The organism is Streptomyces sp. NPDC003635, assembly GCF_053587635.1.
Map to the genome: position 1 here is coordinate 1 of NZ_JBSFOK010000058.1, position 46,399 is coordinate 46,399.

The 46,399-nt window shown below is 71.9% G+C and carries 41 protein-coding genes; 14 read left to right on the plus strand and 27 right to left on the minus strand.

Annotation, left to right across the window (positions count from 1 at the left end; genetic code table 11):
• Together ACWDRW_RS35235 and ACWDRW_RS35240 are read left to right on the plus strand one after the other, a co-directional pair.
• The coding region (locus tag ACWDRW_RS35235) for a thioesterase domain-containing protein (RefSeq protein WP_451730966.1) at positions 1-1,539 on the plus strand (1,539 nt) is incomplete at its 5' end.
• Between the two features lie 28 nt (positions 1,540-1,567).
• Positions 1,568-2,491, plus strand: a complete 924-nt coding sequence (locus tag ACWDRW_RS35240) for an SDR family NAD(P)-dependent oxidoreductase (RefSeq protein WP_451730969.1) — start codon at positions 1,568-1,570, stop codon at positions 2,489-2,491.
• 158 nt (positions 2,492-2,649) lie between these two features.
• Here the strand turns inward: ACWDRW_RS35240 and ACWDRW_RS35245 are convergent, their stop codons facing one another.
• Together ACWDRW_RS35245 and ACWDRW_RS35250 are read right to left on the minus strand one after the other, a co-directional pair.
• Positions 2,650-4,257, minus strand: coding sequence for an ABC transporter permease (locus tag ACWDRW_RS35245; RefSeq protein WP_451730972.1), 1,608 nt, complete (start codon positions 4,255-4,257; stop codon positions 2,650-2,652).
• The gene (locus ACWDRW_RS35250; protein WP_451730974.1) at positions 4,254-5,168 is read right to left on the minus strand and encodes an ATP-binding cassette domain-containing protein; all 915 of its coding nucleotides are present in this window, start codon (positions 5,166-5,168) and stop codon (positions 4,254-4,256) included. Before ACWDRW_RS35250 ends, ACWDRW_RS35245 begins: the two co-directional genes overlap by 4 nt.
• Before the next feature lie 91 nt (positions 5,169-5,259).
• On the opposite strand from ACWDRW_RS35250, the gene ACWDRW_RS35255 reads away from it, so the two are divergent.
• The gene (locus tag ACWDRW_RS35255) at positions 5,260-5,778 is read left to right on the plus strand and encodes a GbsR/MarR family transcriptional regulator (protein ID WP_451730977.1); all 519 of its coding nucleotides are present in this window, start codon (positions 5,260-5,262) and stop codon (positions 5,776-5,778) included.
• A gap of 66 nt (positions 5,779-5,844) precedes the next feature.
• Here the strand turns inward: ACWDRW_RS35255 and ACWDRW_RS35260 are convergent, their stop codons facing one another.
• The 5 genes from ACWDRW_RS35260 to ACWDRW_RS35280 form a co-directional block, all read right to left on the minus strand.
• Positions 5,845-6,954: a hypothetical protein gene (locus tag ACWDRW_RS35260; protein ID WP_451730980.1), complete on the minus strand. Its 1,110-nt coding sequence runs from the start codon at positions 6,952-6,954 to the stop codon at positions 5,845-5,847.
• Between the two features lie 3 nt (positions 6,955-6,957).
• On the minus strand, positions 6,958-8,022 hold the full coding sequence (locus ACWDRW_RS35265; RefSeq protein ID WP_451730982.1) for a hypothetical protein: 1,065 nt from the start codon (positions 8,020-8,022) through the stop codon (positions 6,958-6,960).
• A gap of 86 nt (positions 8,023-8,108) precedes the next feature.
• Entirely contained in the window at positions 8,109-10,025 is a 1,917-nt protein-coding gene (locus tag ACWDRW_RS35270) for a protein-arginine deiminase domain-containing protein (protein ID WP_451730985.1), read from the minus strand.
• A 194-nt stretch (positions 10,026-10,219) separates the two neighbouring features.
• A complete protein-coding gene (locus tag ACWDRW_RS35275; protein WP_451730987.1) occupies positions 10,220-11,224 on the minus strand; it encodes a HEAT repeat domain-containing protein in 1,005 nt (334 codons plus the stop codon).
• A 3-nt stretch (positions 11,225-11,227) separates the two neighbouring features.
• Positions 11,228-11,899 carry a HEAT repeat domain-containing protein gene (locus ACWDRW_RS35280; RefSeq protein ID WP_451730989.1) on the minus strand — a complete coding sequence of 224 codons (672 nt, stop codon included), beginning with the start codon at positions 11,897-11,899 and terminating at the stop codon, positions 11,228-11,230.
• Between the two features lie 210 nt (positions 11,900-12,109).
• On the opposite strand from ACWDRW_RS35280, the gene ACWDRW_RS35285 reads away from it, so the two are divergent.
• Positions 12,110-13,948: an ABC transporter ATP-binding protein gene (locus ACWDRW_RS35285; protein WP_451730992.1), complete on the plus strand. Its 1,839-nt coding sequence runs from the start codon at positions 12,110-12,112 to the stop codon at positions 13,946-13,948.
• Positions 13,949-14,019: 71 nt separating this feature from the next.
• Here the strand turns inward: ACWDRW_RS35285 and ACWDRW_RS35290 are convergent, their stop codons facing one another.
• From ACWDRW_RS35290 to xylB, 11 genes are all read right to left on the minus strand, one after another.
• Positions 14,020-15,873 (minus strand): ABC transporter ATP-binding protein, encoded by a 1,854-nt coding sequence (locus ACWDRW_RS35290; RefSeq protein WP_451730995.1) that lies wholly within the window; start codon positions 15,871-15,873, stop codon positions 14,020-14,022.
• Entirely contained in the window at positions 15,870-16,307 is a 438-nt protein-coding gene (locus ACWDRW_RS35295; RefSeq protein WP_451730998.1) for a lasso peptide biosynthesis B2 protein, read from the minus strand. The genes ACWDRW_RS35290 and ACWDRW_RS35295 overlap by 4 nt, the downstream gene beginning before the upstream one ends.
• Complete coding sequence (locus ACWDRW_RS35300) at positions 16,304-16,558, minus strand: lasso peptide biosynthesis PqqD family chaperone (RefSeq protein ID WP_451731000.1); 255 nt, start codon at positions 16,556-16,558, stop codon at positions 16,304-16,306. The genes ACWDRW_RS35295 and ACWDRW_RS35300 overlap by 4 nt, the downstream gene beginning before the upstream one ends.
• 37 nt (positions 16,559-16,595) lie before the next feature.
• Complete coding sequence (locus tag ACWDRW_RS35305; protein WP_451731002.1) at positions 16,596-18,446, minus strand: lasso peptide isopeptide bond-forming cyclase; 1,851 nt, start codon at positions 18,444-18,446, stop codon at positions 16,596-16,598.
• 26 nt (positions 18,447-18,472) lie between these two features.
• Positions 18,473-18,583 (minus strand): keywimysin-related RiPP, encoded by a 111-nt coding sequence (locus ACWDRW_RS35310; protein WP_451731005.1) that lies wholly within the window; start codon positions 18,581-18,583, stop codon positions 18,473-18,475.
• A gap of 413 nt (positions 18,584-18,996) precedes the next feature.
• Positions 18,997-20,520 (minus strand): aldehyde dehydrogenase, encoded by a 1,524-nt coding sequence (adh, locus tag ACWDRW_RS35315; RefSeq protein WP_451731008.1) that lies wholly within the window; start codon positions 20,518-20,520, stop codon positions 18,997-18,999.
• A 139-nt stretch (positions 20,521-20,659) separates the two neighbouring features.
• On the minus strand, positions 20,660-21,928 hold the full coding sequence (locus ACWDRW_RS35320) for a GAF domain-containing protein (RefSeq protein WP_451731011.1): 1,269 nt from the start codon (positions 21,926-21,928) through the stop codon (positions 20,660-20,662).
• Positions 21,929-22,097: 169 nt separating this feature from the next.
• Complete coding sequence (locus ACWDRW_RS35325) at positions 22,098-22,697, minus strand: N-acetylmuramoyl-L-alanine amidase (RefSeq protein WP_451731014.1); 600 nt, start codon at positions 22,695-22,697, stop codon at positions 22,098-22,100.
• A gap of 80 nt (positions 22,698-22,777) precedes the next feature.
• The gene (locus ACWDRW_RS35330; protein WP_451731017.1) at positions 22,778-23,791 is read right to left on the minus strand and encodes an acetamidase/formamidase family protein; all 1,014 of its coding nucleotides are present in this window, start codon (positions 23,789-23,791) and stop codon (positions 22,778-22,780) included.
• Positions 23,792-24,046: 255 nt separating this feature from the next.
• Positions 24,047-25,324 carry an ROK family protein gene (locus tag ACWDRW_RS35335; protein WP_451731020.1) on the minus strand — a complete coding sequence of 426 codons (1,278 nt, stop codon included), beginning with the start codon at positions 25,322-25,324 and terminating at the stop codon, positions 24,047-24,049.
• Between the two features lie 23 nt (positions 25,325-25,347).
• Positions 25,348-26,787 carry a xylulokinase gene (gene xylB, locus ACWDRW_RS35340; RefSeq protein ID WP_451731023.1) on the minus strand — a complete coding sequence of 480 codons (1,440 nt, stop codon included), beginning with the start codon at positions 26,785-26,787 and terminating at the stop codon, positions 25,348-25,350.
• A 184-nt stretch (positions 26,788-26,971) separates the two neighbouring features.
• Here xylB and xylA point away from each other — a divergent pair, with 184 nt between their 5' ends.
• Complete coding sequence (gene xylA, locus ACWDRW_RS35345; protein ID WP_451731026.1) at positions 26,972-28,138, plus strand: xylose isomerase; 1,167 nt, start codon at positions 26,972-26,974, stop codon at positions 28,136-28,138.
• A 184-nt stretch (positions 28,139-28,322) separates the two neighbouring features.
• Positions 28,323-28,790, plus strand: coding sequence for a hypothetical protein (locus ACWDRW_RS35350; RefSeq protein ID WP_451731028.1), 468 nt, complete (start codon positions 28,323-28,325; stop codon positions 28,788-28,790).
• A 62-nt stretch (positions 28,791-28,852) separates the two neighbouring features.
• Here the strand turns inward: ACWDRW_RS35350 and ACWDRW_RS35355 are convergent, their stop codons facing one another.
• From ACWDRW_RS35355 to ACWDRW_RS35365, 3 genes are all read right to left on the minus strand, one after another.
• The gene (locus ACWDRW_RS35355) at positions 28,853-30,193 is read right to left on the minus strand and encodes an esterase-like activity of phytase family protein (RefSeq protein WP_451731030.1); all 1,341 of its coding nucleotides are present in this window, start codon (positions 30,191-30,193) and stop codon (positions 28,853-28,855) included.
• A gap of 240 nt (positions 30,194-30,433) precedes the next feature.
• On the minus strand, positions 30,434-31,690 hold the full coding sequence (locus ACWDRW_RS35360) for an SWIM zinc finger family protein (protein WP_451731033.1): 1,257 nt from the start codon (positions 31,688-31,690) through the stop codon (positions 30,434-30,436).
• Positions 31,687-34,629 carry a DEAD/DEAH box helicase gene (locus ACWDRW_RS35365; protein WP_451731036.1) on the minus strand — a complete coding sequence of 981 codons (2,943 nt, stop codon included), beginning with the start codon at positions 34,627-34,629 and terminating at the stop codon, positions 31,687-31,689. Before ACWDRW_RS35365 ends, ACWDRW_RS35360 begins: the two co-directional genes overlap by 4 nt.
• A gap of 175 nt (positions 34,630-34,804) precedes the next feature.
• Here ACWDRW_RS35365 and ACWDRW_RS35370 point away from each other — a divergent pair, with 175 nt between their 5' ends.
• On the plus strand, positions 34,805-34,987 hold the full coding sequence (locus ACWDRW_RS35370; protein WP_451731039.1) for a hypothetical protein: 183 nt from the start codon (positions 34,805-34,807) through the stop codon (positions 34,985-34,987).
• A 73-nt stretch (positions 34,988-35,060) separates the two neighbouring features.
• Here ACWDRW_RS35370 and ACWDRW_RS35375 read toward each other — a convergent pair whose 3' ends face one another.
• The 4 genes from ACWDRW_RS35375 to ACWDRW_RS35390 form a co-directional block, all read right to left on the minus strand.
• A complete protein-coding gene (locus ACWDRW_RS35375; RefSeq protein ID WP_451731042.1) occupies positions 35,061-36,437 on the minus strand; it encodes a tannase/feruloyl esterase family alpha/beta hydrolase in 1,377 nt (458 codons plus the stop codon).
• 201 nt (positions 36,438-36,638) lie between these two features.
• Positions 36,639-37,556, minus strand: coding sequence for a hypothetical protein (locus ACWDRW_RS35380; RefSeq protein WP_451731044.1), 918 nt, complete (start codon positions 37,554-37,556; stop codon positions 36,639-36,641).
• Positions 37,557-37,693: 137 nt separating this feature from the next.
• Complete coding sequence (locus ACWDRW_RS35385) at positions 37,694-37,990, minus strand: hypothetical protein (RefSeq protein WP_451731047.1); 297 nt, start codon at positions 37,988-37,990, stop codon at positions 37,694-37,696.
• A gap of 131 nt (positions 37,991-38,121) precedes the next feature.
• Positions 38,122-38,646 carry a PadR family transcriptional regulator gene (locus ACWDRW_RS35390; protein WP_451731049.1) on the minus strand — a complete coding sequence of 175 codons (525 nt, stop codon included), beginning with the start codon at positions 38,644-38,646 and terminating at the stop codon, positions 38,122-38,124.
• A gap of 103 nt (positions 38,647-38,749) precedes the next feature.
• Here ACWDRW_RS35390 and ACWDRW_RS35395 point away from each other — a divergent pair, with 103 nt between their 5' ends.
• The gene (locus tag ACWDRW_RS35395; RefSeq protein ID WP_451731073.1) at positions 38,750-39,505 is read left to right on the plus strand and encodes an alpha/beta fold hydrolase; all 756 of its coding nucleotides are present in this window, start codon (positions 38,750-38,752) and stop codon (positions 39,503-39,505) included.
• Positions 39,506-39,509: 4 nt separating this feature from the next.
• On the opposite strand, the gene ACWDRW_RS35400 is transcribed toward ACWDRW_RS35395, so the two are convergent.
• Positions 39,510-40,109, minus strand: a complete 600-nt coding sequence (locus ACWDRW_RS35400; protein WP_451731051.1) for a class I SAM-dependent methyltransferase — start codon at positions 40,107-40,109, stop codon at positions 39,510-39,512.
• Positions 40,110-40,282: 173 nt separating this feature from the next.
• On the opposite strand from ACWDRW_RS35400, the gene ACWDRW_RS35405 reads away from it, so the two are divergent.
• The 5 genes from ACWDRW_RS35405 (at position 40,283) to ACWDRW_RS35425 (ending at position 45,305) form a co-directional block, all read left to right on the plus strand.
• A complete protein-coding gene (locus ACWDRW_RS35405; protein ID WP_451731054.1) occupies positions 40,283-41,056 on the plus strand; it encodes an MHYT domain-containing protein in 774 nt (257 codons plus the stop codon).
• Positions 41,057-41,099: 43 nt separating this feature from the next.
• Complete coding sequence (locus ACWDRW_RS35410) at positions 41,100-43,622, plus strand: nitrate- and nitrite sensing domain-containing protein (RefSeq protein WP_451731057.1); 2,523 nt, start codon at positions 41,100-41,102, stop codon at positions 43,620-43,622.
• On the plus strand, positions 43,619-44,092 hold the full coding sequence (locus ACWDRW_RS35415; protein ID WP_451731060.1) for a roadblock/LC7 domain-containing protein: 474 nt from the start codon (positions 43,619-43,621) through the stop codon (positions 44,090-44,092). The genes ACWDRW_RS35410 and ACWDRW_RS35415 overlap by 4 nt, the downstream gene beginning before the upstream one ends.
• 22 nt (positions 44,093-44,114) lie before the next feature.
• Positions 44,115-44,528 carry a DUF742 domain-containing protein gene (locus ACWDRW_RS35420; protein WP_451731062.1) on the plus strand — a complete coding sequence of 138 codons (414 nt, stop codon included), beginning with the start codon at positions 44,115-44,117 and terminating at the stop codon, positions 44,526-44,528.
• A 171-nt stretch (positions 44,529-44,699) separates the two neighbouring features.
• Positions 44,700-45,305 (plus strand): GTP-binding protein, encoded by a 606-nt coding sequence (locus ACWDRW_RS35425; RefSeq protein ID WP_451731065.1) that lies wholly within the window; start codon positions 44,700-44,702, stop codon positions 45,303-45,305.
• 20 nt (positions 45,306-45,325) lie between these two features.
• Here the strand turns inward: ACWDRW_RS35425 and ACWDRW_RS35430 are convergent, their stop codons facing one another.
• Positions 45,326-45,754: a PPOX class F420-dependent oxidoreductase gene (locus tag ACWDRW_RS35430; RefSeq protein ID WP_451731068.1), complete on the minus strand. Its 429-nt coding sequence runs from the start codon at positions 45,752-45,754 to the stop codon at positions 45,326-45,328.
• Positions 45,755-45,850: 96 nt separating this feature from the next.
• Here ACWDRW_RS35430 and ACWDRW_RS35435 point away from each other — a divergent pair, with 96 nt between their 5' ends.
• Positions 45,851-46,264, plus strand: a complete 414-nt coding sequence (locus ACWDRW_RS35435) for a roadblock/LC7 domain-containing protein (protein WP_451731071.1) — start codon at positions 45,851-45,853, stop codon at positions 46,262-46,264.
• Positions 46,265-46,399: the final 135 nt, after the last annotated feature.

Genomic DNA, 46,399 nt, shown 5'->3' on the forward strand with positions numbered 1-46,399 from the left:
GGGCAGGCCAACTACGCCGCCGCCAACACCTTCCTCGACGCCCTCGCCCACCACCGCCGCGCCCAAGGCCTGCCCGCCACCTCCCTCGCCTGGGGCTTCTGGGCCGAGACCAGTGCCCTGACCAGCAACCTCGGAGAACAGGAGCAGGCCCGGATGGCTCAGGGCGGGATGCTGCCGCTGAGCACGGAGCGTGGGCTGGCCGTGTTCGACGCGGCCACCGGTGTGGACGGCGCGGTGGCGGTGGCCGCCGCGCTCGACCCGGCGGGACTGCGAGACCGTGCCGCTCAGCAGGTGCCGCCGTTCCTGCGGGAGTTGGTCACGTCCGCCCGGCGGCGGCGCGGGACCGCGGCCAACGAGGTGGTCGAGTCGGCCTCGGCGCTGTCCGGGCGGCTCGCCGGGCTGGACCGGGCGGGCCGGGAGGAGGTGCTGGGGGAGCTGGTCCGCAGCCATGTCGCCGCGGTGCTCGGCCACTCCGACGCCGCCGCGCTGGACGCGACGCGCGAGTTCTCCTCCCTGGGCTTCGACTCGCTCACCGCCGTCGAGCTGCGCAACCGGCTCGGCGCCGTCACCGGTCTGGCGCTGCCCGCGACGCTGATCTTCGAGCACCGTACGCCGGAGGCGCTGGCCCGGTACCTGTCCGCGGAGGTCGAGGGCGGCGAGGTGGTGGCCGCGGCCCCGGTGGAGGCGCGGGCCATGGATCCCGACTCGCTCAGCGGGATCTTCGTCAAGGCCTGTCGTGAGGGCCGGTTCACGGAGATCAGCACGGTGCTGCGGACGGCGGCCGGCTTCCGTGAGTCCTTCACCGGGCCGGCCGAGCTGGCCAAGCTGCCGCAACTCACCCCGCTGGCCCGGGGCGGCCGCTCGCCCCAGCTGATCTGCTTCCCGACCTTCGCCTGGAAGCCCAGCGTCTACCAGTACCTGTCCTTCGCCGCCGCGCTCGGCGACAGCCGTTCCGTCTCGGCCCTCTCCCTGCCGGGGTTCATGACCGGCGAGCCGATCCCGGCCGACCTGGGCGCCCTGGTGCGCACGCTGGCGGAGGCGATCCGCCAGAACGCGGGGGACGAGCCGTACGCCCTGCTCGGCTATTCCAGCGGGGGTCTGATCGCGAGCGCGGTCGCCCGGCACCTGGAGGAGACGGACTCCGGGCCTGCCGCGCTGGTGATGATCGACACGCACTGGTGGGACACGGCCGGCGGTTTCGACGTCGACCCGTGGGCGGCCAGTGTGCTGAGCGGTCTGATGGACCGGGTCGGGGAGAGCGATCACCAGAGCGAGAACTGGGGCGACGCCTGGGTCACCGCCCGCGCCCGCTATCTCTACCTGGACTTCCGTCAGGCGGAGTTGGCGGCTCCCACCTTGCTGGTCCGGGCGGCCGACCCGCTCGGCCCCGAGGGCTCGCGGCGGCGCGCCGAGTGGGGCTACGAGCACACGGCCGTCGAGGTGCCCGGCGACCACTTCACGCTGATGGAGGCGGCGCACGCGGCGGACACCGCCCGTGCCGTCGACGCCTGGCTGCGGGACCTTCCCGAGCGCATGTGACACCCATCCACCGACTTGAGGAGCGGCAGTGCTCGAACTCGCCGGAAGGACCGCCTTCATCACCGGCGGAGCCCAGGGCATCGGCCTCGGCCTGGCCCGGGCCTTCGCCAAGGAGGGCGTACGGCTCGCTCTCGCCGACATCGACACGGACGCGCTGGCCTCGGCCGGGGCCGAACTGTCGGCGGTGACCGAGGTGGCCGGCTTCGTCCTGGACGTCACCGACCGGGAGGCGTTCGCCCGGGTGGCGGACGAGGCCGAGGAGCGCCTCGGCCCGGTGTCGCTGCTGTGCAACAACGCGGGCGTCGGCGGCAGTTACCCCGTCAGCGCGATGAGCTACGAGCTGTGGGACCTGATCCTCGGCGTCAACATCGGCGGCGTGGTCAACGGCCTCCAGACCTTCCTGCCCCGCATGATCGCCCGGGGTGAGCCGGCCCACATCGTCAACACCGGCTCGACCGCGGGGCTCGCGCCCCAGGGCGGGCAGGGGGGCTACATGTACGAGGGCACCAAGGCCGGGGTGATCGGCCTCTCCGAGGGGCTCGCCCGGCAGTTGGGTTACGAAGGCCATCCCATCGGGGTGACGGTGCTCTGCCCGGGGCTGGTGGCCACGAACATGGTCGCCACCAACCGGGCGGCGCGCCGCCGGATCACCGGGGATCTCGGCCTCACCACCGAGCAGGAGGAGGACCGGGAACGGCTCCTCACCGAGCAGGACTTCTATCTGCGGCAACTCGGGCTGTCCCCGGAGGCGGTGGGGGACATGGTGGTCGAGGGCGTACGGTCCGGGAAACCGTACGTCATCACCGACCGGAGTGTCGCGGAGCCGCTGGCCGCCCGGTCCAAGGCGCTGTTCACGGCGCTGCCCCCGGAGACGGAGCACGACCGTCGCATCGCTCGCCATGTGGCGGCGCAGATGCGGGAGGCGGCCCGCTCGGGCGGCAAGACCCACTGAGGCCGTGGAAGGCCCCACCGAACCCGAAGGGCCGGGGCCATCACGCGGGACGGGGGAGAGCCCGCGTGGTGGCCCCGGACGCCGATGCGACCCCGGGGGAGGTGGGCCGCATCGGCCGGGCCGCCCGCCGGTGAACCGGGTCGGACGGCGCTCGGGTCTCAGGCCAGGTCGCGTCGCCGGAAGCCGCTCAGCCCGGCCGCGACGAGCGCGACCGCGAGGAGTGCGAGCAGGAGCAGGGGTGTCGCCCGGAAGTCCGCCGACGGCAGATCCGGGACATGGGTGAAGGGGGAGAGGTTCATGACGGTCTGGTCGACCTTCAGTACCTCCCCGAACTGGCCGACGACCAGGACGAAGGCCAGCACCACCCAGGCGACGGCGGTATAGCGCGGGAGCAGCCCGAACAGCAACGCGCACAGTCCGATCAGCGTCCATACCGCGGGCACCTGGGCCAGCGCGGCGCCCAGGACGCGGGGCACCTCGCCCGTGACGTCGCCGCTGTTGAGGCCGTGGGCCAGGCCGGCCGCGAGTCCGGCCGAGGTGAGCATGACCACGGAGCCGACGGCGGCGACCGTGAGATGACTGGCCGCCCAGTTCACGCGTCGTACGGCCGTCGACAGCACCGGATCGATCCGGTGGGCGGACTCCTCGCCGGACAGCCGCAGCGCCGACTGGACGGCGTAGGCGCCGACGATGACGGCGATGAGCGAGGTGATGGTGGCCAGGAAGACGTCGACGATGCTGCCGCTGCCACCGAGGTCGCGCAGCAGCTCGTCGATGTTGGGGTTGTCCTCGGCCACGTCGACCATGCCGTCCGCGACTCCGCCGAACGCCGCCCCGACGATGAGGAAGGCGAGCGCCCAGCCCAGCATGGAGCCCTTCTGCAGACGCCAGGCGAGGGCGAGGGGGGAGCGCAGCGCGGGGGACGCCTCCACCGGCCCGAGCGAGGGCGGCAGCACTCCGGAGCCGATGTCCCGCCGGCTGATGAGCACGCCGACCGCGGCGACCAGGACGGCGACGGCGCCGATGAACAGCAGTCCGACCGCCCAGTTCTCGTCGGTGTACGGGCGCATCATCTCGGCCCAGCCGATGGGGGAGAGCCACGTCAGCCAGGACATGCCGCCATCGGTGGCGCTGGCCGCGTCTCCGACGGCGCGCAGCAGATACGCGAGGCCCAGGACGGCGGAGGCGAGGCCGGTGGCGGAGCGGGCGTGGTCGGTCAGCTGAGCGGTGATCCCGGCGACGACGGCGAAGAACACGCCGACCCCCGCGCAGCCGAGCGCGAACGCCCAGGAACCGACGGCGGGCAGATCGGTGTTGCGCAGCCCCAGCCCGAGGAGCAGCGCGATGACCAGGTTCATCCCGGTGACGAGCAGCAGGGAGCTGGCGAGCCAGGCCTTGCGGCCGAGGACCGCCGAACCGGCCAGCTCCGCCCGGCCGCTTTCCTCTTCGGCGCGGGTGTGCCGTACCACCATGAGGATGCTCATCAGGCCGATGATCGTGGCCATGAAGGCGACCAGTTGGTAGGCGTTGATCCCGCCGGTCGTGGTCAGGTCGAAGGCGCGGCCGCCGAGGGCGAGCATGGCCGGGTTCGTCTCGACCGTCTCGGCGAGGTTCTGCCGTTCCTCGGCCGTGCTGTACAGGTCGTTGTTGCTCTGCGCGGACGCGGTGGTGAACAGCACGATGCCGAGGATCCAGGCGCTCGCCCGCACCCGGTCGAGCCGGAGGGCGAGACGCAGCAGCGTCCAGGTGCCCGCGTAGTCCCTCACCGCGCGGCCTCCGCCCGGTCCGGCACGGTCGTGTAATGGCGCATGAACAGGTCTTCCAGGGTGGGCGGTTGGCTGACCAGACCGCGCAGCCCGAGGGTCGTCAGATGCTGTACGGCCGTGTTGAGGTCGCCGGAGTCGACATCGAAGGTGACCGTGCGCTCGTCGTCACCGATGCGCACGTTGTGCACGCCGGGCAGGCGGGAGAGGCCGCCGACGGGTTCGGTCAGTTCGGCACGGATGGAGGTGCGGGTGAGGTGGCGCAGTCCGGCGAGGGTGCCGGACTCCACCGTACGGCCGCCGCGGATGATGCTGACGCGGTCGCAGAGCCGCTCCACCTCGGAGAGGATGTGGCTGGAGAGCAGCACCGTACGGCCGCGGCGGCGCTCCTCGTCGATGCAGTCCTGGAAGACGGACTCCATCAACGGGTCGAGGCCCGAAGTGGGTTCGTCGAAGATGAGGAGTTCGACGTCGGAGGCGAGGGCGGCCACCAGCGCCACCTTCTGCCGGTTGCCCTTGGAGTAGGCGCGGCCCTTCTTCTTCGGGTCCAGTTCAAAGCGCTCGATCAGCTCGTCCCGCCGCTTCCGGCTCGTGGTGCCGCGCAGCCGGCCCAGCAGGTCGATGACCTCGCCGCCGGAGAGGGTCGGCCAGAGGGTCACGTCGCCGGGGACGTACGCCAGCCGCTTGTGTAATTCGACGGCGTCCGCCCACGGTTCGCCGCCCAGCAGCGTCACCTTGCCGCTGTCGTACCGCAGGAGCCCCAGCAGGACGCGGATGGCCGTCGTCTTGCCCGCGCCGTTGGGGCCGAGGAAACCGTGCACCTCCCCGGCCTCCACGCTGAGGTCGAGACCGTCAAGGGCTCGGACGGGTCCGAACGTCTTGACCAGTGAGGAGATTGAGATAGGTGGCGTCATGATTTTAACTGTACTTGGATATTTTGAAATTTGCGAGAACTGGAAGAAGTTCGAATGGCCGGTTAGGGTGGGTTCAGGAGGTGCCCTACACGTGTCCACAGGCAGAGCAGAATCAGCGAACGAAGCGCCCGCGGGATCGCAGTGGGCGGCGGAGGGGGAGGCCCGAGCCGTGGAGCGGCTGGCGAGCCGGTTCGCCGAGACGGGACTGCCCCGCATGTCCGCACGCGTCTTCGCCGCCCTACTGGTGTCCCCGAACGGCGCGCTGACCGCCGCCGAGATCGGCCAGTTCCTTTCCATCAGCTCCGGCACCGTCTCCACGGCGCTGCAGAGCCTTGTCCGGATCGGCCTGATCAGCCGGGAGAACCAGCCCGGCTCCCGCCGTGACCTCTACCGCGTCCGCGAGGACCCCTGGCCCGACGTCTTCGCCATCCGCAGCCTGTGGCTCCGGGAGTTCGCGAAGGCCGCCATGGAGGACATCGACCTGCTCGACGAGTCCAACACCGCCGGCCGCGCCCGACTGATGGACATGCGGGAGTTCGGCCTCTTCGTCATGCCCAAACTCGAGCAGATCGTCGCCGATTGGCGGGAGTACCGGGCCTCTGGAGCCTGACGCGGAGGGAGGCCGTGTCCGCGGCGGACGCGGCCTCCCTCCTTGTCGGCCCGGCCGAACATCGGCTCAGCCGAAGCGCAGAATCCGCGGGGCGAAGGTGTTTTCCGGCCCGGAGGCGCGGCCGACCGACCACACCGTCTCCGTCCCCGGCACCGGCGTCAGCCGCAGCGTCCGGGAGTCGCCCTCGCCGGGCACGGCCGGTTCGCTGTACTCGGCGAAGGACTGTCCGTCCCAGGCCAGGAAGTCGGGGCCGGGAACGAGGGGCGGTGTACTGCCCGGCGGGCCCCACTTCTGCGAGTTGGCCACCGAGATCCAGCCCAGCTCGCCGGACGGGGTGGGTGCCAGTGAGGTGATCCCCCCGAAGTCGGCGGGCACGGTCACCCGGTTCCACGTCTGCCCGTCGAAGCGGACCAGCAGCGGCGGAATCGGCCTGCCCGGCGGACCGCCCACGAACCCGGCCGTGCCGCCCGCCCACACCTCCGTCGGCGAGACCGCCAGCACACTGCCCACCGCCGACCGCGGGAAGCCGTTCACGATGGTCTGCTCCCACGCCTGCCCGTCCCAGTGCGACACGGTCGCACCCGAGGCGGAGTCGCCCGCGGCCCACACGTCGTCGACCGCCAGGATGTGCAGTCCGTACACCCCGCCCGGCGGCGCCGGCACCTCCCGCCAGCCGCGCCCGTCCCACCGCAGCAACACCTGTACGCCGTCCCGCGTACCGATCAGCCAGACCTCGCCGCCACCGGCGACGACGCGCGACAGCAGGACACCGCGCAGCGCCCGGCTCTCGGACCAGGCACTGCCGTCGAAGCGGAGCAGACGGGCCCCGCCGGCCGAGTCGCGGCCCACCGCCCAGACCGCGCTGGGCGAGGTCCCGGCGACGGACAACAGGTCTCCCTGCCAGCCGATCCCGGGCAGCGGCTGGCGCTGCCACGCGCTGCCGTCCCAGCGCAGCACCAGCGGGAAGCCCGGCGCCTCACGGCCGACGGCGTCGGCGCCCACCGCCCACGCCCGGTCGGGACCGAACGCGGCGGCCTCGTTCAGCCCGGCCTGCGGACGTACCTGCGCCGGGACCGGGACGTGCTGCCAGGACAGGGTGTCCGCCGCGGCCGAGGTCACCAGCATCACGAGGGTCGTGGCAACGGCGAGGGCCGCGACGAGAAGTCTGCGTAACACGGATCAGCCTCCCAGCCGCTCACTCATCGGATTCGGTTTCGAGCCGTAGATCTCGACGGTCCCGAAGGACAGCAACGAGGAGCCCGAGGCAGCCAGTTCACGCGGTTTGACGTCGATCGCGCCGGTGCGTTCCGGGCCGTAGGAGAAGGTGGTACGGCGGCCGTCCACCCGCGCGTACTTCGACTGGAACGCGCGGTCGCTGCGCACCGGCAGCCACAGCGCGCCGTCCCGGGCGCGTGCCATGCCCTCGGTGTAGGTGTCGCCCAGCGGCGGGTAACTGGTGCGCCAGGCATGCCCGTTGAAGGACATCAGGTAGGTGCGGGCCACACCGTCGGCGTACTGGCTGCCGCCGATCGTGATCCGCCCGGCCGGTTCGAGCAGCATCGTGTGCACGTTGCTGTTGGGCGGTAGCGCCACCTGCGCGTCCCGCCAGGCCGTGCCGTCCCAGTGCAGGATCGTGCTCCCGCTGGTGGTGTCGGCCCAGGCCCAGACGTCGGTGGCGGTGCGCGCGGTGATCCCCATGAGGTACAACACCCCGTCCGGCGTGACCTGCTGGGTCCATGCGGAACCGTCGTAGTGCAACACCTTCAGTCCGGTGTCGTCCTCGCCGACCACCCACGCCCCACCCGGTGCGGCGGTGAAATCCTGGTAGGTCCACAGGGTTCGGGGGAGCGGTACGGAACTCCACCCGTCCGCGGACCGGATGAGGATCTCCCCGGCCCCCTCGCGGTTGTGGAAGATCCACGTTTCCTCGCCGACGAACTGCACCTTGCCGAGCCAGCCCAGGTCAGCGGCGCCGGGAAAAGAGCTCTCCCGGCTCCACGCGGTGCCGTCCCACCGGTACAGCATCGGCCGCAGTCCGTCCAAGGCGTGTTCGTACCCCGTCGCCCAGGCCTCCCCGGGCCCGCGGGCGGCGAGGTCGGACACGGTCACGGGAGACGACGCCGCCGGCGGCACCGGCAGCGCCGTCCACGTGGGTGTCGCGCTGGGCGTGACGGCCGCGGCGGGCGACACCACCACGGCACACGCCGTCACCAGACAGAGAAAGATCGCACGGAGACCGTTCACGAGACCTCCCAGAACGCGAAGGCCGCTCAGCTTAAGGCGTTCGCCCACAAGTGAACAGACGTCTCACGGCGCCACTACTGGTGCGGTTACGGCTTCCACCAGAGGCCGGACGCGTCGCGCAGGGTGTTGGTGCCGCAGTGGATCTCGCCCATGCCGAGGTGGTACGTGTACCAGTCGTCGACGTACGAGATCTTCATGCCGGCGCCGGTGTACGCGGCGGTGACGGCCTCGGTGAAGATGTCCTTGCCTCCGATGACGGGACCCCATTGGCGCGGGGCGAGGTAGCGGTCGCGGGAGAGCAGGATGCCGTTGACGGCGCCGGGGACGTAGGCGCTGGTCATCACCGTGGGTGCGGCGGCGCGGGCGCCCTCGGCGTCCTCGCGGAACTGCTGCTGGCCGTACTTCCGGGCGGCCTCCGGGGCGCCGTCGCCGCCGAGGCGGCGGAGCAGCGGCACACGGGTTTCCTCGCTGTCCCCCACGATGCCCCGGGTGTAGAGGGCGGGCACGCGGACGATCTCCTCGTCGGTGACGCCCGTCTGCTTCTTGAGGATCTCCAGGTTGGCCGCGATCTTCCGGGCCGCCATCTCGTTGTCGGAGACCAGGTGCCGGGAGGCGAGGGCCTCGTCGATGGTCTCCTCAGGGGGGAGCAGCTCGTCGAAGCCGGGCACGGAGAACATCTTCTTCGCGCCGTGGCCGTCGCGCTGTGCGTCGCGCAGGAGTTGCAGCCCGGCCTCGGGGTCGGCGATGCCGATCCGCCAGCCGCGCGGGGTGTCGGCGGGCAGGAACTGCACGAACTCGTCGACGTGCCCCACGTGCAGCCATGAGGTGTCCAGCAGGAGCGGGTCCTGAAGTCCCTGGGACTTCAGCATCGTGCGTATCTCCTTGGAGGGCTTGACGCCGCTGCCGTCCTTGCGCTCGCCCATGATGACCCGCCCGGCCGGGAAGGAGCGGCCGCCCTGGGCGTAGGGCGGGATCGTCTCCAGGTTGCCGTAGGAGTTCAGGGTCTCCCAGCCCTGCATGTCACGGCCCTTGGCCTGCACGACACCGACGTTGGGGCCGCGCAGCTTCTCGTAGAGTTCGCGGCCCGCCTCGCGGTCCTGTGCCGAGCGCAGCATGACGCGCATCGTGCGCTGCTTGCCGTCCGGGCCCGTCATGTTGAGGTAGGCCGGCTCGACGAAGTCCTGGGCCCAGATGTCGCCGTACTTCTCGAAGGTCACCAGCGGCTTGGTGATGCCCGCCGCCTGGCTCTCCTTCTCCAGCTTCTTGACGAACGCCCGCTGCCGCTTGGCCCACGGGTCGTTGCCGCTGACCTTCGTGACCAGCAATTGCTGGGTGTTCTGGAGGGCGTGGTGGGTGAGCAGCGGGGCGGCGCGCAGGGTCACGGAGTCGGCGGAGGTGCCCGACGAGGACGTGACCTTCAGCCGGATCACCACGCGCCCGTCCCACTTAGCGCTGTCGCGGATCACATCCTTGCCCTCGACACCGAACTCGATGCCGGCGCGCAGCTCGGCCCGGGTCAGCCGGGTCTGCGAAGTGACCAGCTCCCAGGCGCCGTTGCGCTGGACGAAGACCCTGCTCTGCGCGGCTCCCGTGGTGACCTTGACGCTGCCCTTGGCGTCGGACGGCAGGTTGCGCAGCGGCACCGAGCGCACCCGGGCCAGGTCGGCGGCGTCCGCACGGCCGTTGACCTTCTTGTCGGACGCGTCGTTGCAGGCGGTGAGTTTGGCCTCGGACAGCGGGCGGCCGCCCGGGCCGGCGGTGGGGCAGCGCTTGCTGTCGTCGTCGATGTTGGGCAGGAAGACCGCACCCCGACCGATCGACCAGGAGTTCTCCCCGGCGATGTCGGTGTCACCCGTGACGTCGACCTGCCCGTCGCGGTTGACGTCCGCCCGCAGGTCGATGCGCGGCGGCTCCTCCTCCGCGTACGCCATGCCGGGTGGTGTGAGCACCGCTCCCGTCGCGGTGAGGGCCAGTACCGCCCGTGCAGCGTGTCTCGTACGCACTTCGTGTCCTCTCGTTCCGTGCGGTCAAACCCCGCTGCAGGGAATGAGGCGAAACGAGTGCTGTGCGTTGGCTGTGCGGTGCGAAGTCATCCTTTTTGATGAGGAATTGCAGGTGGCGGTACCTCCTGCGGCTGACGGAGCACGCCCCCAGCGGGAGACGCGCTATCGCGCGCCGCGCAGCTTGAGGGCGTACGTCATCGCACGTCGCGCAGCTTGAGGAGGTACGTCGCGGTGAGCGCGACGCCACGGTCCTCATCCCGCGACAGGTCCTCCAGGGCACGCGACGTGGCGATCCCCGGGATCCCCGCGAGCGCCTGGGTCAGCCGTCGACGTGCGGCCGTCGCAGTGGCGCCGTCGGCGAGGCGGTCGAGGAGTCGCGTGGCGATCCGGTCCGCTGACGCGGGGTCAGCCGCCAGCGTGCTCAGCGCGTCGGCCGCGTCGACGTCGTTCCTCTCCTCGACGATCATCTCGACGAGAGTGGGGACCGCGTCGGCGACTCCACCTGCCCCGAGCGCCAGAGCCGCATGCCCGCGGACGACGAGGTCGGGGTCGTCGAGGGCGTCCCGCAGCAGGTCGGTCGCGGCGCTGTCCTCGATCTCGGCGATGGCCTCGACGGCACGTCTGCGCACCTCGGTCGCGGGTGAGCGAAGCCCTTCCGCCAGCAGCGTCGGCGCGTCCTCGCCCGACTGCGCCAGAGCCCACCGCAGGGCTCCGGCGACGATCGGGTCCGGCTCGCTCAGCACGGCCTCGACCAGAGCTCCCACGGGCACGGGCACGTCCTCGACCGCGGAGAGGGCCGCGCGCTGCCGCGTCTGCGCGCTCTTCGACCCCAGGGCCTGAAGGAGCGCGACGATCTGGAGGACGTCCTCCCATCCGGCCGGTTCCGCGGCACCGATCCGGCTGAGCCGCGTGAGGAGCTCCGTCTCCGCCGCGATGCGATCCCGTGTCCGGCGGATGAGGTCGTCGACGAGCTCCCCGGGTGCGAAGCCGGGGTCGTCGAGCGCGCGCCCGACGTCCCGCAGCGACAACCCCAACGACCGCAGGCTCTCGATGTGGAAGATGCGGCGGATGTCCTCCCCGGAGTACTCGCGGTAGCCGGAGCCGGTGCGACCGGAAGGCCGCACCAGCCCGAGCGACTCGTAATGCCTGAGCATGCGCGCGCTGACCCCGGACCGCCGCGCGACGTCACCGATCAACACTGCCTACCGCCCCTCCGGTCCGCCCCCGCCGAGGGCTACGACGCGCTTCGCCTCCTCGACCGCGAACTCGAACTCCGCGTCCGGGTCCCGCCACAGCTGTTCCGTGGCGAGCGCGTGGGCGCGCACACGCGGGTCGGGGTCCGTCGCCGCGGCGCCCAGAATCGGCACCATCACCTCCCCGAGCGCCACCAGCGCGCGGCTGAGACTCAACCGCGTCTCGCGTTCACCGCGCCCGAGCTGCGCCGCCAACAGTACGGCGAGCTCGCGCTGCTCTCCCTCAGGCACGAGCACGACCGCCGCCCGCCAGGCACTCCGGGCCACCTCGTCGTCGGCGGCGGCCAGCAGCGCCGGGGTGATCGCCGGCCACGCCAACCGGTCCCCGATCTTCGACAGCGTGTGCAGGGCCTGGCTCCGCGCCTGCGCACGCTCCGAGCGGAGTTCGACCAGGAGCGCTGGGACGGTCATCGAGGCGGCATGGCGGGTGAGCGCCCATGTCAGCATCTCGCGCACGTAGAACTCGGGCTCGATCGCGCACCGCTCGACGAGCTTGCCGATGAACTCCGGGTCGGGCGCCGTGCCGGCCGCGAGGGCCGCCTGCAGCCGGACCGACGAGCTGGCGTGGTCCAGCGCCTGAAGAACGTGCATGGTGTTCGGGTCCTCTTTCGACGTGATCACGGGGACCCCCTCCTCGGCCACAGTGAAGGGCTTGCCACCGTGTCAAGGTCAAGCGGAACGGGACGGGATGTCGCGCTCCGCGGTGCCGTGGTTCGGGTGTGCCGCAGGCTGCGTACGGCGATGTCCGGTTATCGCCGGTCCGCCGTAATTGCCTGGACTGAAAACCTCCCTTGACGGGACACTTCCGACTTCCGAACCTCCGGGAGTGTGATGGGGACAACAGATACGCGAGGCCCCACGCCGGGCAGGAGCGCGGTGGTTCTGGCCCTGCGCCGCTACGGCCGGGAACTCCTGCGCCTGCGACGGCATGCCTTCCCCGCGCTGCTGTTGCCGGCCGTGGGCAACATCGGCACCCGCTACGTTGCCCCGCTGCTGATCGCCAAACTGGCGGGGCAGGCAGCCGAGGACGGCGGTCTCACCCTCGCCTCGGCCCTGCCGTACGTCCTGGGCTTCGGCGCGACGCTGCTGCTCGCCGAGGCCGTGTGGCGGATCGGACAGCACTGCCTGAACCGCGTGGACGCCCTCGGTATGGAGCACCTGTACGTGAGCGGCATGGACGAACTCCTGGCCCAGGACGCGGCGTTCTTCCACGACAACTTCGCCGGCTCCCTGACCAAACGGGTGCTCAGCTTCGGCAAGCGCTTCGAGGACTTCGTCGACACCGTGACGTACCGGATCGTGGGCAGCCTCGTCCCGCTCGTGTTCGGGGCCGTGGTGCTGTGGAGCTACGAACCGATGCTCGTGGTGGGCCTCCTCGTGATGATCGCGCTGACCGCGGTGGCAGCGACGCCGCTGATCCGGCGTCGGCAGAGACTCGTCAACGCCCGTGAGGCGGCGATGGCGCGGGTCTCCGGCCACGTCGCCGACAGCCTCATGAACATGGAGACCATCCGCGCGTTCGCGGCCGAGCGCCGGGAGGCCGAGGAACACCGCAGCCGTGTCGCGGAGTCCAGGCGTCTGACGCTGCGGTCATGGGACTACGGCAACCTGCGCGTCGACGTCCTGGTCGCCCCCATGTTCGTGCTGACCAACGTGCTGGGTCTGCTGGTCGCCATCGCTCTCGCCGGGTCGGGCCAGGGAGTCGAGGCGCTCGTCGTCGCTTTCACGTACTACTTCAACGCCACGGAGATCATGTTCGAGTTCAACCAGATCTACCGGCGTCTGGAAAGCTCCATGACCGAGGCCGCCCAGTTCACCGAACTGCTGCTGGACCCGCCCACCGTGCTCGACCCGGCGCGACCCGAACCGCTGGCACCGCGGGACACGGGCATCCGCTTCGAGGCGGTGACCTTCGCCCACGCCGGTGCGCAGCCGATCTTCCGAGGGCTGGACCTGGACGTGCCCGCGGGCGCGCGGATCGGCCTGGTCGGCCGGTCCGGCGGCGGCAAGACCACGCTCACCCGGCTCCTGCTGCGCATGTCGGACATCGACGACGGCCGCATCCTGATCGGCGGTCAGGACGTCAGCCGACTGCGCCAGACCGACCTGCGCTCGCTGTTCGCCTACGTCCCACAGGAACCCGCCATGTTCCACCGCAGCCTGCGGGACAACATCGCCTTCGCCCGGCCCGGCGCCACCGCCGCGGAGATCCACGCGGCGGCGGAGGCCGCGCACGTCACGGAGTTCGCCGACCAACTCCCCGACGGCTTCGCCACCCTGGTGGGGGAGCGAGGGGTCAAACTCTCCGGCGGCCAGCGCCAGCGCGTCGCCCTTGCCCGGGCCATCCTCCGCGACGCGCCGATCCTCCTGCTCGACGAGGCGACCAGCGCCCTGGACTCGGAGAGCGAACTCCTGGTCCAGGACGCCCTGTGGAGGCTGCTGGAAGGACGCACGGCCCTCGTCGTGGCCCACCGCCTCAGCACGGTCGCCGGTATGGACCGCCTCGTCGTCCTGGACCGCGGAAACGTCGTCGAACAGGGCACCCACGACCAACTCCTCGCGTCCCAGGGTGCCTACGCCAAACTGTGGCAGCACCAATCGGGCGGCTTCCTCGGCGAGAGCACCGATCCGGACCCCGCGATCCCTGTCACGAGCACCGGGTCAAAGTGACCCGGTCGAGCAGGGCACGAGGCACAGGGCCACGTCGGCAAGGGACCTGCACCGGCGCGGACGAGCTCGCCTCAACCGTCGGTCCGCCCTCGCTCGCCGGTCCCGGGGTCCCCGCCGGCCCGGAGCATCTGGCTCGCGGCCAGCTCGCGATAGAGGGCGCTGCTGACCAGCAGTTCCTCGTGGCGTCCGCCGGTGGCCGTGCGGCCGTCCTGGAGCACCACGATGTGGTCGGCGTGCTGCACTGTGGACAGGCGATGGGCGATGACCAGCAGGGCACACTCCTGGGCGACGTCCTTCAGGACGCCGGTGAGCGCCGATTCGTTGATCGCGTCGAGGTGGGAGGTGGGCTCGTCCAGCAGGAGCAGCGAAGGGCGCGCCAACAACGCTCGCGCGAGTGCGACGCGCTGACGTTCACCGCCGGAGAGGTTGCTGCCGCGCTCACCGATGACAGCGGCCAGGCCCCCGGACAGCCGGTCGATGACCTCCTCGAGCCTGGCCAGTTCGACGACGCGCCGGATCTCCGCCTCCGTGGCGTCGGGCACCGCGTAGGTGATGTTGTCGCGCAGGGTGCCGTGGACGACATGGGTGTTCTGGTCGACCACGGCGATACCGCGGCGGCAGGCGTCACGGGTGAGTTCGGTCGCGGGCCGCCCATCGAAGAGCAAGGTGCCCGCATCCGGCTCGTAGAACCGCGCTACCAGGGCGAACACCGTGCTCTTGCCGGCGCCGGACGGGCCTACCAGGGCGACCTGCCGGCGCTTCGGGACAGCGAACGAGACGCCGCGCAGAACCGGCCGCGCCGGGTCGTAGCCGAAGTAAACGTCGCGCAGGGCGAGGACGGGCTGCTCGTGGGAGCCGGACGGCCGGGCCGGCCGCGGTGTGGGTGCGCGCTCTTTCGGGATCTGGGGCCCGGTGGGCTCCACCGGAAGGTGGAGTGCCTCGTCGATGCGCTGGTAGGCGCCCATCCCGCGTTGGATCAGGCCCACGGCGCGGAAGACGGAGGACAGCGGCAGGACGAGGTACGAGGCGTACAGCAGGAACGCCACGAGGTCACCGAGGGAACCGGCATGACCGCCCACGCGCAGGCCGCCGACGACCAGGACGATGAGGAAGGAGCCCTGGACGGCGAGTTCGACGGCGGAGCTCATCACCGAGGCGAGCTTCGCGGTGCGCACCCCCGCCCCGTAGGCCGCCTCCACTCGGGTGCCGATGCCGGCCGCCTCGCGCTCCTCGGCGCCGTGCACGCGGACCATCGGCAGGGCGCCCAGGGCGCGTTCCATGTCGGCGGCGACGGCACCGACCGAGCCCTGCATGTGTTCGGACGCGTTCCTGATGCCCGTGAGCAGTGAGGCGACCACCACCGCCGCCGCTGCCACGGTCGCGGCGACCAGGAGCAGCAGCAGAAGGTCCAGCCACGCCATGAGGGCGATGGCGCCGATGGCGATAAGGCTTCCCGTCACGAGGTCGACCAGAGCCTGCGAGACGACCTCCCGCAGCAATGTGGTGTCGGCCGTCACCCGGGAGATGAGGTCGCCGCCCCGGTGTCTGTCGTACTCCCTCATCTCCAGCCGCAGCAGCCGATTCACCAGCCCGTGCCGGAGTTGCCGTACGACGCCTTCGCCCATCCGTTCCAGAAGGAAGCGTCCTGCGGCCCCCGTCGCCGCCTCGACGACGAAGAGCGTGCCCAGGAGTGCCAGCAGCGGCCAGATGACCTGTCCGTGGCCGCTCGCGTCGACGACCTGCTTGGCGACGAGTGGCTGGGCCAGTCCCAGGGCGGAGCCCACGAGCGTCAGTCCGGTGGCGACGGCGATGGAGCTCCGATGCCCGGCGGTGAGCCGGTACATCGTGGCCACCGCCGCCAGGGTGGACCTGTCCGCTTCGGTGACCGTGGCCCGGCCGCCGTGCGGGACCGTCACGCCCGTCATCGTTCCCCAGCGCGTGTCAACGGGCCGACTGCCACTAGCCGGGCGAAGTAGCCCTGCGGGACTCCCTCGCCGACGGGACTGCCTTCAGCCTCGATCCAGGCGTGAGCGGTGAAGGGCGGGGTGACCCGTACGCCGGTGCACCAGGTCGGCCATGTTCCGCCGAGCCGGCACAGCAGTGCCGCTCCCAGGGAGCGCGGCAGGCACCCCTTCGGTCCGGCGCAGCGCAGGCTGGCGGCGCACATGGCGTCGCGCGCGATCTGGGCCTGCGCGGTGGTCGCGGGCGCGGCGCCGCGCCGCAGGATGCCGAGCACGGTCCGGATGTGGCGGGGCGGCAGCAGGGCGAGGGCGACGGCGGGGAGCAGGACGAGGCGGGCGGTGAGGCGTCGGGCCAGGGACACCCCGGTGGGCCGCTCGAGCGCGCTGGGCGTCGTCATGAGGCGAGCCCCGAGTCGCGCAGTTCCCGTACGAGTGTCTCGACATCCTGCAGGGCCTGCGCCCGGTCGATGTCGAACTCCTGGACCAGGGCGGCGGCCGCGTCCGCCTCCTCGCCGCCGTCCAGCAGCGTCCGCACCACCACGGTGGCCGTCGGGTTCAACTCCCAGTAGGAACCTGCCTGTTCGTCCAGCAGTACCGTGCCGTAGTCGGTCTCGGCCGTGGAGACGTTGGCGCCGAACCGCAGGGGCATGTGAGGGCCTTTCTGACGTGTTGGACAGGGGTTGCGGTCAGGGTTTCGGGATACGGGCGCGGTCGCGGGTGAGTCCGCGCAGCCACACCTCCGCGGCGATCGTGGAGTAGAGGATGGCGTCGGAGAGCCCCGGGGAGGCGGGCCGCCGGGCGAGGCGGCGCAGCTCCGCGCCGTCCACCAGGCCCAGCTCCGCCAGCCGTGAGTCCTCCCACAGGGCCAGCAGGTCGGCGCGGTGTTCACGCAGCCCGTTGGAGGCGTCCATGGAGGCCGTCGCCTTGTTGCTGCGCTGCAGGCACTCCTCGGGCACGATCCCGCGCATCGCGGCGCTCAGGACGGGCTTGTACCGCCAGGGCGTGACGCGCTCGCTCGGACGTACCGCGAGACACGCCTCGATGACGCGGTCATCGAGGAAGGGAGAGGCCATCGGCAGGCCGGCGCGGGCCGCCATCCGGTCCCACTGCCGGATGACGCGGGTGCACGAGCGGATCTGCTCCAGGTCGCTGTGCACCCCACGGTCCGGATGCAGCGGAGAGGCCGTCGCCGCGGCGTCGATGAGTGCCCGGCGGGCCATCCGCTCGGCCTCCGGCGTCACCCAGCCGAACAGGCGGGGGGACATGCCCCAGCCGAGACCCGTTGCGACGGACGGGGGCAGCGGGCCCCGTAGGCCACCGGCGGCGTCGGCGAGCCACTTCCCGTACGGCCGGAAGTCGGCGAGAGCGCGGAGCGTGCCGCCGAGCGGCCATTGCCACAGCGCCCGGAAGCCGCGCAACTGGCGCAGGGCGAACAGCGGACGGGTGCGCAGCAGCCGGTGGTAGTACGCCTCGGAGCACCATGCCACGTGGTCGCCGCCGATGCCGGTCAGGTGCACCCGGCTGCCTCGTGCGGCCAGGCCGGGCAGGTGGTGCAGGACGCGGGAGCGGTCCATGACGCCGATGGTGGGCTCGTCGAGGAGGTCGTCGATGCCGAGTAGATCCTCGTAGACCAGCGGCGAGGCGTCGGCGTCCCAGACCACGTGCTCGACGTCCGGCAGGTGCCCCATCGCCCGCTCGGCCCAGGCCAGGTCGGTGTCCGCCGGATCCCGGCCCGGCCATGTACTGGCCACCACGCGGGCGGGGGAGCGGTCGGCCAGGAAGCAGACCGAGGTCGAGTCCAGGCCGCCCGACAGGTCGCAGCTCACCACGCCGCCTTGACGGGTACGCGCGTCGACGGCCTCCTGCAGTGCCCTACGGATCAGGGGCGCCGCTTCGGTGAGCGGTTGGACCGGCTCCGGTGGCGTCCACCACCGGGTGTGCCGCACGGTGCGCCCGTCCGCCGCGACGACCACGGCGTCCTGCGGAGGAACGGCGGTGACCGCGCGCCACATTGAGGTCTCGAACAGCGGATACGGGGTGGGCCACAGCAATCGGACGGCCAGTTCCTCCACGTCGGGCTCCAGGCCCAGGACGGTGGCCAGCAGGTCGGCGCGGGTCGCGGCCACGCGCACGCCGTCGATCGCCGCGTGGAAGACGAGTCGCAGTCCGGAGGCGGTGCCCTGGACTCTGATCTGTCCGTCGAGGGCGCCGATGAGGTGGAAACTGCCGGGGAGGGACCGGGCCAGCGCGTCGAGCTCCGCGAGATCGCGCAAGCGTGCGGCCCGGCGCCGCAGATCGTCGGCGTCGATCGGACAGCAGCCGATGACGGCGAGGGAGGCGCCGCCGGCGCTGGCCGTGACTACCTCGTCGTCGTGCCAGTGGCCGACCAGCCACGGCCGACCCGACGCATGCGCGAGGGTCCGGCTTCCGGGGCGGGCGAAGGAGCGGGCCGCGGCGGCCGCGTCCGCACGGTCGGTGAAGACCGCGAAGTGCGCGTCGCCGGGGCCCGTCCCCGCACTTTCGTGCAGTTCAGTCATGACGTCGGGTCAGAGACCGTCGGTCGTCAGTTCTTGCTCAGGATCAGCCGGTCGTTCCCGGCGCGCCCAAGGAGCCCCGTGTCCTTCCGGAAGGAACCGAGCCGGACGAGCGTCGGTGCCTCGTAAGCCTTCTTCATGACTACTCCTCACGTGCAGGTTGCGCGACCACATCCCTGACCGACGGTCCAGCGGACTGGCCGATGTGCCGTCGGTCGGCCCGGGGTTCATCGGGAACCCGGGCCAGGAAGTGGGCGCAGCAATAGCTAGCTGCAGAGCACGCGATCAAGGCAAGACCCTTTGAGGAGTTCGGATGATATGCAAATTCCCAATTCCCCTGGGTTCTGCACCCGATCCAATTCCACCCGACGCCGGCGCCATATTGTTGTGTGACCTGGGGGTACGCATGCGCGAATGAACGTTTTGACTTGCGTTTCCGGCAGTTGCTCGCCGCACCTGCCACGACGCGTCCGACGGCCGCCACGGGCGGGCGCCGCCGGGGCGCACTTCGCGCCCTCGATGTGCTCCCCTTCGCGCAACCCAAGTTCAGGCTCTAGAAGAAGCCAAGTTTCCGAGGGCTGTAGGAACAGAGAAGATTCTTGGTCTGCTGGTAGTGCTCCAGCATCATCTTGTGCGTCTCCCGCCCGATCCCCGAACCCTTGTAGCCGCCGAACGCCGCGTGCGCCGGGTAGGCGTGGTAGCAGTTCGTCCAGACGCGGCCCGCCTGGATCGCGCGGCCCGCGCGGTACGCGGTGTTGGCGTCGCGGGTCCACACGCCGGCGCCGAGGCCGTACAGCGTGTCATTGGCGATCTTGATGGCGTCGTCGAAGTCGTCGAAGGACGTCACGGAGACCACAGGGCCGAAGATCTCCTCCTGGAAGATCCGCATCCTGTTGTTTCCCTCGAAGATCGTCGGCTGGACGTAGTAGCCGCCCTTGAGTTCACCGTCGTGCTCGATCCGCTCACCGCCGGTGAGCACCCGGGCCCCCTCCTGCCGACCGATGTCGAGGTAGGAAAGGATCTTCTCCAACTGGTCGTTGGACGCCTGCGCGCCGATCATCGTGTCCGTGTCGAGCGGATGACCGGTCTTGATCAGCTCGGTGCGGGCGACCGCCGCCGCCATGAAGTCGCCGTAGTGCCCGTTCTGGACGAGGGCCCGCGACGGACAGGTGCACACCTCGCCCTGGTTGAGCGCGAACATCGTGAAGCCCTCGAGCGCCTTGTCGCGGAAGTCGTCGTCCGCCCGCCACACGTCCTCGAAGAAGATGTTCGGGGACTTGCCGCCGAGTTCGAGCGTCACCGGGGTGATGTTCTCCGAGGCGTACTGCATGATCAGCCGGCCGGTCGTGGTCTCCCCGGTGAACGCCACCTTCGCCACCCGCGGGCTCGACGCCAGCGGCTTGCCCGCCTCCACACCGAAGCCGTTCACGACATTGACGACACCCGGCGGCAGCAGATCGGCGATCAGGCTCAGCCAGAAGTGGATGGACGCCGGGGTCTGCTCGGCCGGCTTGAGCACGACCGCGTTGCCCGCCGCCAGCGCCGGGGCGAGCTTCCATGTCGCCATCAGAATGGGGAAGTTCCACGGAATGATCTGCGCGACCACGCCGAGCGGCTCATGGAAGTGGTACGCCACCGTGTCGTCGTCGATCTCGCTCAGCGAACCCTCCTGCGCCCGGATCGCTCCCGCGAAGTAGCGGAAGTGGTCGATCGCCAGGGGGATGTCGGCCGCCAGCGTCTCGCGCACCGGCTTGCCGTTCTCCCAGCTCTCGGCGACCGCGAGCGCCTCCAGGTTCGCCTCCATCCGGTCGGCGATCTTCCGCAGGATGTCGGAGCGCTCCGCCACCGACGTACGGCCCCACCCCGGGGCGGCCGCGTGCGCCGCGTCCAGCGCCCGCTCCACGTCCTCCGCCGTACCGCGCGCGATCTCGGTGAACGGCTGCCCGTTCACCGGTGAGGGGTTCTCGAAGTACTGCCCCCGAACCGGCGGCACGTACTCGCCGCCGATGAAGTGGTCATAGCGCGACTGGTAGGAGACGATCGCGCCCTCGGTCCCGGGTGCCGCGTAACGGGTCATGCCGGCCTGCCTCCCTGCAACAGCGCTGCCCGCCGTTGGACAGCTCTCGCCGCGAGGCTAGGCAGGGCGAGGTTGCAAGGACGTTGCGCGGAAAGGGGGCCTGCGGTGAGGTGCGGGTCCGGTGGTGCGCGTACGACGTTCAGCGCGCCGTCCGGCTCGGTGGAGCCGCCAGCTCCGCCTCCAGGGCCGCCAGGCGGGAGCGCACCGACGCCGTCGGGCGTACGGCCGCCAGCGCTCGCCACACGTCGAGGTCGTCCTCGCCCCAGGGCGCGTGCGCCCAGTCCGCCAGCAGGTCGGGGTCCCGGTGGGCGATCAACGCCGTACGCAGTCCGTCGGCCACCCGGCGCCTGATCCGTGCCACCGCAGGGGCCTGGGAGCCGGGCAGCAACGGCCCGCGGTACGACGTCGCCGCCGCGCTGACCGCCCCCGCCGCCAGCCGCCGCTCGACCAGGGAGACGTCGGACTCCACCGGCACGGTGAGCCGGTACGGCCGCGAGCCCAGCAGACCGGGGCCGAGCGTCCGCCGCAGCCGCGCGAGTTCGGCCCGCAGCGTCACCGGCGTCACCGACTCATCCTCGTACAGCGCGCACAGCAGCTCGTCACCGGTCAGGCCCTCCGGGTGCCGGGCGAGCAGCACGACGATCTCGCTGTGCCGTCGGCTGAGCCTGATCCTGCGGCCGTCCGTGATCAGTTGGGCCTCGTCTCTGCCCAGCGCGGACAGCTCGTGCGTGTCGGCGGCGGGCGCCGCCGGGAGGAGCAGGGCCAGTTGGGACTCGGCCGCCCGCGCCACCGCCTGCACGAAGCCCAGGCTGTGCGGATGCGCGAGACCGTCACCGCCGGTGATGTCCACGGCCCCGAGCACCCGCCCGGTGCGCGGATCGTGCACCGGCGCCGCCGCGCACGTCCACGGCTGCACCCGCCGGATGAAGTGCTCGGCCGAGAACACCTGCACCGGCCGGTCCACCGCGACCGCCGTACCCGGGGCGTTCGTCCCGACCGCCGTCTCCGACCAGCGCGCCCCGGGGACGAAGTTCATCCGCCCCGCCTGTCGCCGGGTGGAGGCGTGCCCCTCGACCCACAGCAGCCTGCCGTGCTCGTCGCACACCGCGAGCAGATGCTCCCCGTCCGCCGCGAACGAGCCCATGAGTTCCCGGAACAGAGGCATCACCCGGGCCAGCGGATGCTCCGCCCGGTAGGCACCGAGGTCGCCGTCCCCGAGCTCCACGCTCGCCGTGCCGTCCGGCCCGACGCCCGCTCTCGCCGAACGCCGCCACGAGTCGGCCACCACGGCACGCACCGGCTTCGGCACGGTGCCCGCCGCCGTGAACGTCTCATGCGCGCGGCGCAGCATCCGCGCGCGCTCGGCAGGGTCGGCCCCCGGCTCCAGGGCCACCCATGGATCGGTCAACTCGGCCTCCCGGACGGCGATGCGGCTGGGGACATCGTCACTCCGAGTACGCGCGCGGACAACCGTTTCGACCGTCGTCACTCGAACGACGAGCCGCTTGGCTCGAACGACGGGCCGCTTGGCTGGAACGACGGGCTGCTTGGTTCGGTCGACGGGCCGGTTGTCTCGCTCAGGCGGCCTTGACGAGCCGGATGTAGCGCCCCCAGTCCCAGCGCGGCCCGGGATCGGTGTGGTCGGTGCCCGGCACCTCGTAGTGCCCGATGATGTGTCTCCTGTCTCTGGGAATGCCGTGCCTGGAGCAGATCGCCGCGGTCAGCGCCGCCGACCTCTCATACATCGCGTCCGTGAAATACGCGGGCCGGTCCACCCACCCTTCGTGTTCGATGCCGATGCTGCGCGTGTTGTAGGCCCAGTTCCCCGCGTGCCAGGCGATGTCCGACTCCCGGACGCACTGCGCCACATGTCCATCGGCGGAACGGACGACGTAGTGCGTGGACACCTTCTTCCTCGAGTTCTGGAAGACGCGCAGGGTGCCGGCGAAGTCGGTCTGTGTGACATGGACGATCACCAGGTCGATCGGGTACTCCGCAGGCCGTCGCGCGGTGGTGAAGTTGGCGCTGCTCGCCCGCTGCCATTCGGCACTGGGGTGGTCGGGGGCCTGGATCTGGGCGTCGGCCTGCGGGCCGGGGAGCAGCCCGTACGGTAACGCGGCCAGTGCGGCGCCCTTCAACAGTCTTCGTCTGTTGGTCCGGGGTCGTGCCTGTTCCATGCGGAAGGTGCGCCTCTCTGCCGAGGGGGTGGGGCGGGGTGGAGTGGTCGCAGGGGTGGGTTGGTCGAGGACTGGGGCGGTCAGCTCGACAGTGCCGCCGCGGTCTCGCGCAGCCGCGCGTGCACTCCGCGGTGCGTCTCGCGCTCGGGCAGCCACTGCTTGCGGAGCTTGGCGACGCAGGTGTAGTTGGTGTCGCACACATTGGCCAGCGGCGACTCGACGGCCTGGGTGGCGAACTGGTACGCGTCCAACTCGCTGAAGCCGTAGTCGCGGACGAGCCACTGCACCAGATCGAGCTGGGATATCCGGAACGCGTCCTCCAGCGGGCGAGCCGAACCCGTGGAGATGATGTGCGTGTCCGACTCGATGCGCGGCCACGGGGTGGCGATCCCCTTGAGCAGTTCGACGATCACCATGGTGTGCATCGCGCACTCGACGGCGACTCCGCAGGTCTCGCCCTCGCCTTGGCGGGCATGGCCGTCTCCGAGACTGAGCAGCGCGCCCTCGACGTTCACCCCCAGATAGCAGGTGACGCCGGCCCGCATCTCGGGTGTGTCCATGTTCCCGCCGTGCGCGTCCGGCACCAGCGCCGAGCGGACCTCCAGGTTGGCGGGGGCGACCCCGACGGTTCCGTGCATCGGGTCCATCGGCAGTTCGGCCTCGAAGGCGCTGTCGTGAGCGCGGAAGAGGGCGGTGCGCCGGGTTCTGTCCAGCTGCCAGATCCAGACCGTCTCGGGCAGCGGCGGCTGGAGGGTGGCCGTGGTGTGCGTGGAGGTGAGGGCGCCGAACAGGGGGACGGTGGTGGACGCCGCCCAGTCGCGGGCCGGTTCGATCGAGACGAAGTGCACGGCGACGGTGTCCCCGGGCTCCGCGCCCTCGATGTGGAAGGGACCGGTCTGCGGGTTGAGGAAGGGGAACTCGCAGACCTCGGAGACCAGGTCCTTCTCGGACCTGATCCGGCCCCCGAAACAGTCCTCCGTGTAGAGGTCCAGCACTGTGCCGGGCGCGATCCGCGCCACGGGCGGCACGCCGCCGAACGTCCAGGCGTACTCGCCGGGTTCGGGTCGGACGGTCAGGATCCGGGGGTCGCTCATCGCCGCACAGCTCCGTTCTGCCACAGGCCACACATCACGGGCCCCGGATCGCAGGTCTCCGGGGTGCAGGGGCCGGGAGCGCCCCCGCGTGAATCACGGTACGGGCCGGAGGGGCGGGGCAGCGGTAAGCGCTACGGATCCGTGGACACGGGCCAGGTTGTGGAAAACTCGGCCGCTCGTGTGGGTGAAGCGCAGCTGGTGCAGGCGCCGTTGTGGTGAAGCGCAGCTGGTGCCCGGGCCGGTGAGGCTGTGGGCTCAGCCTCTGCCCGCCACCGCCGCCGGATCGTCCAGCACCCCCCGCACCACCCAGTGCGCGGCCCCCAGCAGCGGCCCATCGGAACCCAGTCGCGACACGGACACAGGACAGGGCGCCCCCGCCGTACGCCCCTCCAACTCGGCCTCCAGGGAGGGCAACAGCCACGGCGCGAGCCCGGCCAGCGCCCCGCCGAGCACCACGCTCTCGGGGTCCAGCAGATTCACCGCCCCGGTCAGCGCCACCCCGAGCGCGGCCCCGGCGTCGCGCAGAGCACGTCGTACGGCCGTATCTCCCTCTGCCGCCCGCCCCGCGAGCAGCCCCACGCGGTCCTCGCCCGGTTCCAGCCCCGCCGCCCGCAGCACGGCCTCCTCACCGGCGTACTGCTCCAGACACCCACGCCCCCCGCACGGACAGGCCGGCCCCTCCGGCCGGACCGGCACATGCCCCAGCTCGCCCGCGAACCCGCGGGTCCCGCGCAGCAGTTGCCCGTCCACGACGACGGCCGCGCCGATGCCGATCTCCGCGGACACATGCAGGAAGTCGGGTGGCGTGCCTTGTCCGAGCCAGAGTTCGGCGAGGGCGCCGAAGTTCGCCTCGTTGTCCACGGTCAACGGGAACTCCCCGGGCACAAGCGCCCCGAGGTCGACGTCGTGCCAGTCGAGGTTCGGGGCGCGGACGACCGTACGGCCGTCGCGTGCGACCAGTCCGGGCACGGCCACCGCCAGACCGGCGGGCCACAGCCCGTCCTGCTCGGCCTCCGCGACCACCCCGCGTACCAGCTCGGTCAGTTCCCGGATCACCGGTTCGGCCGAACGCCCCCGGTTCCCGCCGTGCCGTACCGCCCTGGCCCGCACCGCGCCGCGCAGGTCGACCGCGCACACCGCGAGGTGGTCGACGCCGATCTCGGCGCCGATGCCGGCCGGACCGTGCGCGCTGACCGCTAGCGCCGAACCGGGCCGTCCCACCCGCCCCGGCCGCTCCGGGCCGAGCTCCTCGATCAGCCCCGAGCGGATGAGCTCGTCCACGAGCGTCGACACCGCCGCGCGCGTCAGACCGATCCGGGAGGCGACGGCAGCACGGGAGAGCGGGCCCTCCGCGCTGACCGTGTGCATCACCCTGGCCAGATTGCGGCGGCGCATGCCCTGCTGGGTGTCGGGCAGCGTACGTCCGGGACCGGCGGCGTGCGGCTCGTGCGGCGCCCGGCCGGGACCGGCCGGTTGCGGGTCGTGCGCGCGTCCGGGACCGGTCGGGTGGGGCTCGTGCAGGGGTGCGGTCATGCCTCCGTCAGTCCTCGGTGTGATCAGCGGGTCCCCGGCTCCAGCAGCGGGGCCGCGTCGGAGAGTACCCCGGCGATCCTGGCCAGGGTCTCCTCGTCCCGTTGCACCGCCTCCAGCACCGGCCCCGCGGTCGTGTTCCAGCGCCGGGCGACCGCGCCCGGATCCTCGCCGGTCAGCAGTCCGGCCGCCTGGGCCGCCGCGCCGAGCGCGACCAGCTCCTTGGCGTCGGGCACCTGCACGGGACGGCCCGAGAGCCGTCGTACGGTCTGCTGCCAGGCCGCGCCGCGCGCGCCGCCGCCGATCAGGAGCAGCGGGGCCGAGCGGTCCGCGTCCGGGTCGAGGACCAGGTCCAGTGCGCCGAGCAGGGAGTGAACGGCACCGTCGTAGGCCGCTTGGAGGAGCTGTCCGGCGGTCGTGTCGTGGCGCAGGCCCAGGAGCAGGCCGGCGGCGTTCGGCAGGTTCGGGGTGCGCTCGCCGTCCAGGAACGGCAGCAGGGTGACGTCGGCGGCGGGTTCCACCGCCTCGCGGTCCAGGCCCAGCAGGGCCGCCACCCGGTCGACGGCGAGCGTGCAGTTCAGGGTGCAGGCCAGCGGCAGCCAGTCGCCGTGTGCGTCGGCGAAGCCCGCCACCGTGCCGGAGGGGTCGGCCGGGCGGTGCTTGGCGACGGCGTACACCGTGCCGGAGGTGCCGAGGCTGAGCACCGGGGTGCCGGGACGCAGACCGAGGCCGAGCGCGGCGGCGGCGTTGTCGCCGGTTCCGGGGGCGACCAGGGTGCCCTTGGAGAACGGCAGGTCGTGGTGTTCGCGGACGGTGCCGGCGACCTCGCCGGGACGCACCACGCGCGGGAGCAACGCGGGGTCGAGGCCCACATGGGCGAGGGTCTCCTCGTCGTACGACTCCGTCCCGGACGCCCACCAGCCCGTCCCGGAGGCGTCGCCGCGGTCGGTGGTGCCCTGGCCCGTGAGGCGCTCGGTGAGGTAGTCGTGCGGCAGCCGGACCGCCTTCGTCGCGCGGACGGCCTCTGGTTCGTGCTCGGCCAGCCACGCCCACTTCGTCACGGTGAAGGACGCCCCGGGCACGCTTCCCGTGCGCTCGGCCCAGGCCTTCGGGCCGCCCAGTTCGTCGATGAGACGGCGGGCCTGCGGCGCGGAGCGGACGTCGTTCCAGAGCATGGCCGGGCGGACCGGTTCGCCCCGCTCGTCCAGGGTGACCAGGCCGTGCTGCTGGCCGCCGATCGACACCGCGGCGGCCTCGTGCGCCGCGTCGCCGCACTGGCGCAGTGCCTCGCACAGGGCGTCCCACCACTGGCGGGGGTCGGACTCGCGGCCCGCCCCGGAGGAGACGGTGTGCGGGGCCTGGCCGCTCGCGACGACTTGCCCGGTGGCCGCGTCGACGACGAGGGCCTTGGTGCTCTGGGTGGACGTGTCCACGCCGACGACGAGCGGTCCTTCGGCTGCTGACATCGGGCTCTCCTCGGGTGCGTGCGGCTCGGGGCGTCGCAGGTGCGGCTCGGGTCCTCTGGACGGGGCGTGTCCCCGGTCGAGGACAACTGTTCTCTTCCCAGAGATGCCTTGGCATACTAATTTGTAAACGGCCATGACGAAATAGTCGGCAGCAAGCAACTCGCAGCAGGCAAGGAGCCGCGGCATGAACTACCAGCCCACCCCCGAGGACAGGTTCACCTTCGGCCTGTGGACCGTCGGCTGGCAGGGACGGGACCCCTTCGGCGACGCCACCCGTCGCGCCCTCGACCCGGTCGAGACGGTGCAGCGCCTGGCCGAGCTCGGCGCCTACGGCGTCACGTTCCACGACGACGACCTGATCCCCTTCGGATCCTCCGACACCGAGCGTGAGGCGCACATCAAGCGCTTCCGGCAGGCCCTCGACGCCACCGGCATGACCGTGCCGATGGCCACCACGAACCTCTTCACGCACCCCGTCTTCAAGGACGGCGCCTTCACCGCGAACGATCGTGACGTGCGTCGTTACGCCCTGCGCAAGACGATCCGCAACATCGACCTCGCGGTCGAGCTGGGCGCGAAGACCTACGTCGCCTGGGGCGGCCGCGAGGGCGCCGAGTCCGGCGCCGCCAAGGACGTGCGCGTCGCCCTGGACCGCATGAAGGAGGCCTTCGACCTCCTCGGCGAGTACGTGACCTCCCAGGGCTACGACCTGCGCTTCGCCATCGAACCCAAGCCGAACGAGCCGCGCGGCGACATCCTGCTGCCCACCGTCGGGCACGCGCTGGCCTTCATCGAGCGCCTGGAGCGCCCCGAGCTGTACGGGGTGAACCCGGAGGTCGGCCACGAGCAGATGGCCGGACTGAACTTCCCGCACGGCATCGCGCAGGCGCTGTGGGCGGGCAAGCTGTTCCACATCGACCTCAACGGCCAGTCCGGCATCAAGTACGACCAGGACCTGCGCTTCGGCGCCGGTGACCTGCGCTCCGCCTTCTGGCTGGTCGACCTGCTGGAGAGCGCCGGTTACGCCGGACCGCGCCACTTCGACTTCAAGCCGCCGCGGACCGAGGACCTGGAGGGCGTCTGGGCGTCGGCCGCGGGCTGCATGCGCAACTATCTGATCCTCAAGGAGCGCGCGGCAGCCTTCCGCGCTGACCCGGAGGTCCAGGAGGCGCTGCGGGCCTCGCGTCTGGACGAACTCGCGCAGCCCACCGCGGGCGACGGCCTGCAGGCCCTGCTCGCCGACCGCACCGCCTTCGAGGAGTTCGACGCCGAGGCGGCCGCCGCGCGCGGGATGGCCTTCGAGCGGCTCGACCAGCTGGCCATGGACCACCTGCTGGGGGCGCGTGCCTGACTGCCGGGGGCGCGTGCCTGAGCGGGGCACGCGCGCGTACGGCGCCACACGTTGACTGGGTCGCGTGTGGCGCCCTGGCTCGTGGAATGCGGCGGAATGGTGTCGTCCACGGCATGGACCGGTACCAACTCCGGCGAGCCGCTCGCGGGATCACAGCCGGGAGGCGACGCTGTGCCGTATGGCCATGCCTCCCGTACCTCCCCAGCCGCCCGGTCCGCCGCCGGGCGACACGCCGCCCCCGGGGGGCGGTTACGGCCCGCCGAACGACGGCTTCGGACCGCCGAACGACGGCTTCGGCCCGCCGTCCTACGACGGACCGCCGCCGGGCGAAGGCCCGGGGCGCCGCCGTGGTCCGCTCCTCGCCCTGCTCGCGGTGATCCTGGTGGCCGCGGCGGTCGCCGTGGTGGTGCTGCTGGGCTCCGGCAGCGACGACTCCCCGGAGGACAAGTCACCCGCCGAGAGCAGCACCGGCCCGTCGCCCAGGCCGTCCTTCAGCATCCCCACGGAGCTGCCCAGCAGACTGCCGAGCGAGCTGCCCACGTCACTGCTGCCGTCGGGATTCCCCACTGAGCTGCCGAGTGAGCTGCCCAGTGACCTGCCGAGCGAGATCGAGTCGCTGCTGCCGGACCTCGACGAGGTCGACCTGCCCTGAGCCAACGGCACGCGTGCGTGGCGGAAGTGAAACGCCACGCACGCGTGCAAGGACGTTCGCCGTCAGATGCCGTGCGGCAGACGGACGTAGAGCACCTTCGTCTCGATCCCGCTGTCCACCAGCCGGCCCTGCGCGTCGAACGCGCCCGTCCCGTCGGTCATCCCGAAGTCGTTGTCGTTGATCAGGGCCAGCGTGTCGCGGTCCACGCGCGCCACGCCCTCGATCTTGCCGGGCACTTCGGCGACCGTGCCCAGGTCGACGACGAGTTTCTTGGCGAGGACGGGCACGCCCGCGGCGGCCGGGTCGTCGAGCTGCTCCAGCGACGGGGACGTCGTGGCGTCGTCCCACGGGCCGCCGAGGATGTCCGCGTCCTCGTCCAGCCGGACCAACTGCAGCCGGGCCGCCTTGTCCGTGCGCTCCTCCACCAGGAGGCGGTTGCCGCCGACGGCGACAACCGAGGAGATCTTCAGCTCGGAGGGGTCGTCCTCGCTCGGGTCCACCACGTTCACCGGGTCGAAGCGGTACGCGTACTCGGCGGTGACCGCCTGCTTCTTCGGCGAGAAGCGCAGCAGACGGGTCGTGCGGGAGGACTCCCCGGCATCCGCGTCGGGCAGGGAGAGCGGGCTCTGCACGGCCATCACGAGGTCGCCACCGGGCAGCTGGGCCAGTCCCTCGAAACCGCGGTTGATCTTTCGGTTCAGCAGTACGGCGGGCAGCGCCTCGACCACCGGGTAGTCGGCACCGGTGAGGTTCAGCCCTTCGGGCACGTAGCGCGTGAGGACCTTCCCGCGCGCGGAGACGTGCACCAGCGACGGCGCGTACTCGTCGACCAGCCAGAAGGAGCCGTCCTTGGCCCGCACGATGCCCTCGGTGTCCAGGCCGTTCGGGTTGTACGACAGCGGCGTGCTCGCGTCGTAGGAGTACGGCGCCTCGTCACGGCCCTGCTGGTTGGGCAGCCCCGTGACGGGCTTGCCGGAGGAGGTGGTCAGCGGGATCGCGTCGATCACCCGCACGGAGTCGCCGGAGACGCGGATCTTGACGATCGCCGGGTCGAAGCCGGGCACCGGGAAGGTGCGGCGCTTGGTGCCGTCCACCTTGATCTGGCCGTTCGGTCCGCGGTCGGTGACAGTCCAGAACTCGCCCTTGCGGCCCGTCGGATAGATGTCGCTGCCGATGCCGCCCAGGTCGACACCGCGGTCGTCGGCCACCGTGCCGGGCAGCAGCGTGTTGCTGAACGCGCCGAGCGGTATGTCGCCGAGGGTGGCGCTGCCGACGACACGGGCGTCCTCGGACGGGGTGCCCACCGCCTGCCCGGTCGCCGAGAGGACGGCCAGAACGGCGAGGGGGACGCCCGCTGCGACGGAACGGTGGACGCGGCGCCGGCCGGTGGCGTGCGGGGACATCAGGGCCTCCTGGGGACCAAGTTCGGCTATCAGCGGCCAGATTTGGGCCCCGCGCGGAACGCGGCGCGACGAACGGATGAACGCGGGACGTCGGCCACTCGTCGAGCCGCACCTTTCCTGTGGGCGCACTCAGGGCCGCACCCGTCCCGGGCCCGTATTCGGGCCTCACCTCGGGGACACCGCCAGCCCTGGATGCCTCATGGCGGATCCACCCGCTTGGGTTCCCCTGCGGGCTCGAGGTCACCGCTCAGGCGCCGGCTCCGCCGTGGCCAGCGCCGTGGCCGGGTCCTGGGCCGGGCCGCCCGCGGGTACCCAGCGGCCGCGCTCCTTGCGGTACGGCCACCAGCCGCCGTCCCGTCCCAGCCGCACCTGGCCCGAAGTGCCCACGGCCGTCCACCGGTTGCCCTTGGCCCGCAGCTGCGGACGCTCATCCTCCTCCCAGGCCGCTTCCAAGGCGGCACGCGCGCGTGCGAGGGTTTCGCCCTCCACGGCCCACTCCTCTTCCAGTACGGCGAGCGCGGCCACCCCGCCCAACTCCCACGCTTGTACGGCGAGGGCCAGCTGCTCCCGGCCGCGCCCCTCGGCGAGACGCTCCGCGACCGCCGGCACGGGATCCCCGGCGGCCAGCCGGACAGCGTCCTGGCTGAGGGGCAGATCAAGGTCGAGCGCGGGGTGTTCCGGACCGGAGCGCAGTGCGTCGGCGAGCATCCGGTGCGCCCGTACCGCGGTGCGGGCGGCGAGGTGTTCCAGGGCTTCGGCGTCTACGCCGGACGGGGGAGCGGTCTCGGTGTCGAGCGAGGGCGGCACACCGGGCTCAGCCGGGAGTTCGGGCAGGTCCGGCAGCGGCGGCAGGATGTCCCCGGCCGCAAACGCCTCCTCGGCGTCCACCCCCTCCGGTTCGGACGCCTCCTCGGCGGGAGCGGTGCTGCGCGCCTGAAGGTCCTCCAGCAGGTCGCGTTCGCCTCTGCCACGCATCAGCAGCAGCACGAACGGGTCCTGGTCCAGCAGCCGCGCCACCTGGTAGCACAGGGCCGCCGTGTGGCCGCAGTGGTCCCACGCCCCGCAGTCGCACTCAGGCTCCAGGTCGCCCATCCCAGGGAGCAGTTCGACACCGGTGGCCGCCGCGTCCTCGACCAGGTGCGGTGGCATGTCCCGGTCCAGCAGCGCCGCCACATGCCCGGCCCGCTCGACGGCCATCTCCAGAAACCGTTCCCACTGGTCGTCGGAGAGCCGCTCCAGCAGCACGTCCGCGCGGTGGCGCGTGCGGTCGCGGTCCTGGACCACGGCCGTGATGCGTCCTGGGCGCACCGACACCGCTCCCACGCCTCCCGCGCGGGCGAGCCTGCGACCGGCCTTGAGCTGTTGCGGATCCAGCGCCGTGTCCTCCAGCGCCTGCAGCCAGGCCCGGCCCCACCAGGTTTGCGCGAAGCCCCTTCCGTGCGCGGCGGGCATGGCCGCGAACGTGCGCTCCAGGTTCTCGTCGTCGTCTCGGTTCATCGTGCGCCCCCTCGCAGTTCCACCAGATCGGCCAGCTCCGCGTCCGTCAGCTCCGTCAGCGCCGCCTCACCGGAGCCGAGCACGGCGTCGGCCAGCTCCTGCTTGCGGCTGAGCATGTCGGCGATACGGTCCTCGATGGTCCCCTCCGCGATCAGCCGGTGCACCTGCACCGGCCGCGTCTGACCGATCCGGTACGCGCGGTCGGTGGCCTGTGCCTCCACCGCCGGGTTCCACCAGCGGTCGTAGTGCACGACGTGCTCGGCCCGGGTGAGGTTCAGACCCGTGCCGGCCGCCTTCAACGACAGCAGGAAGACCGGCACTTCACCGTCCTGGAAGCGGCGCACCAGCTTCTCGCGCTCGGCGACGGGCGTACCGCCGTGCAGGAACTGCGACGCCACCCCGCGAGCCGCCAGATGCCGTTCGACGAGGCGCCCCATGCGCACGTACTGGGTGAAGACCAGGACGCCCGCTCCCTCGGAGAGGATGGTGTCGAGGAGTTCGTCCAGCAGCTCCAGCTTCCCGGACCGGCCCGCGATCGAGGGGCGGTCCTCCTTGAGGTACTGCGCGGGGTGGTTGCAGATCTGCTTCAGGCCCGTCAGCAGCTTCACGATCAGTCCGCGCCGCGCCATGCTGTCGGCCGCGGCGATCTCCGCGAGCGTTTCGCGTACCACCGCCTCGTACAGCCCCACCTGTTCCTTGGAGAGCGACACCGCGTGGTCGGTCTCGGTCTTCGGCGGCAGTTCCGGCGCGATTCCCGGCTCGGACTTGCGGCGGCGCAGCAGGAAGGGGCGGATCAGACGCGCGAGCCGTTCGGCCGCGGCAGGGTCCTGGCCGCTCTCGACGGACTGCGCGTACCGCGTGCGGAAGGTGCCGAGGCGGCCGAGCAGGCCGGGAGTGGTCCAGTCGAGGATCGCCCACAGTTCCGACAGGTTGTTCTCCACCGGAGTGCCGGTGAGGGCCACGCGCGCGCGTGCGCCGATGGAACGCAGCTCCCGCGCGGTCGCCGAGTAGGGGTTCTTCACGTGCTGGGCCTCGTCGGCGACGACCATCCCCCACGGCACCTCGGCGAGCCGGCGCGCGTCCAGCCGCATCGTGCCGTACGTGGTGAGCACGAACTCCCCGTCCTGCGGCGCGTCCAGACCGCGCCGGGCGCCGTGGAAGCGCCGCACGGGAGTGCCGGGGGCGAACTTCTCGATCTCGCGCTGCCAGTTGCCCATCAGCGAGGTCGGACACACCACCAGCGTGGGACCGGCCGAGGAGGCGTCGGTCTGCCTGTGCAGATGCAGCGCGATCAGCGTGACGGTCTTGCCGAGTCCCATGTCGTCGGCCAGACAGCAGCCCAGACCGAGCGAGGTCATGCGGGCCAGCCAGTTCAGGCCCCGCCGCTGGTAGTCGCGCAGGGTCGCGGCGAGCGCCTCGGGATGGGCGACCGGTTCCTGCGCCTCGGGGTCGGCGAGCCGCTCCCGCAGGGCCGCCAGCCACCCCGTGGGCTGCACCTCGACCCGGCGGCCGTCCACCTCGGCCGAGCCCGTCAGAGCGGCGCTGAGCGCGTCGACAGGCGTCACCTTGCGGTCCTGCCGCCCGCGCGCCCGGCGCACCTCCTCGGGGTCGACCAGGACCCACTGGTCCCGCAGCCGCACCAGCGGTCTGTTCGCCTCGGCCAGCCGGTCCAGATCCTCTCGGGTGAGCCGCTGATCGCCCAGCGAGAACCGCCAGTCGAAGGCGAGCAGGGCGTCGGCCGACAGAAACGACGGCGTGTCCGACGTGAGCTTGGCCGGGCCGGTCTCGTCGTCGTGCGTGCCCGTCTGGTCGTCTGGCGGGCCGACCACCGCGCGCGCGGTCAGCTCACGGGCCAGCCCTCGCGGCCAGTGCACGTCCACCCCCGCACCGGCGAGCGCCCGGGCGCCGGTGGCGAGCAGATCCGTGACCTCGTCGTCGGCCAGCTCGACGGCGTCCGGGACGGCGGCCGAGAGCAGGGGCGCGAGCGGAGGCCACGCGCGGGCCGCGCGGTGCAGGGCCAGCAGGGCGTCCATCCGCGCGCGGGGACCGAAGGCGGAGGCACCTGCCCACACTTGGGCGGCATCGGCGACGAGCGCGCCATCGCTGACCCCGTGGACCTGGAGCACGGCGCGGAAGGTCGGCGCCGCGTCCTCGTGGGTCGTGTCGGCCAGACCGGGCACCTCGACGCGCAGGGAGAGGCGCACCCCGGCGTCGTGGCCCGCGGCGACGTCCGCCGCCCACACGCGGTGTCCCGGCAGGTGCTGCGGTTCCGGTCCCGCGTAGGCGCCCGTGCCGGTCACGAGCGGTGCCGCGGAGGTGCGGGGCAGGGTGTCCGCGACGGCGTCCAGGAAGGCGCGCAGCAACCGCTCGGGGTCGGGCAGCCGCAACGGCCCGGAGGTCTCCAGCGGGACCGCGTGCGCCTCGGGCGGCATCGCAGCGGCGAGCCGGCGGACGTGCTCGATGTCCTCATTGCCCAAGGGGCCCGCCCGCCAGGCGTCGTGGTCGGCGGGTGACAGACCGGGCAACAACAGTCCTCGCGCCACGAGTTGCAGCGCCAGGACGGCCGCTGAGCCCCAGAAGGCGCACCCGCGATGCGCCTGCTCGGAGGCACGCGCACGGACCAGGACCGGCAGCGCGGCACGCACGGGCAGCAGCACGGCGGGCACACTCACGCGCTCCACGCCGTCCGCGCCGGGGACGACCACGGACAGAGTCTCGGCCGCCCCCGCCCCGACCACGGGAGGGACGTCGCCGTCGGACCGCCAGAAGGCGACCCTTCCCGTGCGTGCCGGATCACCGGGCACGAACGCCGTGGTGCACTGGGCTAGTTCGAAGATCTCGGACGGACTTGCCGGGGAAACCGTCTGCGCAGCGATGGCAAATTCCTCAAACTTGACTACTGGGCGGAGTGGCCGAGGATACAGCACCGCCGGGCTCATTCCGGCACGACAGGGCTGTGTTCTGCATCACTGCCGTGGGAGGGTGGGCTCCAGAGGAGGACCAGTAGGGGGAACACCTCAGGGACGTCTCAGGGTCGCGGTCCGGAACCGCGGGAAGCGCGGGCCCGTTTTGAGAGCAGAGAAGCGGCAGTGCGCCGCGGAGGAGGCGACACACATGACGAGGAACCACAAGATCGCCGCAGGAGGTGCGGCGGTCGGGATCGTTCTGCTCATCTGGCTGCCCTGGTGGGCAGCGCTCCTGATCATCCTGGGCGTCCCGGCCGCCGCCTACCTCGCACTCGACCCCTCGCAGCGGCGCAGGCTGCGCCGCGCCGGCCGCAAGGAGATAGGCCGCTGAGGCGCCTGGGCCCGTACAAGTCCCGCGACCTGTACGGGCCCGGGCTCGGCCCGGTGTCCGAGCTGGGCCGGGCTCAGCGCGAGACCGGACCCGACAGTGCGCAGGAGTCGACCACGTCGCCGCTCGCGGGCCTGTCGACGGTCTGGTCTGCAGGCGGGCGTACGCCCCCTTCCACCCAGGAGACCAGCAATTCGAACGCGGACCGGTAGCAGGGCAGGATCGGCCGGAGCCGGTCCGGAAAGGTGTCGTACAGCCCATCGACATGGGTGCCGCCCTCGACCGTGTAGTAGCGGTGCAAACCGCCACGTCCCGCGGCATCCACCATGCGGGCGTACACGTCCGAGTCGGCCGCCTTGGGCAGCAGCGCGTCCAGATCACCGTGCAGGGTGATCAGCGGCCTGCCGATCCGCCCGGTCAGCGCCACTCGGGCCACCGCGCGATGAACGGCGGCCGGGCGCGACGCGTAGTCGTAGGCCGCGTCCTCGGCGCAGGGGGCGAGGATCTGCTCTGGAGTGGTACCGGCGGACGGGCCGGGGCAATGCGGGGCGTACGACGGGTCGAACTCCGCGCGGTAGATCTTCTGCGTGACGCCCCAGTAGGCCTTCTCGTGGTACGGCCACAGGAACTCGGAGCCGCGCGCGAAGCCCACGGCGTACAGATCCTGGTCCCGTGCCGAACCGAGCATGCGGGCCACGGTCGTGGGCAGCGAGGTCAACAGGTTGGGGCCCTTCGCCGTCCACAGCGCCCCCTCCCAGTCGACGCCCCCGTCGTACAGCTCGGGGTGGTTCTCCAACTGCCAGCGCGTGAGGTAGCCGCCGTTGGAGATGCCGGTGATGTACGTGCGCCGCGGGACGTGGCCGTAGCGCTGGGCCACTGCCTGGCGGGCCGCGCGGGTGAGCTGTGTGGTCCGGGTGTTCCACTCGGCCACCGCGTCACCGGGCCGCTTCCCGTCCCGGTAGAAGTCGGAGCCATTGTTGCCCTTGTCGGTCGCCGCGTACGCGTAGCCCTTGGCGAGCACCTGGTCGGAGATCGCCTTGTCCGTCGCGTACTGCCGCCGCGTGCCCGGAGCGCCGGTGACGACCAGGCCGCCGTTCCACCGCTCCGGCAGCCGGATGACGAACTGCGCGTCGTGCTTCCAGCCGTGCGTGGCGTTGAAGCGCGAGGAGTCCGGGAAATAGCCGTCGATCTGGATCCCCGGCACCCCGGACGGCACCTGGGTGCCCGCGGCCGTCAGACCCGCCTGATCGGCCAGGTCGGTGTACGGGGTGCCGGCGAGCCCCGTCGTGGTCAGGTCCGCGAGGCAGGCGCTCCGCTGGAAGGCGGCGCCGGGCACCCGCACCCGCTCGCAGTGTCCGTCCACGGCTGCCGTGGCCCCGGCGGGGGCGGGCGAGCTGAGCGCCGCCGCCGTCAGTGCGGCGGCGACGAACGGAACACCTCGGGTCAGACGCATGGTGGCCTCCAGGGCAGCGGGACAAGGAGCCGGAGATCCGGGAGCGGATCCGGGGCTGCCCCATGGTGGGGTCACACCTGAGAGCCATCTATGGGTTGGGGCCACATGGAACGGAGGCGGCGGATGGGGTGCCAGGACAAGCGGCACCGACCACGTCCTGGTGGACTCCTCACCGAACCCCCATGTGCGGTGCCGGCGGTCTCAGCTGGGCCGTACCGCCATCTTGTCGAGCGCCTCCAGCAGGCCCGGCAACTCCGGCCCGCGGCCCACCGGAAGGACCTCGCCGGGCTCGTCGTCGAGCAGCACGAACGCGATGTCGTCCGTCCTGGCCACGAGCGACCAGCCCGGACCGTCGGCGCGCAACGTGCGGGCCTCACCCGAGGCGAAGGCGGACCGGACCCGCCCGAGCGGCGGCGGGGTGTCCACGTACGCCCGCGCCTCGGCGAGGACCCGGCGGATGCCACTGTGCCCCTTGGGCTTGGCGCCACCTTCCGAAGCGTCCGGAGCCTCCGCACCTCCGGCTGCCCCTGAGGTTTCCGGCGCCTCGGAGGGCTCGGCGGGCTCTTGCGCCGCCTCCTGGCCCTCGTCCGCCTCGGACCCGCCTCCCGGGTTCGGGAAGTCCGCGTCGTCGATCTGCTCGCGCCACACCGCCCACTGAAGGGCGATCTCGTCCGCGCCCAGCCTGCGCTGAGCGGGCCCCCAGACGGAAGTGTCCGGCGGCGTCAGGGGCGGGCCCTCGGCGACGTCGGGGCCGGGGTCGTGCGGCGGGGGCACGTTGGGGGCCGCGACGGCGACCGCCAGGGGCCAGCCGGGCAGGGCCGCGACCACCGTGCGCTCGTCCGGCGACAGGTCGTACTCCATGCCGCAGTCCCAGGACGCGATGGCGACCGCGACCAGCGAGACGTCGTCGATCACGACGGTCCAGCGCGCGCCGTCCCCGTCCTGGCCGAGCACCAGCCCGTAGCCGTCGGCCAGCGGCGCGAGGCCGAGCGCCGCGCAGGCCTCCGGATAGTCGTCGCCCAGCACGCTCGGGAACTTCGCAGGCGTCAGCAGCACCGCCGTGAGCACATACAGCGCGTCGTCCTCGGCGGCGACGGCGCCCTCGTCCGTCCCGGCCATCCCAGCCTCCCCATCGGTTCGTCCATCGGCGCGCACCCTAGTGCGAGGGGAAGGCCCTTGTCACGACTCCCCAGCCCACCCGGAGCTGCAGTTTTCCGGCTGGACGGGGTGAAATCGACCTTCTGTCGTGGGGCGGGTCAGGCCGCCGGGAGCCCGAGCAGGTCCCGCGCGACGGTGCCGGGGGACTCGTCGCGTTCCCGTGCGAGGGCGATCACGGCCCGGCACGCCAGCTCGTTCACCCCGAACGACAGCGCCTCCGGGGACACCCACCCCGCGGCCTCGTCGATGCGCTCCTGGTCGTCCTCGGCGCAGGCCGAGACGTAGGCCGCGGCTGCCTCGAAAAGATTGTGCGTACGCCTGTCCTGATCGGCGCCCGGCTCCATGCGCCATGCCTCCAGGACCCTGCCCCAGGACTGTCGGACCCTGCCGAACATGCTGACCACCTTCCCCCTGCGCGGCTGCCAGGCCATCTCCTGGTATTCAACGTAGAGTTGGAGTTCCAACGGCAGAAGAGGGACGGCCCGGTCAAGGGCTGTCGGGTACCCGCTGCGAGCCCGGTACGCCGTTATTCCTCGAGCGAGGCGATCGTCTCCCGGAGCCAGCGCAGTTCCGTCCGGGAGGTGGCGCGCGCGATGGTGAGGATGCCGCGCCGGAAGGGGTCGTCGAACTCCTCGGCGCTCAGTGGCCGGTCTCCGTCGTAGAAGAAGCTCGCGGGTTCCTCCAGGAACGCGAGCCGGCGGCGCAGCACGGCCGTTTGCGCCGCCGGGTCGTCCAAGTGGCGCAGAAAGGCCAGCACGGTGAACCAGCGGTTCTCGTCGGTGATGTCCCGCTGGACGGGTTCGGCGAGCCGGCGCCGCAGCTCCCGCCCACCCTCCTCGGTGAGCGTCAGCACATGGCGCGGGGCGGCCACCGCGCCGGGCTCCGTGGCGCGCTCCAGCAGGCCCGCCTTCTCCAAGCGCTTGATCGCCGGGTAGAGCGTGCTCTCCGCGATCGGGCGCACGTGCCCGGTGAGCGCGTTGATGCGCTTGCGCAGCTCGTAGCCGTGCAGGGGGGCGTCGTAGAGGAAACCAAGGATGGCGAGCTCCAGCATGGCCATATCTTCGCGCAACCGCGCAGTTCATACATCGCTACCGCTATACATCGACCTCGATGTATTGTTCTGGACGGTGATTCCGGACGGGGAGGGCGATGTGCTGAGGCAGGCCGAGTTCGACGGCAAGGGGAGCTGCGTGCGGTGGACGGAGGCTCCGGGTGAGGAACCCGCGCGCGTGTACGTGCACGGGCTGGGGTCGGTGTCGTCCGTGTACCACGCGCACATCGCGGCCCGTCCCGAACTCGCGGGGCGGCGCAGCCTCTTCGTCGATCTGCCCGGACACGGGGTCAGCGATCGGCCGCGGCACTTCGGCTACACGCTGGAGGAGCATGCCGGCGCGCTGGCGGCCGTCCTGGACGCGGCGGGCCTGACGGGCGTCGAGCTGGTCGCGCACAGCATGGGGGGCGCCGTCGCCCTCGTGCTCGCGCACCGGCGACCCGAGCTGGTCTCGCGGCTGGTGCTGACGGAGGCGAACCTCGACGCCTTCCCGCCGCCCACCGCGGGCAGCAGCGGAATCGCCTCCTATGGGGAGGACGAGTTCGTCGAGAGCGGCCACGCGCGCGTGCTGGAGAAGGTCGGCCCCCTGTGGGCGGCCACCATGCGCCTGGCCGACCCGCGCGCCCTGCACCGCACCGCCGTCGGCCTCATCCGCGGCTCACAGCCCGTGATGCGCGACATTCTCGAAGGTCTGCCGGTCGAGCGCGTGTATCTCCAGGGCGAGCACAGCGGTGAACTGGAGGGCCGGGACGCCCTGGAGGCGGCGGGCGTGCGCGTGGTGACCGTGCCCGGCGCCGGGCACAACGTCATGTTCGACAACCCCGACGCGTTCGTGGCCGCGGTCGCCGGGCACCGGTGAGGGCTCAGCCCTCCCGTACGGCCAGTACCAGGAAGCGGTCGTCCTCGTCGACGTACGACGTCATGTGCCAGCCGGATCCGGCCAGCAGGGGCCGGAGGTTGGGCTCCGCCCGCAAGTCCTCCGGGGTGATCTGCCGCCCCTGCCTGGCCGCGAGGGCCGCTCTGCCGATCGGGTGGAACAGCGCCAGCGTGCCGCCCGGGCGCACCACCCGGGCCAACTCCCGCAGATTCTCGCCCGGTTGCGGCAGGTGCGCGATCAGTCCCGCGCCGAACACGGCGTCGAGTGACTCCGAACGCAACGGGAGCGCGGCCACGTCGGCGAGCAGCAGCTGCCCGTCCCGGCCCCTCCCGGCCCGTACGGCGGCCTCCAGCATGGCGGGGGTCAGGTCGGCTCCGACGACCACTCCCGAGGCCCCCACGGCCGCACGCAGGGGCGGCAGGGCCCGTCCGGTGCCGCAGCCGGCGTCGAGCACGCGGTCGCCCTCGCGCAGGCCGAGATCGGCGACCGCGGCCGCGTAGGCGGGACCGTCGTCGGGGAACCTGGCGTCCCAGTCGGCGGCGCGGGCGGTGAAGAACTCCTGGACGTGTGTGTGGTCGTCGCTCATGTTCGGCATGATCCCTCAACAGCGGGGGTGACACGCTCACCGACAGGGATGACGCAACGGCGTGCACGCTCGAGCGCGAGGCGATCGTTCAGGGCGGCATCCGTGTCATATTCCAACACCTTTCGAAATGCGCCCCCTTTGTGCGCCCGTGCCCCCACTAGCGTCCCGGGGCCATGGGACATCTGGACCACGCCGCCCTGGGGTGGCTGACCCCCGTGCTGTCGTACGCGATGGCCTGCATCGGCGCCGCGCTGGGCCTGCGTTGCACCGTCCGCGCCCTCGGCGCCACCGGCCGCTCGCGCCGCAACTGGCTCGTCACCGCTGCCTCCGCCATCGGCACCGGCATCTGGACCATGCACTTCGTCGCCATGCTGGGCTTCAGCGTCAGCGGCACCGATATCCGCTACGACGTGCCGCTCACCATCGCGAGCCTGCTCGTCGCCATGGCCGTCGTGTGCGCCGGTGTCTTCGCCGTCGGGTACAGCCGTGACCGCACGCGCGCCCTCGTCCTAGGCGGGCTGACCACCGGACTCGGCGTCGCCAGCATGCACTACCTGGGCATGGCGGCGGTGCGTCTGCACGGCGATGTGGACTACGACCCCGTCCTCGTCGGACTCTCCGTGCTGATCGCCGTCCTCGCCGCGACGGCGGCGCTGTGGGCGGCGCTCAACATCAAGTCGCCCGTCGCCGTCACCGTCGCCTCCCTGATCATGGGCGCCGCGGTGAGCAGCATGCACTACACCGGGATGTTCGCGGTGAGCGTGCGGGTCACGCCCGGCGGCGACATCCTGCCCGGGGCCACGGCGATGCAGTTCATCTTCCCCCTCGCCGTCGGCCTCGGGTCCTATCTCTTCCTGACCTCGGCCTTCGTCGCCCTGTCCCCGACGACAGGGGAGCGCGAGGCCTCCGCCTCCGCCCAGCGGCCGGTCGAGAGCGCCGCCCACTAGCCCGCGGGCCCGCCCCGACGAACCACTTCCGAGCGAGGAGGCCATGCGTACACCCCGTAGGACCACCGCATCCGGCGCCCAGACGCCCCCACAGCCCGCGCGCGGCCGCCGCGCGCACGCCGGACCGCCCGCCGACGAGAGCCCGGACGAGCCCGCGAGCGCGATACCGGAGGACACGTCCCCGCGCGTGGGACATTGGCGGATACGGCCGCGCACCGTGCGGGCCAAGATCGTCTGTCTGCTGATGGTGCCCGTGGTCTCGCTGCTGGCCCTGTGGGCCTACGCCACCGTCACCACGGCGCAGGACGTCTCCGGGCTACGGCAGGTCCAACGTGTCGACGCCGAGATCCGGACCCCCGTCGCGGCCGCCGTGGCCGCCCTCCAGGCCGAGCGGGCGACCGCGGTGCGGCTCGCCACCGATCCCGCCGCGTCGCCGGGCAGTGAATACAGGAAGCTCACCGAACGCACCGAGCAGGCGATCGCCGAACTGCGGCTCGGCGAGGACAACACCGTCGCCGACGCCGAGGAACTGCCAGCCGGAGTCTCCGAGCGGCTGGAGGACTTCGTCTCCGGGGCCGAGCGGCTCGGCTCGCTGCGCACCGCCGTGCTCGACGGCAGGGCGGGCTGGAGCCAGACCTACGAGCGGTACACCGAGACCATCGCGGCGGCCTTCCCCGTCGGCGGCGCGCTCGCCGGGATCCAGGACGCCGAGCTCGGCTCCGACGCGCGCGTGCTGCTCGAATTCTCCCGCGCGGGAGAGGCGCTGGCCCAGGAGGACGCGGTGCTCGTCGGGGCGCGGTTGGCCGGGAGGCTCGACGGGCAGCGGCTGCGGCTGTTCGCCGGCGCCGTCGAGACCCGCCGTACGCTCACCGAGGCCGCCGTCGCCGACCTGCGCGGCTCCGAGCGCACCGCCTGGCGCAAACTCGCCGCCGGTGGTGACTACGCCGCCGTGGGCGCCGCGGAGGACGCGGTTCTGGCCGCCGCGCCAGGAGCGCGGGCCGTCGACGCGGCACCCCAGGCCGCCTGGGACCGGGCACTCGCGCGTGTGCAGGACGAGATGCGCATCATCGAGACCGACGCCGGGCGCGGCGTCGCGGACCGGGCCGACCCGTTCACCCGCGGACTGCTCACCCCGGCCGGCGCCGCCGTCCTCCTCGGCCTCGCGGCCGTCGCCGCCTCCCTGGTGATCTCCGTCCGCATCGGCCGCGGCCTCGTCGTCGAGCTGGTGAGCCTGCGCAACAGCGCCTTGGAGATCGCCCGCCGCAAACTCCCCGAAGCCATGCGCAAACTCCGCGCGGGCGAGGAGATCGATGTCCGCGCCGAGGCCCCGCCCGGACCACCCGCGGAGGACGAGGCCGGCCAGGTCGCCGAGGCGCTGAGCACCGTGCACCGCGCCGCGCTGCGGGCCGCCGTCGAGCGCGCGGAACTCGCCAGCGGCATCTCCGGGGTGTTCGTCAACCTCGCCCGCCGCAGCCAGGTTCTGGTGCACCGACAGCTCAGCCTGCTGGACAGCATGGAGCGCCGCTCCGACGATCCGAACGAACTCAGCGACCTGTTCCGCCTCGACCACCTCACCACCCGTATGCGCCGCCACGCGGAGAGCCTGATCATCCTCTCGGGTGCCGCACCGGGACGCGCCTGGCGCATGCCGGTCTCTTTGACGAACGTCGTCCGCGCCGCCGTCTCCGAAGTGGAGGACTACGCGCGCGTGGAGGTCCGTCAACTGCCCGAGGCGGCCGTCGTCGGCGCTGCCGTCGCCGACCTCACCCATCTGCTGGCGGAACTCGTCGAGAACGCCGCCCAGTTCTCACCGCCCCACACGCGCGTGCGCATCACCGGGGAACCGGTCGGCAACGGCTACGCCGTCGAGGTCGAGGACCGGGGGCTCGGCATGGGCAAGGAGACCCTCGCCGAGGCCAACCGCCGCATCGAACAGTCCGAAGCGCTCGACCTGTTCGACAGCGACCGGCTCGGGCTGTTCGTGGTGAGCAGACTCGCCGCCCGGCACGGCGTCAAGGTGCACCTGCGCACCTCGCCCTACGGCGGTACCACCGCGGTCGTCCTGCTGCCCACCGCCCTGTTGCACGGCGGAGCGGCGGAACGTTCCCCCCGCAAGGCCGCCGAGGAGCACCCGCCCGCCGACCCCGCGTACGCGCGCGTGCCCGGCGATGCCGCCCACCAGGAGCCGGTGGACGCACCGGCCGACCGGCCCGCGCTGGTGGCCCCCGTGGCCGTGGCCGCGACGGCCACCACCGACCCACCGCCCCCCGGAGTCACCGCCTTGCGACTGCACCGCCCCCCGGACGACGACTCCGACGGCTCGGACGACCTCCCGCGCCGCGTGCGGCAGGCGAGCCTCGCCCCTCAACTGCGCGAGTCGCGCGCCGAGGAGCCGGGCCACACGTCCGCTCCACAGGGCGACGACCAGCGCACGCCCGAGCTGGTACGAGACCGCATGGCGGCGTACCGCGACGGCTGGGCGCGCGGCGGCGGGCGGCAACCCGGCCGCGGTGGAGCCCTTGATTCCCCAGGGCGCAGCGACAGCAGCGAAGGAGACCGCGCATGATCCAGGATCCCGGCATGAGAGACGACGTGGGGTTCCCCCCGCGTGAGCGCGGCCGAGAGCGGGGGAGGTCCGGCGAGCTCGACTGGCTGCTGGACGACTTGGTGCTGCGCGTGCACGAGGTACGCCACGCGGTGGTGCTCTCCAACGACGGACTCGCCGTGGGCGCGTCGAGCGATCTCCGCCGCGAGGACGCCGAACACCTCGCGGCGGTCGCCTCCGGCTTCCACAGCCTGGCCAAGGGCGCGGGTCGGCACTTCGGGGCCGGTGGGGTGCGCCAGACCATGGTGGAGATGGACGACGGCTTCCTGTTCGTGGCCGCCGCCGGTGACGGCTCCTGCCTCGCCCTCCTCACCGCCGTGACCGCCGACATCGGCCTCGTGGCCTACGAGATGGCCCGCTTGGTGAAACGTGTCGGCGAGCACCTGTACGCGGCGCCGCGCGTCGCCGCGCGGCCGCCCGCCGCGGGCTGACGCGAGAAGGCGGCCCGTACAGATGACCGAAGACATGAGGGGCGCCCCGCGCGAGCCGGGCAGCCAGTGGTACGACAACGAGGCCGGACCCCTCGTCCGCCCGTACGCGATGACGGGCGGACGCACCAAGCCGGGCCCCACCGGAGTCCGGTTCGACCTGATCGCCCTCGTCACCCTGGACGCGGGCGCGCCGGGCGTCGATGACGACACCGCACTCGGACCCGAGCACCGTGCCCTGATCGACCTGTGCCGCCTCGAGACGCAGTCGGTCGCGGAACTCTCCGCGGGCGCCGACCTTCCTGTCGGTGTCGTCCGGGTGCTCCTCGGTGATCTCCTCGAACTGGGCTGCGTCACCGTCAGCCGCCCCGTACCGCCCGCGCAGCTGCCCGACGAACGGATTCTGCGCGAAGTGATCGAAGGATTGCGGGCGCTGTAGATGACAGTTCAGAACCGGGCAAAAAGCGGTCGAATCCTTCGGCTGCCAGCTGGAGTTGTCATGATGCTGACTTCGCACACACGCACAGAAGCCGCACACGCACGTTCCGTGAGCGCGCGGCGCACACCCGACGACGTCGACCGTTGCCGGCACTCCCGAGAGAAGTGATCCATGGTCTCCGAGTACTCCGATGACTTGGGCGGCGAGACGGCCGCCCTGGCGTTGAAGATCCTGGTCGCCGGCGGATTCGGCGTGGGCAAGACCACCCTGGTCGGCGCGGTCAGTGAGATCAGGCCGCTGCGCACCGAGGAACTCCTCAGTGAGGCCGGCCAATGGGTCGACGACACCGACGGCGTGGACCAGAAGGTCACCACGACGGTGGCCATGGACTTCGGCCGCATCACCATTCGGTCCGGCCTCTCCCTCTACCTCTTCGGCACGCCCGGCCAGGACCGCTTCTGGTTCCTCTGGGACGAACTCTCCCAAGGAGCCCTCGGCGCGGTCGTGCTCGCCGACACCCGGCGCCTGGAGGACTGCTTCCCCGCCGTGGACTACTTCGAGCACCGGCACATCCCCTTCGTGGTCGCTGTCAACTGCTTCACGGGCGCCCGCGCCTACGGCGCCCACGACGTCTCACGCGCCCTCGACCTCGACAAGGGCACGCCCGTCGTGCTCTGCGACGCCCGGGACCGCGACTCGGGGAAGGAAGTCCTCATCCGGCTCGTCGAGTACGCCGGGCGGATGCACACCGCCCGGCTGCTGGACTCCGTGGGCTGACCGATGGCCCCGTCGACCGCTCAGTTCGCCACGTCCTGGTGTGCCAGCACCTTCTCGATCGCCACACGGACGAGGAGCTCGCCCGCCGTGCCGTTGCGGGCGCCGAACTCCTCGGCCCGCTCCTCGCCCATGTAGCGGGCACCGATCCGGGCGGCCCAATGTCGCAGCGGGCCGGGGTCGTCCGAGATCCGCGCCGTGCCCTGGATCACCACGAAGCCGAACGGCGGCCGGTCGTCGTCCACGCACAGCGCGACCCGGCCGTCGCGGGCGAGGTTGCGCCCCTTCACGCTGGTGCCACCGGTGTTGAACACCACCTCGTCGCCGTCGAGCAGAAACCAGATCGGCGCCACATGCGGACTTCCGTCCGCCCGGACCGTGGACAACTTCGCGGTGCGCGTGCCGTGCGAGACGAACTCCCGCCATTCCCTGTCGGTCATCTTGCGTGCCATGTCCCCATCCTCCTTGCCCGGAGCCCGACTCGTCCGGAAGGCTGGCGAACAGATCCTCCCTCGGCCAGGGGGAGACGTCGCACGGGGAGACGGGACATGGCGCAGAATCAGGGACTCGGCTGGCTGCTGGACGATCTGACGGAGCGTGTGGAGCACGTGCGGCACGCACTGGTGCTGTCCAACGACGGGCTGGTGACGGGCGCGAGTACGGGGCTGCGCCGCGAGGACGCGGAGCATCTGGCCGCGGTCTCCTCCGGGCTGCACAGCCTCGCCAAGGGCTCCGGCCACCACTTCGGCGCGGGCAGAGTGCGCCAGACGATGGTCGAGTTCGACGACGCCGTACTGTTCGTGACCGCCGCCGGAACCGGCAGCTGCCTGTGCGTCTTCAGCGGGGCGGAGGCCGACATCGGCCAGATCGCCTACGAGATGACCCTGCTCGTCAACCGGGTCGGCGAGCACCTCGGGGTCGACGCCCGCAAGCCCGAGCGGGACTCCCGCTCAGACCTCTGACGCGTAAATAGGTGCAGGTCAGGGTGGTGGTAGGCATGTTTGGGTGCCCGGTGACCGTGGTGGTCGCCGGGTGTCCGGGTTCTTGTGTCAGGCTGCGTCCTCGATCGGGTTGAGGGTGACGGTGTAGCCGAGCTG

Excerpts from the sequence above, each read along its gene's own strand:
- ACWDRW_RS35390 (WP_451731049.1), bottom strand. The coding sequence starts at position 38,646 with ATGCTGGAGCTCGCCATCCTTGGTTTCCTCTACGACGCCCCCCTGCAC.
- ACWDRW_RS35300 (WP_451731000.1), bottom strand. The coding sequence starts at position 16,558 with ATGCCCCTGCGGTTCGGCGCCAACGTCTCCACGGCCGAGACCGACTAC.
- ACWDRW_RS35415 (WP_451731060.1), top strand. The coding sequence starts at position 43,619 with ATGATCCAGGATCCCGGCATGAGAGACGACGTGGGGTTCCCCCCGCGT.
- ACWDRW_RS35310 (WP_451731005.1), bottom strand. The coding sequence starts at position 18,583 with ATGAAGAAGGCTTACGAGGCACCGACGCTCGTCCGGCTCGGTTCCTTC.
- ACWDRW_RS35325 (WP_451731014.1), bottom strand. The coding sequence starts at position 22,697 with ATGGAACAGGCACGACCCCGGACCAACAGACGAAGACTGTTGAAGGGC.
- ACWDRW_RS35285 (WP_451730992.1), top strand. The coding sequence starts at position 12,110 with ATGGGGACAACAGATACGCGAGGCCCCACGCCGGGCAGGAGCGCGGTG.
- xylB (WP_451731023.1), bottom strand. The coding sequence starts at position 26,787 with ATGTCAGCAGCCGAAGGACCGCTCGTCGTCGGCGTGGACACGTCCACC.
- ACWDRW_RS35350 (WP_451731028.1), top strand. The coding sequence starts at position 28,323 with ATGCCTCCCGTACCTCCCCAGCCGCCCGGTCCGCCGCCGGGCGACACG.
- ACWDRW_RS35330 (WP_451731017.1), bottom strand. The coding sequence starts at position 23,791 with ATGAGCGACCCCCGGATCCTGACCGTCCGACCCGAACCCGGCGAGTAC.
- ACWDRW_RS35410 (WP_451731057.1), top strand. The coding sequence starts at position 41,100 with ATGCGTACACCCCGTAGGACCACCGCATCCGGCGCCCAGACGCCCCCA.
- ACWDRW_RS35290 (WP_451730995.1), bottom strand. The coding sequence starts at position 15,873 with ATGACGGGCGTGACGGTCCCGCACGGCGGCCGGGCCACGGTCACCGAA.
- ACWDRW_RS35365 (WP_451731036.1), bottom strand. The coding sequence starts at position 34,629 with ATGAGCCCGGCGGTGCTGTATCCTCGGCCACTCCGCCCAGTAGTCAAG.
- ACWDRW_RS35430 (WP_451731068.1), bottom strand. The coding sequence starts at position 45,754 with ATGGCACGCAAGATGACCGACAGGGAATGGCGGGAGTTCGTCTCGCAC.
- adh (WP_451731008.1), bottom strand. The coding sequence starts at position 20,520 with ATGACCCGTTACGCGGCACCCGGGACCGAGGGCGCGATCGTCTCCTAC.
- ACWDRW_RS35385 (WP_451731047.1), bottom strand. The coding sequence starts at position 37,990 with ATGTTCGGCAGGGTCCGACAGTCCTGGGGCAGGGTCCTGGAGGCATGG.
- ACWDRW_RS35405 (WP_451731054.1), top strand. The coding sequence starts at position 40,283 with ATGGGACATCTGGACCACGCCGCCCTGGGGTGGCTGACCCCCGTGCTG.
- ACWDRW_RS35355 (WP_451731030.1), bottom strand. The coding sequence starts at position 30,193 with ATGTCCCCGCACGCCACCGGCCGGCGCCGCGTCCACCGTTCCGTCGCA.
- ACWDRW_RS35335 (WP_451731020.1), bottom strand. The coding sequence starts at position 25,324 with ATGACCGCACCCCTGCACGAGCCCCACCCGACCGGTCCCGGACGCGCG.
- ACWDRW_RS35370 (WP_451731039.1), top strand. The coding sequence starts at position 34,805 with ATGACGAGGAACCACAAGATCGCCGCAGGAGGTGCGGCGGTCGGGATC.
- ACWDRW_RS35425 (WP_451731065.1), top strand. The coding sequence starts at position 44,700 with ATGGTCTCCGAGTACTCCGATGACTTGGGCGGCGAGACGGCCGCCCTG.
- ACWDRW_RS35250 (WP_451730974.1), bottom strand. The coding sequence starts at position 5,168 with ATGACGCCACCTATCTCAATCTCCTCACTGGTCAAGACGTTCGGACCC.
- ACWDRW_RS35380 (WP_451731044.1), bottom strand. The coding sequence starts at position 37,556 with ATGGCCGGGACGGACGAGGGCGCCGTCGCCGCCGAGGACGACGCGCTG.
- ACWDRW_RS35360 (WP_451731033.1), bottom strand. The coding sequence starts at position 31,690 with ATGAACCGAGACGACGACGAGAACCTGGAGCGCACGTTCGCGGCCATG.
- ACWDRW_RS35420 (WP_451731062.1), top strand. The coding sequence starts at position 44,115 with ATGACCGAAGACATGAGGGGCGCCCCGCGCGAGCCGGGCAGCCAGTGG.
- ACWDRW_RS35295 (WP_451730998.1), bottom strand. The coding sequence starts at position 16,307 with ATGACGACGCCCAGCGCGCTCGAGCGGCCCACCGGGGTGTCCCTGGCC.
- xylA (WP_451731026.1), top strand. The coding sequence starts at position 26,972 with ATGAACTACCAGCCCACCCCCGAGGACAGGTTCACCTTCGGCCTGTGG.
- ACWDRW_RS35435 (WP_451731071.1), top strand. The coding sequence starts at position 45,851 with ATGGCGCAGAATCAGGGACTCGGCTGGCTGCTGGACGATCTGACGGAG.
- ACWDRW_RS35400 (WP_451731051.1), bottom strand. The coding sequence starts at position 40,109 with ATGAGCGACGACCACACACACGTCCAGGAGTTCTTCACCGCCCGCGCC.
- ACWDRW_RS35305 (WP_451731002.1), bottom strand. The coding sequence starts at position 18,446 with ATGACTGAACTGCACGAAAGTGCGGGGACGGGCCCCGGCGACGCGCAC.
- ACWDRW_RS35375 (WP_451731042.1), bottom strand. The coding sequence starts at position 36,437 with ATGCGTCTGACCCGAGGTGTTCCGTTCGTCGCCGCCGCACTGACGGCG.